We start from the raw sequence: 56,639 nt of genomic DNA on the forward strand, positions 1-56,639 counted from the left end.
AAGTCGCGCTCGATGTCGCCAGCGTGCTGTCTGCTCGGTTACTCGCCGGTCGCGTTCGCGAGGATGTCAGTAATTGTCCTTCAGGAGCTTCACCTCGCGCGCCTGAATCTCGATGTCGGTGACCTGACCGCGCGCGCCGCCATGCGGCTGGTGGATCATGATGCGCGCGTTGGGGAGCGCAGAGCGGCTGCCCTTCTGCCCCGCCGCGAGCAGCACCGCGCCCATCGAAGCGGCCATTCCGATGCACGCCGTGGACACGGGGCAGCGCACGTACTGCATGGTGTCGAAGATCGCGAGCCCGCTGTACACCACCCCGCCAGGCGAGTTGATGTAGATCATGATCTCCTTGTCCGGGTCTTCGCTCTCGAGGAAGAGGAGCTGCGCGACCACCGCGTTCGCCACATCGTCGTCGATCGGCGTGCCGAGGAAGATGATGCGGTCCTTCAACAGGCGGCTGAAGATGTCCCAGCTGCGCTCGCCGCGGTGGGTCGTCTCGACGACATACGGCGTAAAGGCGCGGGCGCGCTCGAGCTCGGCGCCGTTGGACTCGAGGTACTGGATCGCCTGGGTGCGGTTCTCTGGACGCTTCGTCATGGGTCGGACAGGGCCTTTCGCGCGCTCGAAACGAGAAGGCCCGGGAGGAGTGTCCTGCGCGGGCCTTGGTTCAGTCGTGGGTGGTCGGGGCTTCCTACTTCGCGTCCGGCTCTTCGGCCTTCGGCTCTTCCGCCTTGGCCTCGGCTTCGGGCGCCGGGGGATCGCCGTCGACAATGTTGGACTTGCTCTCGATAAAGTCCAGGATCTTGTCCTCGAGGATCATGCCGACGAGGATGTCCTGCTTCGCCTTCTCGCGGTACTCGACGCGCAGCTTGGCGACGTTCTTCCCGGTCTCTTCGGCGAGCTCGGCGTAGCCCTTCTCCATGTCCTCCGCGGTGACCTGGAACTGGTTCTTCCGGGCGATGCCCGCCATGATGAGGCCGGCGCGCACCTTGCGCTCGGCGTCGGCGAGGACCGCGCGACCGAGCTCCTCGGCCTGGGCCTGCGTGAAGCGCTGACCGAGCCGGCGAGCCTGCGCCGCGAGCTCCTGCTGGAGCATCTGCGCCTGCTGGAGCACGAGCGACGGGGGCACCTCGCACGGGTTCAGCTCGTTCAGCTTGGCGACGATCTGCTCCGCGACCGCGGTCTCGCTGCGCTCCTTCGCGAGCTTCTCGAGGCGCGTGTGGATGTCGGCGCGGAGCTCGACCACGGTGCCGAAGTTGCCGACGTCTTTGGCGAACTCGTCGTCGACCTCGGGGAGCTGGCGCTCCTTCACGTCGGTCACTTTCACAGAGAATTTCCCGGTCTTGCCCTGGAAGTCCTTGCGGGGGTGGTTCGGCTGGAAGGCGGCGTCGACGTCGAGCGAGTCGCCGACCGACTTGCCCACGAGCGCCGCGTCGAGCTCGGGCAGCGCTTGCCCGGCGCCGAGCTCGAGCTGCACGCCCTCGCCGCCACCGTCCGTAACGGGCTTGCCGTCGAGCGAGAGCGTGAAGTCGATCGTCACGACGTCGCCTGCGGCGGCGGGGCGCGCCGGCTCGGGGGTCTTGAACGCGGCGTGGCGCACGCGGAGGCCCTCGATCTGGGCGTCAACCTCGGCGTCCGCGACCTCCACCTTGGGGCGGTAGAGCTGGAAGCCCTCGTACTTCACCTCGTCGAGCTCGGGCTGCACTTCCATGCGGGCCTTGAAGGTGAACGGCGCGTCGCCGCTCACGCGGCTCGCGTCGGTGACCTGCGGCTGGCTGATCGGCGTGACGTTCTTCTCGGAGAGCGCGACCGGGAGGTTCGCGTTCACGAGGTTGTTCGCGACGTCGTTCTCCACCTGAGCGCCGTAGAGCGTCTTCAACACCGGCCGAGGCGCCTTGCCTGGGCGGTATCCCTTGACGTGCGCCTTCTTGGAGAGGCTCGAGTACACGCGCTCGACTTCGGCTTTCACCTTGTCAGCGGGGATATCGACTTGGAGTTCGAGGAGGACCTGCGAGATTCGCGAGACGGTGACTTGCATGAGGGGACCGGCACCATACGTTTTGTCGCTTCGGCGTCAAGTGCCTCTCACCCCTCCGCTCCACTTTTTGGGCGGGCCGAGGCACGGGCCACCGCGCCGGGGTCCTCGTCCGCGGGCAGGAGATCGGCCGACTCGAGCGCGACCGGCGCAGGCGGCGCGCTGCCCCGCGCGACCGGCGCGCTGCCCCGCGCGACCGGCGCGCTGCCCCGCGCGAGCGGCACGACGAGCACCGTTCGCGGGGCGTAGCCCGCCCGCGTCGCCCAGAGCACGACCTCCGCGGTCGCCCGGCGAATGCTCGTGCTCTTCTCGCGACTGGCCACGAGCTCGCCCGCGACGCGAAGCGCCTCCCCCGGAACCCCGACGAAGGCGCACGCCACCGCGTCGTGCGCGTTGTACGGGCCCTCGTACGCGCGGCGCGCCGCCTCGAGCACGCGCCGCCGCGGGTAGGCCCCGGCCCGGGCGCGGAGCAGCCTCGCGAGCTTCGTGGCCCGCGACGGGGTCTTCCCGTAGGCGACGGGGTCGCCCGGCGCGCCCAAGGCGATCTCGTCGAGCCACGTGACGAGCGGCTCGCCCACGTGGGGCACCGCGCCGCTCGGCAGCCACCCCCCGGAGAGGAACGCGCAGCACGCCTCCGCCTCTGCGCCGCCGCCGAGCCGGGCCACGAGCGCCTCGCGGAGGGCCGGCCCCGCGACGCTCGCAGCGAGGAGGCAGGCGACCGGCGAGACCTGCGAGAGGAAAAGGAAGAGACCGCGGGCCGAGGTCACGTCGAGCGCGACGTAGTCGCAGTCGCGCGGGCGCAGGCTCGGCAGCTTGAGGAGCGCGGCCTCGTCGAGGAGCAGATCCACGCGGGTCCTCGCTCAGCGCCGCCCGCGGACCGCACGCGTCACGAACCGAAACGACCCGACGGCCCCGCCCGCGAGGCCGATGATGAGCGACTTCTCGACCCGCTCGCCCAGGAAGAAGTGCATCGCGCAGAACCCGAAGACCGCGAGCACGGCCCCGACCGTGGCCGCCTCGCGCCATAGGACGTTCGACGGCGCGCGCGCCGCCTCGCGAGCCCCGTCGCGCGGGGCTTCACGCGTGTCTGTGTCGCCGTTGCCGCTCACGAGCGCGACGCTAGCACGCCGCGGCGCGCGGAGCCCCGACCGGGACAAAAGAAGTGCCCCCGGACCGAGAGGCGTCGGCCGGGGGCGGAGGGTCCGGGAGGGGACCAAGTCAAGCACCAAGTCAAGCGACGGCAGGAGCCGCTCAGGCTCGTCATCTTCGCTCGTTCGTCGTCTTCCCTCGTTCGTCGTCGCTCAGTCGTCTTCGCACTCCATCATCGAGGGGTCGTACTCGTCGTGCGTGTCGTCGAAGAGCATGTCGGAGCTCTCGAAGGTGGTCTCCTGCATCAGGTCCTCGTAGCTGAGGCCGACGCGGAAGCTCGGGCGGAGCTCCTCGCGGTGAAACTCCTCGATCGAACGGTAGTGCTTCGGAACGGCCATGGTGGACTCCTGAGAGAAGGGGTGCGAGTGGACGCGCGGACAGACGCCGCGCGAGAAGTGAAGGGCGGGTGCGGAAGAAGTGGAGATGGAGACGCAGCGCGCGGGTCAGCGCGAGCGGCCGCGGCGTTGGGCGAGCACCACCACGTCGGCGGGGTGCAGGCGGGGTCGGCTCGGCACGAAGAACGACCGCAAGATGCGACCCACGGCCGGATCTTCGTGGAGAGGTCCTTCGGGAGCGAGGGCGACGGTGAGGGGCAGGCGGAGCGCGCGTGGGAGGGAGGTTTTCATGGCGGATTGGCTTGGGGGCCGTCTGTCAACCCCACGTTTCCCTACATCTGCGCACACCGTACACCAGAGCCCCGCGGGTCCCAAAAAAAGCGATTGCATTTCCCAAGAGCGACTCGGAGGGCGGCGCTCCTTGCGGTGCGCCCCTCGGAGACGATAGAGAGGACGCGCACCATGGCGGCAAGAGCGGCGACCCCCAGCGCGACAACGAAGCGGTTCGGCGCGGGCGCAGGCGCAAAGCGCGCGCGCGTCGTGGCCGTCGTCAACCAGAAGGGCGGCGTCGGCAAGACGACCACCTCGGTGAACCTCGCCGCCTCCCTCGCGGCGGCCGAGGCCAAGACCCTGCTGCTCGACCTCGATCCCCAGGGGAACGCGAGCTCGGGCGTGGGCGTCCGCGCCGGCACCCGCGAGGCCACCGTATACGACGCGCTGATCGGCCGCTGCACGCTCGCCGAGATCGCGATCGCCACGGAGGTGCCGCACCTGTGGGTCGCGCCGGCCACCCAAGACCTCGTGGCCGCCGAGATCGAGCTCGTCGACGCGCCCGACCGCGCCCACAAGCTGCGCGCGGCGCTCGCGCCCGCGCTCGCCGAGTACGACTACATCCTCGTCGACTGCCCGCCTTCGCTCGGCCTGCTCACGGTCAACGCGCTCGCGGCGGCGACCAGCGTGCTCGTGCCGCTTCAGTGCGAGTACTACGCGCTCGAGGGGCTCACGCACCTCATGGCGACGCTCGATCGGCTGAAGAACGGCATCAACGCGGAGCTGACGGTCGAGGGCATCGTCCTCACCATGTTCGACCCACGCAACAACCTCGCCCACCAGGTCGCCGACGAGGTGAAGAAGCACTTCTTCGTGTTCGACGCCGTCATCCCGCGCAACATTCGCCTCTCGGAGGCGCCGTCCCACGGCAAGCCTGCGCTGCTCTACGACGCCGCGTCGAAGGGCTCTCAGGGCTACCTCGCCCTCGCCCGAGAGCTGCTCGATCGACACGCCGCCACCGGCCGGAGCGCGTGACCATGAGCGACAAGCGACGCGCTCTCGGACGCGGCCTGGACGCGCTGCTCCCTGCCGCGCAGGCGCCGCAGAAGGTCACGGCGGCCTACGGCGACAAGAGCGTGTTCTCGTGCGCCATCGACAAGCTCGTGCCCCAGCGCGGGCAGCCTCGCCGCCACTTCGACACCGAGAAGCTCGACGAGCTCGCGGCGTCGATCCGCGAGCACGGGCTCATCGAGCCGCTCGCCGTACGGCGAGCACCCGGCCCGCTGGGGGTCGAGGGCGTCTTCGAGATCATCGCGGGCGAACGCCGCTTCCGGGCGAGCCAGCGGGCCGGCCTGCTCGAGGTGTTGGTGGTCGTGAAGGACGTCTCGCCGAAGGCGGCGTTCGAGCTCGCCATCATCGAGAACGTGCAGCGCGAGGATTTGAACCCCGTGGAGCTCGCCGAAGCCCTCGACCGCCTCGTGAAAGAGCACGGGTACACCCAGGAGTCGCTGGGCGAGCGGCTCGGCAAGAACCGCACGACCATCACGAACTCCCTCCGGCTCCTGCGGCTCCCGGCCGAGGTGCGCGAGAAGATCGTGCAAGGTGAGCTCAGCGAGGGCCACGGCCGCGCGCTGCTCGGCGCCGAGGACCCGAAAGAGCTCGCCGAGCTCGCCCAGAAGGTGCTGCGCGGCCGGCTCAGCGTGCGCGCGACCGAGGCGCTCGTCCGCACGGCGCGCGACAAGCGCGAGGCCCAGAAGAACAAGGCGAAGGGCGCGCCGCCGGCCGAGAAGACCGCGTCCGTTCGCGATCTCGAGGCGCGCCTGTCGCGTTCGCTCGGCGCCCGTGTGCTCGTGCGCGACACGGGGAACAAGGGCGAGGTGGTGATCCCCTACGCCGACCTCGACGCGCTCGATCGGCTGCTCGAGAAGCTCGGCGCGAGCTGACGCGAGCTCGCCCGACCCGCGCGACGGCTCAGCGCTTCGTGGGCTCGACGACGACGGTGCCCGTCGCTTCGTTGGCACGTAGCGCGAGCGAGACGGCGAGCCCGATCGCGAACAGGCTCATCGCTTGGCCAGTCGTGAGGGCGCCGTGGTCGCCGCCGGAGAGATCGCCGCGGAACGCCTCGCTCACGAAGCGCCCACTCGCGTAGACCAGCGTGCCCGCGAAGAACACCCCCCCGGGCTTCGTCGACGACCGACGGAGCAGGACGAGGGAGAGCCCGCACGCCGCCATCGCGAACGCGGCCTCGTACAGCGTGGCCGGGTGCAGCGGCTGCGACGTCGCCGCGCTAGCGTCGGCGAGGCCCGCGCGCACGAGATCGGCGAAGTGCGGGTGGCTCGCCGGGTAGCGCACGCCCCATGGCGCCGTGGTGGGAGCCCCGTGCTCGCAGCCCGCCATGAAGCACCCGAGTCGGCCGACCCCCACGAGCAACGCGAGCGGCCCCGTGAGGCGGTCGAGCGCCGCGTAGACGTCGAGTCGCGCGGCGCGGGTGAAGACGGCGTACGCGCCGCCGAGACCGAGCAGCGCGCCGTACGCCATGATTCCACCGAAGGTCGGGAGCGGGCCACGCGCCCCCGCGAGCGCGTAGCCGAGGACGCGGAGCGCGTAGTCAACGCAGAGCGCGCCGACCACCGTGAACGGCAGGGCACGGACCAGGGCCCAACGCAGGGCGGCCTGCGGCGCGCGTGGGAGCTCGCGGGTCGTGCGGAAAAAGAGCCACGCGGCCGCGGAGAGCGCCGCGAGCTGACAGAGGAGCCACGGGGACAGGGTCATGGGGGCTCGGTGAAGCAATTGCTGATCCATCAAGTGATTGAACCAATCAACCACTGGCACACCGCTTGCGAACGTCGGTGCGTCACCCTCGAACCCCAAAGGAGCCCCATGTCCAACGCACCCCACGCCCCCTCCCTCGACTCGATCCCCACGACCACCCCCTCCACCGCCGGCGTGAGACGAGCGCACGCCGCGCCGACCCTCTCCCCAGAGCAGCGCCGCGGCCTGCGCATGGCGGCCCAGATCGCCTGCGCCCTCTCGCTCCTCGGCGCCGGCGCGTCCCTCGCCCGCGCTGAGCCCGCCGATCCCGCGCCGGACGGCTCGGCGCACGCGGGCTCGCCCGCCGAGCGCGCGGCGGATGCGCTCCGACTCCGGAGCGGGGCCGGCAATTGCGTGCCGAGCTGGGGTCCGGCCGCGCCGCCCTCGGTCGACGCGGCGCTGTTCGCGCTGTTCCTCGCGGAGGTCGCGTGAGCCCCGGCGAGCCACGCGGACGCGCTTCGTCCCCTTCCCTCTCGCGAGGGCCCTCGGGCGCGCCCACCCTCTCGCTCCACGCCGCGATCGCACGCCGTGCCGCGCTCACGCTGCCCGAGCTGGGCCTCTCGGAGCGAGAGCGGCGCGCGGTGCTCGAGAGCTGGCGCGCGCGCGTCGGCAGCGAGTACGCGTCGGCGCGGGTGTTCGCCGCCCTCGTGCCGCAGGCCATGGCGGCCGGGCTCGACGCCGACTCCGTGCACGCCCTGACCGAGATGGCGGCCGAGGAGCTCGACCACGCCGTTCGCTGCGCGCGCGTGGTCGTGGCCCTCGGCGGAGCGGGCGCCCTCGCGGAGTGCGCGCTGCCTGCGCTCCCGGAGGTCCCCACGCACGCCGACGCCAGCCCGCTGGAGGCGCTCCTCCGCAACGTGCTCGACGTGAGCTGCATCAGCGAGACTGTCGCGGTGGCGCTGGTCGGCAGCGAGCGCGAGCTGGCCGCGACCCCCGAGCTCGAGGCCGAGCTCGCCGCGATCCTGGCCGACGAGGTGGGCCACGCGCGCTTCGGGTGGCGTCTGCTCGAGGTCGCCACGCCGTCGCTCACGCCGCGCGCGCGGACCCGGCTCGGGGCCTACTTGGCGTGCGCGCTCCGCGAGAGGGTGGACAGCTTCGCGCCGTTCCTGGGCCACCCCGAGGCCTCGCGCGCAGCGCAGTCTCTCGGGGCACCGGCGGGCCCGGCGACCTTTCAGGTGTTCGTCGAGACCATCGAGCAGATCACGGTGCCGGGCCTGGAGCGGCTGGGGCTCCCCGCGCGACGGGCGTGGGAAGTCGCGCTCTCGGCCCGCGCTGCCTGACGCGGCGCGGCGTCGCTCACCGCGAACCTGAAGTGAGCCCCAAGGGCGCGAACCAAGGTCGATCGCGCGGCGGAGGTGTGGCCATGAACTTCCGGTCGACACGACGGCGCCGCGAGAGAATACTCGCCCCATGCTCACAGCTCCGCGCCCGCACCGCCCGCTCGCCCTCGCCCGTCTCGCGCTCGCCTCCGTCGCGCTCGCCGCGCTCGCGGCTCTGTGCACCGCGTGCGCGGCCGAGCTCCCGGCCGACGAGCCCACCGTCGACTCCGAAGACGCGGTCCGCGGCTCGAACTGCGAGGCCACCTTCGTGTGGCTCCAGAAGGACGCGTACAAGGAGACCGCGGGGCGCACCTCCCCGGCGTGGCCGCCCCACACGACGACCACGCTCGACGCGTACTGCACCACGAAGGCCGCCGGACGCCAGAAGATCGGCGGGGCGTTCCAGGCGAACTACGGCACCGAGCCCGGCGCCGTCGACAAGAACGGGAAGGTGTTCCTCGTCGAGGTGAAGCGCGAGACGGTCAGGGGCTCGAAGGACGCCATGCTCCGGCTCCTCGACGCGTACAAGACGTGCGGCTGCAACCCCGACAAGTTCCTCAGCATGGACAAGCTGAAGGGCGACGTCGGCAACCAGCTGCTCGCCGACGTGGTCAAGACCATCGAGAACAACACGAAGCTCGCGTGCACGGCCGCCGGCGGCAAGGCCGCGCTCGTCGCCGCGCTCAAAGCGAGCGACTTCGAGAAGGCGATCGCGATCGTGCCGACCTGCACGTTCGACGGTGGCGACCTCGGCTCCACCCTCGATCAGGCGATGGCGGAGGTGGCCAAGGGCACCCAGAAGACCCTCGCCGACTACCACGTCTGCAACAACAACGCGGCGCTGCAGACGGCCCTCCTCGAGGGCTTCAAGACCAAGGGCGACATCGTCGCGTGCAGCGCCACGAGCCCGCTCTGCAGCGGTCCGAAGTGGCTCTACAACCCCTGAGCCCCTGACCGGCACGCGCCCGTGACCGGCGTCATCCCGAAGTCGGGTTGCGCCGGATTCGCCGCCGCGCGCCCACCACGAGGGCGACCGCGAAGCCGCTCGCGAGGGCCGGCCCCGTGGGGAGACCCGGCGCGGCCACCGCGCACGACGTCGGCGGCGCGACGGGCGGCGTGCACTGTCCCCCTTCGCAAGCAGACGCGAGCGCACCCGGCGGCCCCGCGGGGACGGGCTGTCCCGCGGCCCGAAACGCCGCCTGCACGGTGGTGAAGTGCGCGGCCAACGATACGTAAATGTTCACGATATCGTCGCCTCGGCAGGCCTCGGGGGGTGTGAGCTTCGCGGCCCGGGGGCTCCCTCCGCGGGTGACGACCCCGAGCAGCGCGCCGTCGGCCTCGGCAAGGGCGGGGCTGCCGCTGTCGCCGTCGCACGCGCCCTCTGTCGCCGCGAGCTCCGCCGGTCCCGCCGTGCTGACCCTGTCCGGCCCGACGGCGCGCACCGAGACGCCGCCGCGCGACGCCCGCGTGGTGGGCGGCATGGCGTCGCCCGCGAGGCCCCAACCGACCGCGCGGAAGGCCTCGCCCACCCTCGGCGGGGCCGTCAGACGCAGCGGCGCGGGCGCGGGCGCGAGCGACTCGTCGAGCACGACGAAGGCGACGTCGTGGTCGCACAGGGTCAGGGAGCCATCGTGAACGATCTGACGCCCCAGCGCCGCAGGCGGCAGCGCGCCGGCTCGCGCGAGCGTCGCGCCCACGTACACCGCGAGCTTGCCAGGGTCGTAGTCGACGCCGGCCTGCCCTCCGGCGAGGGTCGCGCCGCGCTCGTCGCACGTCATCGCGCGGTTGGAGGCGGAGACGCAGTGGCGCGCGGTCACGACGAGGTTCGGCGCGATCAGAGTGGCCGTGCAGTCCCCTCGCGGGTTGCGCAGGAGCACGACCGCGTCATCGGACGCCGGCGAAGTCGCGCCGCCCACGATGGCCGCGCCGACCGCGCTCACCGGGGCGGCGCGCGGCCCCGGATCGGGCGCCTCGACCGCGCAAGCCGCGAGCCCGAACACCGCACCCGCCGCGAGGATCGCTCGAGACCGGGCCGGACCGTGCGCGCGAGCTCTGGTCACCGCGGCGTGCGGCGGCGCCGGCGCGCGCCCGCCACCAGCGCGGAGGCGGCTACGATCGCCGCGAGCCCCTGCCCCGCGGTGCCTGGCGCGGGCGACGACGAGCAACCCGTGGTGGTGGTCGTCGTGGCGCCCGGCTCGCCACCGGGCGGCGGCGGCGGCACACAGGCCTTCGCGCCCCCGCTCTCCTGGCACACGAGCCCGGCCGCGCAGGCCTTCTTGGCGCAGCTGGGGGTGCACTTGCCACCGAGGCAGACGTTGGAGCGGCACGCCGCCGGCGCGGTGCAGGCCTCGCCGTCCTTCGCGAGGCGCGGATCGCCCTCCCCCTCGAGCCAGGGTTCCGCGCCAGCCTCGGCGAAGGCGTCGAGGATGAGGTCCCTGAAGCCGTTCAGCCCCGTGTAGATGTTGCTCGCGTACGAGCCGAGGCACGAGGAGGCGGGGTTCGAGGTGGGCTGCGTGCCGTTGCCGCCGCGCGAGACCACGCCGATGATGCCGCCACCGGTCTCGGAGAAGGCGGGCCCTCCGCTGTCGCCGGAGCAGATCGACTCGCCGACCGAGAACTCGTTCGGGCCGGTCTGGGTCTTCTGGTTGCTGCCGACGGCCGTGATGGGGACCCCCGTGCGCTGCATGCGCACCCGGGTCTCGGGGGTCTTCTCGGTCACGCCCCACCCGACGGCGGTGAGGGTCTCGTCGACATTCGCCGGCGCGTCGAGGCGGATGGGCGCGATCATGGCGTCCTTGACGGGCGCCTTGAGCAGCACGAGCGCGATGTCGTTGTTGCAGAGGTTGTCCGAGCTCGACACGAACAGCTTCGCGCCCTGACCCTGCGCCTCGGGGCGGGTCGGGCGGTCGAGGCCGGTGATGACGTAGATGGAGGAAGGGACCTTGTCGCGCGTGATTTTGCCGCCGGCGATCGGGGTGCCGTCGTCTCGACAGGCGACGCCCTCGTCCCGGGTGGCGGAGACGCAGTGGCGGGCCGTGAGCACGAGGTTCGGCGCGATGAGCGTGCCGGTGCACTGACCGATGCCCGAATCGCCGAGCGTGACGAGCAGCACGACGGCGTTCTGCGCGTCGGTCGATGCCTCGCCGCGGATGATGGCCGAAGCCCCCTCTCCCGTCGTGGCCGAGCCCTCCGGGGCGCCGCCGCAGGCGACGACGAGCCCTGCGAGCGCCACATGCGCGCCGAGCGCGCCGAGCGCGCGAAGAGACAGCGACGATCGGGCGGACGAGGGACCACGGGACGGCGAGCGGAGCGGGCGAAGTGAGCGAAGCATGAGTGCCTTTGGTGAGGGGCCGATCGTCGGGACAACCCGGATGGACGAGCGAGGCGCCAATTCGAGCCTGCGCCAGCTCGTTCTTTTCGCGCGTCGGCACCCTAGCACTCGGCCGCCGACTTGGCAGTCGGGTTCGCTGAAAACTGTAGGCAATTCGGCGACATATGCGTCATCGCACGCGGGAGAGCGCGCGCAGGCAGGCCGAGCCCAGCCTGACGCGACGCGGCAGCGAGCGAGGCTGGTCGAGCGGCTCGACGAAGGCGGCGAGCCACGCCTCGGCGGGCCCCCGTCGAAGCACGCCCCCGAGGTCGAACAGGGTGAGGTCGTCGACGCCGAAGGCGCGCGCGACCGCCACGTCTTCGGCCAGCTCCGCGGGCGCTCGGTACACCGGCTCGTCGTGGAAGGCGCCGGTCCCCACCGTGCCGAGGGAGAGCGACGCGCGCGCGCCATAGCGCGCCCCGGCGAGCCGCGCGCACTCCGCGAGCACGCCCACCGAGGAGCGTCGATCGAGCAGGCCGCCCGACCACCCCTCGAGGATGGTGGTGTACGCCATGACGCTCACGCTGCCGAAGGGCACGCCGTCCACCGGGGTGCCGAGCAGCGCCTGGTACAGCGGGCGCCGGCGGCCCTCGTCGAGGAGCACGAGCGGCACGGCCGCGCAGCTCACCGTGGCGCGCTCGCCGAGCCGCGCGACGTGGGACGTCAGGGTCACGGCCGCCGCGTCGAACTCGCGGCGCAGCGCGAGCGCCGTCCGCACCGGCGCGAGCCACGCTCCGTGCGAGGCCGCGCGCGCCGCCGCGAAGGGGGGCTCGAGATCGAAGGCGACCTCCCCCACCTCCACGCGCGCGCGCTCGAGGGTGGCGGTGAGCCCATCGACGAACTCGAGATAGGCGCGGAGCGTGGCCGCGCTCGCCCAGCGCCCCGCCGCGTCGTCGAGCATCGGCCAGATCGCGGCGCGGACGCCGCCCCCCGCGAGTCGCGAGAGCACGGCGGGGGCGCTCGCGGCGAGGTCAGGGGTGACCGCGACGAGCACGTCGAGATCGTAGCGCCGGAGCAGCGCCACCGTCGCCGGCGAGCCCAGCGCCTCGTAGCCCAGGGACTCGCTCCAGATGCGCCGTCGCCGCGCCGTTCGCGTATGCTGCGGGGCCATGAAGATCCTCTACGGGGTTGTGGGCGAGGGCATGGGGCACGCGATGCGCTCGAGGGTCATGCTCGAGCACCTCGTCGCCGCGGGGCACACGGTGGAGATCATGGTCTCTGGGCGCGCGAGCGAGTTTCTCGCGAAGCGCTTCGACGGGGTCAACCAGATCCACGGACTCCACATGATCTACGAGGAGAACCGCGTGCGGCTCGGCAAGACGCTGTGGAGCAACGTGCTCACCGGCGCCACCGGCCTGCCCGACAACATCGCGGCGTACTTCGAGCTCATCAAGGACTTCCGGCCGGAGGTGGTCATCAGCGATTTCGAGTCGTGGACGTACCTCTACGCCAAGACCCACCGCCTTCCCATTCTGAGCATCGACAACATGCAGATCATCAACCGATGCACGCTGCCCGAGTCGGTGCTCGCGGGGCACAAGACGGAGTTTCAGCTCACGAAGGCCTTCATCAAGAGCAAGCTCCCGTTCTGCGACGAGTACTTCATCACGACGTTCTTCCGGCCGCCCGTGCGCAAGGAGCACACGCGGCTCTTTCCGCCCATCCTGCGCCCCGAGATCCTCGCCGCGCGGCCCACGAAGGGCGACCACGTGCTCGTCTACCAGACCGCCGAGGGCAACGAGAGCTTCGTGGAAGGGCTCCGCAAGCTCGACACCGAGTTCCGAATCTACGGCATTCGCCGCACCATCAAGGAAGAGGAGGTCGAGGGGAACCTGCGCTTCCGGCCCTTCTCGGAGCAGGGCTTCATCGACGACCTCGCGAGCGCGCGCGGCGTCATCGCGGGCGGCGGCTTTACGCTCATGGGCGAGGCCGTGTACCTGCGTAAGCCGATGCTGGCGGTCCCGCTCCACCGCCAGTTCGAGCAGGTGTTGAACGCGCGGTACCTCGAGCACGAAGGCTTCGGGATGCACACGGCCTCGCTCGACGACCCGACGTGCGTGACCGAGTTCCTGGGGCGGTTGCCCGCGTGCGAGGAGAAACTTGCATCCTACACACAAGACGGCAATCGCCTGATCACCGAGGCGGTGGACGGCTTCCTCGACCGAGCGCAAGTGGGGCTCACGTGACCGCCGCGACCGAGCCGGTGCCCGCCGCGCGCCCCGCGCCGCCGCCAGTGGCGGAGCAGGGTCCGCCTCCACCCCACCCGCCGACCCCGCTCGCGGAGGTCGACGCCGCGCTCGCCCGCCTCGCGGCGAGCAAGGACGCGTGGCTGCGCGTCACCGTGCCCGAGCGCATCGCGCTCCTCGACGCGCTGCTGCAGGGCGTGCTCGGCGTGGCCGAGGCGTGGGCCGACGGCGGCGCGCGGCTGAAGGGGCTCGATCCCGCCTCGCAGCTCGCGGGTGAGGAGTGGCTCGCCGGCCCTATGGTCACCGTGCGAAACCTCCGCCTGCTCCGCGAGGCGCTCGTCGCCGGCGGCGCCCCTCGCCCTGCGCGCGTCCACACGCTCCCGTCGGGCCAGAGCGTCGCGCGCGTCTTCCCCACGACCTCGCTCGATCGGCTCACGATGGGCGGGATCACCGCCGACGTGTACATCGAGCCCGGGAAGGCGCCGAGCCAGGGGCGAATCTACCGCGAGCCAAAGCCCGCCCACGGCTCCGTCGCGCTCGTGCTCGGCGCGGGGAACGTGTCCTCGATCGCGCCGATGGATGCACTCTACAAGCTCTTCGTCGAAGACGAGGTGGTGCTCCTCAAGATGAACCCGGTGAACGAGCACGTGGGCCCGCGCATGGAGAAGGCCTTCGAGCCGCTGGTCGCCGCCGGCTATTTCGCGATCGTGTACGGCGGCGCCGAGGTAGGCGCGCACGCGGCGGCGCACCCGCTGGTGGACACCCTCCACGTCACCGGCTCCGACCGCACGTACGACGCGATCGTGTGGGGCGGCGACGCGGAGGAGCGCGCACGGAACAAGGCGGCGGGGACCCCTCGCAACCCGAAGCCGTTCACCGCCGAGCTCGGCTGCGTGACGCCCGTGATCGTCGTGCCGGGCCCGTGGTCGGCGAGCGACCTCGCGTACCAAGCGCGCCACGTGGCCTCGATGGTCGCGCAGAACGCGAGCTTCAACTGCAACGCCGCGAAGGTGCTCGTGATGGCCCGAGGCTGGCTCCAGCGCGAGGCGTTCCTCACCGCGCTCCACGAAGAGCTCGGGCGCACCCCGCGCCGGCGCGCGTACTACCCGGGCGCCGCCGACCGCCATCGCGGCTTCGTGGAGGCGTATCCCCGGGCGCGCGCGCTCGGCCCGACGGAGGTCGCCGAGGGCGAGCTGCCGTGGACCGTCATCCCCGACGTGCCCGCTCGCAAAGGCGAATACGCGCTCACGCAAGAGGCCTTCTGCGGGGTGCTCGCCGAGGTGTCGCTCGACCTCGCCGAGGACGACCCGAACCACGGCTTCTCGCGGGATCCCTTCCCCGATCCCTCGCGCTTTCTGGAGCGCGCGACGCGCTTCGTGAACGAGGAGTGCTGGGGCACGCTCTCGTGCTGCCTGCTCGTGCACCCCACCACGGAGGAGAGCCACGGCCCCGCCCTTCAGAAGGCCCTCGGCGAGCTCCGCTACGGCGGCATCGGCGTGAACTGCTGGCCCGGGCTCATCTACGGGCTCGTCTCCGCGACCTGGGGCGCCTACCCCGGCCACACGAAGGAGAACATCGTCTCCGGCGCCGGCGTCGTCCACAACACGCACCTCTTCGATCACCCACAAAAGACCGTGGTGCGAGGCAACTGGCGCGCGTTCCCGAAGCTCCCCTACTTCGCCGACCACAAGAACATGGCCGGCCTGGCGCGGGCGCTCATGGCGCTCGAGGCCGAAGCCACGCCGGGGCGCTTCTTCGCCGTCGTGCGGGAGGCGCTCCGGGGCTGAAGAGATCGCTGCGAGGGGCTCAGGCCTCGACGTCCACGATGCCGTCGGGGCCGATCGGCAGCGCCAGCGCGCGGACCGCAGCCCGGCGCGCGGCGACCACGGCGCGCCGCCCCTCGTCCAGGCGAAACGGCCCGGAGCGCGGCAGGCCATGAATCCGCAGCGTGACCATGTTGTCGCGCGTCGGCACCTGCATGCCGGCGTCGCCGGCGCGACGCCACGGCGAGCGGGACACGATGTGGTGGAAGAGGAGCCGCTCTCCCGCGGGCATGCCGAGGAGCCCGGGGCGATCGAGGATGCCGCCGTCGAGCAGCGGCCGGCGCCCTTGCCAGGCCGGGTGAAAGAGAAACGGAACTGTGCATGATGCACGTATCGCGAGGGGCAGGTCGCCAGAGCGGAGAACGCGGGTGGAGCGCGAGCGCACGTCGTAGACCGAGACCGCCGCCGGGATACGGCAGGCCTCGAAGGTGCGCGCCGGCAGCAGCGCGGTGAGCCGCTCGTGGAAGAGCCGGCCGGCGAGGAGGCCGAGTCCCGGCCGCGGATCCCAGAAGTCCTGCCTGCGCAGCCTCGCGAGCTCCTCCTCCAGGTGCTCCGGGTCGGCGCCCGCCGCGTACGCTCCCGTGACCAGCGCGCCGGCGCTCGAGCCGGACACGCGCGTCGGGGCGGCCCCTGTCGCGACGAGCGCGCCGAGCACGCCCGTGTGCGCGAAGAAGGAGAAGAACCCGGAGGACATGGCCAGCGCGAAGGGCGCTTCGAGCCACTCTCCGAGGGTCCGGGGGAGCGCGCGGGGCACGGAGTCACGCTACGCCACTACAGCCGCGATCCGCACGAAATTGAGGACCAGCGCTAGCGCAGCCCCGCCGGCGCCGGTCGCTCGTGTGGTGTGGCGCGCCCCGGTGTACGATGCGCCCATGGCAGGACGCACCTTCGCGGTGGGCGACATTCACGGGGACGTCGAGGCGCTGCGTGGCACGCTCGCCTTGCTCCCCCCGCTCGACGCCGGCGACACGCTAGTCTTCCTGGGCGACTACGTGGATCGGGGGCCGAGCTCGAAGCAGGTCGTCGAGCTCGTGCGCGTCGAGCTCCCGCGCACCACCGAGGCCAAGGTGGTCGCGCTGCGTGGCAACCACGAGGACGGCTGGCTCCGCGTGAAGAACGGCGGCTGGCCCGAGTTCATCATCCCGATCGGCAACGGGTGCCTCGCCACGCTCCGCTCGTACGAAGACGCCCTCCACTTCGACGGCGACGTCCCTTCGGTGCGCGAGATCAAGCGCATGCAGGATGCAGGCTTCTTTCCACCCGAGACCATCGCCTGGTTCGAGGCCCTGCCGCACTACTACGAAGACGAGCACGCGATTTACGTTCACGCCGGCCTCACCGAGCGTGAGCCGGGCCGCTTCGCGCACCCCTCCGAGCTCGCGAACAAGACCCCGCTCCTCTGGGTCCGCACGCTCAAGTTCTTCACCGAGTACCGCGGCAAGCAGGTGGTGTGCGGCCACACGACGACCCAGCACTTGCCCCCCGAGCTCTCGTCGTGGACCCCCGACGACCCCTTCGACATGTGGGTCGGCGAGCGCGTGAAGGTGATCGACACCGGCTGCGGCAAGGGCGGCTTCTTGACCATCTTGGAGCTCCCCTCGGGTGTCGTGTACGAGTCGCGCAGCCTCCCGCAGAGCTCGCCCGTCGCCGAGCCTGGCGCGACACCGTGACGGCGCGACCGTGACGACCTACCGCCTCCTCACGATCGGGCCGAGCCACTACTGCGAGAAGGCGCGCTGGGCCCTCGAGCGGGCCGGCGTGGCGTTCACGGAGGAGGCCCACCTGCCGCTCCTCCATTGGCCACACGTCGTGGCGGCGGTGGGCTCGCGCACGGTGCCGGCGCTGGTCGGGCCCGGGGTGCGCCTCGGTGAGTCGCGCGACATCCTGCGCTTCGCCGACGAGCGCTCGCCCGCCCACGCGCGCCTCTACCCCGAGGGGCAGGACGGGCGCGAGGTGGCGCGGCTCGAGGCCCTGTTCGACACGAGGCTCGGCCCGCTCGTGCGGCGACTCGCCTACTGCTTCATCGTGCCGGAGCCTGCGCTTTTCGTGCGCGTCTTCGAGCCCACGGCGTCACCGCTCGAGCGCGCCCTGCTCCGGCGTGGACACGGCGCCCTGCGGGCCGCCCTCGGGCGAGCGTTCAAGGTCTCTCCGCGCGCGGCGGTGCGATGCCAGGAGCAGCTGCTCGCGCTCTACGCCGAGGTGTCGCGCGACCTCGGCGAGCGCCCTTACCTCGTAGGGGACCGCTTCTCGGCGGCCGACCTCACGTTCGCGGCGCTCTCGTGGCCGCTCCTCTTCCCGCCGGAGCTCACCGCCGGAGCAGGGTCCCCGCTGGGGGCACCGTCGCGGAGTGAGCTGCCCCCGGGCCTCGGGGGTGCGGTCGACGCGCTCCGCGAGACCCGCGCCGGCCGCCACGCGCTGCGCATGTACCGCGACCACCGCCACGGATAGAGCGCCGAACCGCTGGTCGCCTCCTGCTCGCCGCGCTCCTCATTCGACGGGGGAGGCCGCTCGGAGACGACCCGGGGGCGCGGCCCACGGCGGGCTCCGCCGCGCCCGACGCGCGGGTGCGCCCCCTGCGCTACTTCATGCAGGCCTTCCACGCCTCGCGCGTGCCCGCCGCCATGGCGCAGGTGTACTTCGCCCGCGTGATGTTCTCCTCCTTGCAGGGATCGCCCTTCTGCGCCGTCGCCTGCCCCTTCGCCTGGTTGAGGAGCTGCTTGAGCATGTCCGGGGGGATGCCCTGCAAGGCCGGGTTCGACTGCACCTCGAGCTCCACGTAGCGATCGATCACCTGCATGCACTCTGCACGCGTTGGCTTCTGGTTGCTCGTCACCGCGGCGGCGGTGGTGCCCGTGGGCGTGGGCGTGGGCCCCGAGGCGGGGAGCGTCCTCGTGACGGTGCTGCCCTTGCCCGCGGGCTCGCTGGGCGCCTCCGCGCCTCCGCTGGCGCCGCTGGCGCTCGCGGGGGCCGGGCCGCCGGGGTCGCTCTCCGACGACTCCGGGGTGACCACGCGCGGCTTCGCCGACGCCGCCTCGTAGGCGGAGTTCGAGGGCACCATTTCGGTCTGCGCGGAGCGGGCCGGCTTCGGGCTCTCGCAGCCGGCGAGGCCGAGCGCGAGCGCGCCCGTGGCGACGAAGGTGAGCGCCAGGGAGCGCAGGCCAGAGGGGGACGACGGCGAGAGGGTGGGGCGGTTCAAGGCCTCCCTACGATATCCCGATCCTGCGCCCCGCGATAGCGCGCGGCGCGCACCGCAGCTTGGCGTTGCGCGACACCGCGACCGCGCGCGGCGACCGCGCAGACACGAAAACCCGTTGACGCCAGCCCGAGATTCAACCAAGTTGCAACTCCGTCTTCCTCAATAGTTTTCAACACTTAAACACTTCAACATTCATTTAATCGTCTCGGTTCGTGAATCCGTCCCCTTCCTCCACTCGCCTCCGCGCGCCTCGCCTCGTCGCCGCAGCCCTCGGGCTGCTCGCGCTCTCGGTGGCCGCGCGTGCCCAGGCTCAGGACGAGGTGGTGCCGCCCTCCGTGCTCACCTCGTCCGAGCCGGTGTACCCGTCGAACCAGGTGAGCTCGGGCAAAGACGTCCTCGTGGTGCTGGCCGTCACGGTGGACGCCGAGGGCCACGTCGCCGGCGCGACCGTGCTCGAGTCCGGGGGCGTCGACTTCGACCGCGCGGCGATCGACGCGGCGCGCCTCTTCACGTTCAACCCGGGCCGGCGCGGCGAGCGCGCGATCCCCACCAAGATCCGCGTCCCGTTTCACTTCGTGCCCCGCCGCCCCGCACCGAAGCCCGTCCCCTCCGGTCCGGCCCACTCCACCGAGCGCCCCGCTGCTCCCGTCGAGTCGGTCCAGGTCGAAGGCGTGGCGCGCGCCCCCTCGCGCGGCGCCTCAGACTTTCGCCTCGATCGTGAGGTGCTCGGGGCGGCCCCGCACCGAGACGCGGGCGAGCTGCTCCTCACGGCGCCCGGGGTCTACGTCGCGCGGCCCGAGGGCGACGCCGTGGCGCAGCGCATCTACCTGCGCGGGTTCGACGCCGTGCACGGGCAGGACATCGAGCTGCGCGCGGCGGGCATCCCCCTGAACCAGGGCTCGCACATCCACGGCCAGGGCTACGCCGATCTCTCCATCGTGATCCCGGAGACCGTGCGCAGCCTCCGCGTGATGGAGGGCGTGTACGACCCGCGCCAGGGCGATTTCGCCGTCGCCGGGAGCGCCGAGTTCGACCTCGGGGTCGAGCGGCGGGGGCTCCACTTCAGCGCCAAAATGGGCTCGTTTGGTACGCAGCGCGTGCTCGCGCTCTACGCCCCGGAGGAGGCGCCGCAAGAGACCTTCGGCGCCGCCACGTTCCGCAACACCGACGGCTTCGGCGACGGCGTGCGAGGCTCCACGTCGGGCGCGGGCGTCGGCCAAGTGCGGCTCGCGGTGGGGGCGAACACGGTCCTCACGCTCCACGTGGCCGCGAGCGCGGCGCGCGGCAACATCGCCGGCGTCCTGCGGCGCGACGACGTGTCGGCGGGGCGCGTGGGCTTCTACGACGCGTACGCCTTCCCCACGGCTCGCGCGCAGTCGGCCGGCGCGTCCCGCGGGCAGCTCGGCGTGTCGCTCGAGCACCGGGACGGCGACGGCCGACGGGTCCACGGCAGCGTCTGGACCTCGCTCACGTCGTTCCGGAGCCGCACGAACTTCACTGGCTTCACGCAGCGCTCGCAGATCGAGCCCTCGTGGGTCGGCCGCGGCGACCTCATCGAGCAGTCGAACGGCGACCACGGGCTCGGTGGCACGTTCTCGTACCGCACCGCGCGCGCGCGCGTGCACGACCTCGTGACCGCTCAGCTCGACGTCGGCACCGAGGTCCGAACCCACGGCGTCGAGCAGGCGCAGAACCTGCTCACGGCCCCGCAGAACGCGACGTGGGACCAGCGGGTGGACGCGAAGGTGCGCTCGACCGACATTGGCCTGTTCGCCGACGGCCTCCTCGCGGGGAAGAAGTGGATCCGCCTCCGCGGCGGCGTCCGCGCGGATCTGCTGTTTTTCGACGTGGACGACAAGCTCGGCAACTTCCAGCCCTCGTTCGCCAACAAGACCCACATCGTCGGATTTCGGCGGACGGCGGCGGGGCTCGTGGCGGGGCCGCGAGCCACGCTCGAGGTGCGGCCGGTGCAGGCGGTCACAGCCACGCTCTCGTACGGAGAGGGGTTCCGATCGCCGCAGGCGCGCCAGCTCGAGGAGGGTGAGAAGGCGCCCTTCGCCAAGGTCCGGAGCTTCGAGGGCGGCGTCGCGGTGACCAGCGGCGCGCTCACAGCGTCGGCGATCGCCTACCAGACCAACCTCTCGTACGACCTCGCGTTCGACGCGGAGGAGGGACGCCTCGAGCGCATCGGCCCCACGACGCGCCGAGGGCTGGTGGGCACGCTCCGCGGCAAGATCGCGCCTTGGCTCACCACGTCGGCGAGCGCCACCTTCGTGCGCGCCACGCTCGACTCGCCGCCGGTCCCCACGCCGGAGGATCCCGCCCCCGCGTATTTGCCAAACCAGTCGCTGCCTTACGTTCCGCCGCTGCTCGTGCGCACCGACACGTCGGCAGAGCACCGCCTCTTCGACCTGTGGCGGCAGGACGTGATTGGGCGGCTCGGCTACGCCACGACCTTCCTCTCGCCTCGGCCGCTCCCGTTCGGCGCGAGCTCGGCGGCGGTGTTCCTGGTCGACATGCAAGCGAGCCTGCGCCGGGGTGCCCTGGAGATCGGCGCCGAGACCACCAACCTGCTCGGGGCCCGCTACGCGGAGACCGAGTACGCGTTCGTCTCGAGCTGGCGCACGGGGACGCCCCCTTCCCTCCTGCCGGCGCGGCACCTCACCGCCGGTCCGCCGCGGCAGGTGCTCTTCACTCTGGGCCTCACGCTATGACGACGGGTCACTTCCTACGCGCGCAGCAGCGCCTCACTCGGCTCGCGCGGCTCGCGCCTCACGCGATGGTCGCGATGATCGCGATGGCGTCTCCGATCCTCTTGGCGGGGTGCATCGAGGCCCCGCAGGCCGAGGTGTCGTACGAAGCCGAGGCGCGCTCGTCGCTCCGCCGCTCGTTCGAGGTGGGCGGCGTCACGGTTCGACTCTCGCGCGCGGAGCTCGCGTTCGGGCCGGTCTACCTGTGCTCCGCGAGCTCCGGCTCGGCCACGCTCTGCCGCTCGGCGCTGGGCGAGCTGCTCGACGTGGCCCGCGTCGATCTGCTGGCAACCGCGCCCACCGCGCTCGGGCGCGTGCGCGGGTTCACGGGCTCGGTGCGGAGCGCCTCCTACGACCTCGGGCTCCACTGGTTCGACACGAGCTACGCGGTCGAGGCCGCGCCGACGGCGCCCGACGGCCACTCGCTCGTCGTCGTTGGCACGCTCGAGAGAGCGGGCGAACCGGAGGTGCCGTTTCGACTCTTGCTCGACGCCGTGCCTCAGTACCAAGGCCAGCGCGCAGTCCCCACCGCCGAGGCGGTCGCCGAGATCACGACGACGCCGACACGCCTCGTCGTGACCTTCGACCCCGAGGCCTGGCTCCGCCAGATCGATTTCGACGCCGTGCTGCAGACCGCCCCGCGCCCGATCCTCCTCGACGCGAAGAGCGCCGCCCACAACGCGGCGCTCGTCGGGCTCAAGGTGGCGCGCCCGCCCGAGCTCCGCTGGATTTCTCCGCCTTAAACGCGACACTTCAACAAAAGGACACTTCATGCATCTTGGAAGCCTCCACCCCCGGAGCGCCGCGCCGGTCGCTTTGTGCCTTGCGCTCACCCTCGTCGCTGCCTGTTCGTCGGACGGCACGACGACCGACGCCGGCGCGCCAGCGTCCGGGACAGGCACGGCGCAGCTCATCGTCGTCGCCGAGGACTCGATCCCCGAGGGGCTCCAGTCGGGGACCGATCCGGAGAACCTGAAGGACGGCTGGACGATCACCTACGATCGCTTCCTCGTCACGATCGGCGGGGTGGTCGCGGCGCGCTCCGACAACGGGGCGTCCACGAGCGCGCCCGACGTGTTCGTGCTCGATCTCCGCAACGCCCCCACCACGGGCTACGTGCTCGCCGAGTGGAAGGGGCTGAGCGCCGCGCGGTACGACAAATTCAGCTTCAGCCTGCCGAACGCGAAGCCGGGCGCGAAGCTGCTCGCGCCCACGAAACAGACCGACCTCGACTTCATGACGAAGGAGGGCTTCAGCGTGTACTTCGAGGGCGCCGCGTCCAAGGGCGCCGAGAAGCTCACGTTCAAGTGGGGCTTCCGAGCCGGCACGAGCTTCGCCGACTGCGCCACGACCGAGGGCCAGGCGGGGTTCGCCGTTCCTTCGGGCGGGACGGTGCAGGTGAAGCCCACCATCCACGGGGATCACTGGTTTTTCACGAACGTCACGCAGGGCGCAGAGCTCACCGAGCGGCGCGCGGAGTGGATCAAGACCTGCGACAAGGACAACAACAAGGACGTGACGCTCGACGAGCTCAAGGCCTGCGATCTCGCCGCTGCGATGCCGCAAAAGCCGAACGGCCCGTACGACCTCACCGGGGTGAAGGACCAAGACGGCGACCCGAAGCTCTCGGTGTACGACTACGTCGCGAGCCAGGCCCGCACCCTGGGCGATTTCCAGGGCGACGGGGAGTGCCCCACGCGCACCCCGAGCCCCTGAGCCCGGCGTCGAGAAACACTGTGGGCGCGCCGACCGGGGCGAAATCGGTTGCGCGCGCCGAACACTCGCCCTATCACTTCAACAGTCGGTGAATTGATGGCGACGACCCGCACACCCAAGAAGCGCTCTCCGAGCTCGCCCGCCGAGCCGCACGCGCGCGCGCGCGCTCCAGCGTCGCCTCCTGGCGACCTGTGCGGGCCCGAGGAGCACGCGCGACGCGCGGGCAGCGGGCGCGCCACCGACGAGCAGCTCGAGCGCGCCGCGGCGCTCTTCCGCGCGGCGGGCGAAGTGGCGCGGCTGCGATTGCTGGAGAGACTCGCCGACGGCGAGTGGTGCGTGACGGAGCTGGCAGAGGCCGCGGGCGTTGGGCTCTCGACCGTGTCCCAGCAGCTCCGAATCCTGCGGGCCGAACGCGTGGTCACGCGGCGGCGCGCTGGCAAGCACATCTTTTACGGGTTGGCCGACAGCCACATCGTCTCGCTCTTGCGCAGCGCGATCGAGCACGCCGCCGAGCCCTCGGCGCACGACCACGACCACGACGAGTGACGTCCACCAAGGCAAGTCACGCGAGTCCCGCAATCACACCACCACGCAATCACACCACCACGCAATCACACCACCACGCAACCATCCGCCTCGGAGGCACCATGAGCGACCACAAGACCCACGCAGGACACGACCACGTCCACGGCGACGGCTGCGGCCACAAGACCGTCGACCACGAGGGTCACAAGGACTTCCTCCACGACGGCCACCTGCATCACCCGCACGGCGGCCACGTCGACGAGCACACCCTCGCCGTCAGCGCGCAGAACCCGGCCGACTGCACTCCAAACCACGCGTGCGGCGGGCACGCTGCCGAGCACGCGCACGGCCCCGGGTGCGGCCACGACGCGATCGCCCACGGCGATCACAGCGACTACATCGTCGACGGCCACCTGCACCATGCCCACGGCGGGCACTGCGACGATCACGGCAAAGTCTCCGTGGCCTGAGGCCGCGGCTCGACCACCGAAACTTGACCCGACTCGCCCCGTCGCTTAGCGATCAAGGAGCGGCGCGCGGCGACCGCGGAGAGGATCCCGGGTGCTTCGTACGTGAAGAAGAAGGCCGCGCTCTCCGCCCTGGTGATCACCGCGTTCGGGTTCTTCCTGCCCGCGTGGAGCTCCTTGGACGGCGCAGAAGCCCCGCGGGCGCCGCACGAGGCGACCGCGACCGCGGCGGAGCCGGTGGACCACGCGCCGCTCGGGAAGAAGAACCTCCCCGGCCGCGTGGTGCTGGTCGTCCTCGACGGCGTCCGCTGGCAAGACGTGTTCCTTGGGGTCGATCCCGATCTCGCCCGCGCGACGATGCTCCCCACGAAGGAGGTCGTGCCCGTCGAGGAGCTGGTGCCGAACCTGCACCGGTTGGCCACCGCCGACGGGGCGGCGTTCGGAGGCCCCGGGGTCGGCGAGGCGATGTTCGCCTCGGGGCCGAACTACGTGTCGCAGCCTGGGTACATCGAGATTTTCTCCGAGCGCCGCCCGACCGAGTGCAGCTCGAACGTGTGCCCGGCCACCGCCGAGCCCACGTTAGTGGACGCCATCGCGAACGCCACGAACGGCAGCGTCGCCGTGGTCTCTTCGTGGGAGGTCATCGGCAAGACGGCGACCGCGTCGCCCGACGACCTCGTGATGTCCGCCGGCCAAGCGCGCGGCGAGAACCAGTCGCAGCTCCGTGTGAACGCGCAGGCCAAGCGCGCGCTCGAGATGGGGCGCATCGCCGCCGCGTGGCCGGGCCACGGCGAGTACCGGCCCGATCGCTACACCGCCGAGGTCGCCCTGGCGTACCTCGAGGCGCGTCGACCGCGGTTTCTCTTCCTCGGCCTCGGCGACACCGACGAATACGCCCACATGGGCGACTACCGCGGCTACCTGCGCGCACTCCACGCGGCCGACGCGACCATCGGTCAGCTGCTGGAGGCCCTCGACCGCATGGGCGACGAGGGGCGACACACCACCGTGCTGATCACCACCGACCACGGCCGTGAGCGCGGCTTCATGAGCCACGGCGGGTTCGCGCCCGAGTCGTCGCGCGTCTGGATGATCGCGGGGGGGAACGTTCGGCCGCAGGGCCTCGTCGCGCTCCCGGCGCCCGCCCACCTGTACGACGTGGGCCCGACCGTCCGCGCGGTCATGGGGCTCCCCGCTTCGGAGGGCGAGGGTCGCCCGCTGTTTGGACACGACGCGCCCGAGCCCGCGAGCGCGTCGCTCTCCCCCGCCGCGAGCCCAGATCACCACCCGCCAGAGTGACGGCGGCCGACCGCACCGACATCGGGCATATTTGCCAATCATTTCAATTAGTTCACATTCGGGCTCTCGCGCGGACGGACCGCGGCCCGGCTCTACTTCTCGGTCGGCTGGCCCGCTTCGCGCCAGCCGCGAAAGCCGCCGTCCATCGAGATGATGTTCGTGTACCCCATCTTGCCCAAGGCCTCCGCGGCGAGCACGGACCGGAAGCCGCCGCCGCAATAGAGGACCAGCTCGGCGGACGGATCGGGGAATTTCGCCTCGGCGTCGCGCTCGAGGATCCCCTTGCCGACGTGCTCGGCGCCCGGCACGTGGCCGGCGGCGAACTCGCTCTCCTCGCGGACGTCCACGATGCGCGGCGCCTCCCCGCGCGCGAGCCGCGCGACGACGTCCGCGACCGTGCACTCCCGCACTCCGGCGCGGGCCTCCGTGACGAGCTTCAAGAAGCGTGGGCTGTGCACCATGGATTCTCCGTTGCCTCCCCCGCGGAGCCTAAACTAGACACGAGCGAATGTCCCCCCTCGACCCGGCGTTCCGTCACGCCCTCCGCGCGGCGCTCCCGGACCTCCACACCTCGGACGAGCCGGGCGATCTCGCGACCTACGGCCGCGACTGGACGCGGGTCTACGAGGCCGCGCCGGCGCTCGTGGCGTTCCCGCGCACGACCGCCGAGGTGAGCGCGCTGCTCGCGCTGGCGAACGAACACGGCGTCGCGGTGGTGCCCTCGGGCGGCCGAACCGGGCTCGCAGGCGGGGCTCTCGCGAGGCACGGCGAGCTCGTCCTCTCGCTCGAGCGCATGCGCCGCATGGATCCGGTCGACACGCTCGGCGCCACGGTGCGGGTGCAGGCAGGGGCCGTGACCCAGGCCGTGCACGAGCACTGCGCCGCGCACGGGCTCACCTGGCCGGTCGACTTCGCGTCCAAGGGCTCGAGTCAGGTGGGCGGCAACATCGCGACCAACGCGGGGGGCGTGAAGGTCATCCGCTACGGGCTCACGCGCAACTGGGTGCTCGGGCTCGAGGTGGTGCTGGCCTCCGGCGAGGTGCTGACCTTGAACGGCGCGCTCGAGAAGAACAACACGGGCGTCGATCTTCGGCAGCTGTTCATCGGCTCGGAGGGCACGCTCGGCGTCATCACCGAGGCCACCCTCAAGCTCGCTCCGCTGCCCGGGAGGCTCGCGGTGTTGCTCTTCGCCGTCGCCGACCTGGCGGCCGTGCTCGCGCTCTTCCGGCGCGTGAAGGCGGGCCCGTTCACCGTGTCGGCCTACGAGTTCTTCACCGCCGAGTGCCTCGCGCGGCTCGAGCGGCACCGGCGGGTGCGCGTACCCTTCGCGGAGAAGGCCCCTTACTACGTGCTCGTGGAGCTCGAGCACGCGAGCGACGAGGCACTGGAGGCCTTCGTGCACAAGGTCTTCGACGAGCACGTCGCGTCCGACGGTGTCCTCGCGCAACACGACGGAGAGGCGCGCGCGCTCTGGGAGCTGCGCGAGGGGATCAGCGAGAGCCTGAGCGCGACCGGCACCCCCCACAAGAACGACATCGCTCTCCCGATCGCCGCCCTCGACGCCTTCTGCGCGGACCTCGGGAGGGTGTTCGCTGAGCGCTACCCGGGCTGGGAGGTCTGCCTCTTCGGCCACGTCGGCGACGGGAACCTGCACGTGAACGTGATGAAACCCGAGGCGCTCGACCGGGCGACCTTCCTCACGAAGACCAAGGAGGCCGACGACGACCTCTTCGCGCTTGTGCGCGCGCACCAAGGCAGCGTCTCGGCCGAGCACGGCATCGGCGTCCTGAAGAAGCACGCGCTCTCCTTCACGCGCACGCCGGCTGAGCTCTCGCTGATGCGCGGGCTGAAGTCCCTGCTCGATCCGCGCGGCACGCTGAATCCTGGGAAGATCCTCGACTGAGCCGGCTCTCAGCCCCGCGACGCCAAGAGGGCGTGGGTCTGCAGCTCGAGGAAGTACGCGACCAGGTCTCGCTCGCGCTGGCCCCTCGCCACGTACCGTGCGACGCGGGCGAACGGCCAGATGTGCGTGCCCGGCGCGACCATCATCTCCCAGTGCCCGAGGTGCGGAGCGCGGATGTCGATCCACTCGCCGCCGAGGCGCCGTGCGATGATCTCGCTTAGGAACGCGCCGTGGAGCCGCACCTCCGCGAGCCCCGCCGCGTCGAGCTCTCCGGACGCGAAGCGCTCTCCCAGGTAGGACTGCATGTGCTCGATCCCGGACAGGTCGGCGCGAAGCGTGATGAGGCGAGCGCCCCGATAGAGCCGGCCGAGCTCGCGCGACAGGAACGTGAACTGAAGGCGCGCCTCGAGCACTGTGCGCGGGAGCTCGGCCACGAGGGTCGCCCCGGAGAGGCCCGCGGGCAGCGGCAGCGGGAGCTCTTCAGCGGCCTCGGCCCCGCGGGGATCCCCTCCCGGGAGCGCGGGGGCGCGACCGAACCACGGCGGCGCCTCCTCGCGCGTGCTGAGCGGGAGGGAGGCCCCCGTCGCGTCCGCGGGGAGCGGGGGCATCGCCGAGGAGGCCGGCGCGGCGGTCGGGTGGCGCGAGTCGATGACCCGCGGGGGGCGCGACGCCGCAGGCGGCGGTGGCGGCAAGGACCCCGGGAGCTCCCCGTCGTCGCGCGGCGGGCGCTCAGACTCCGCGGCGGGCGGGACTCTCAGACCGTGCGGCGTCTCGCCCGTCTTGGCGGCAGGGGCCTGCGCGCCGGCCGGGACGGTGAGGACGGGGGGCGGCGGCGAGCTCGGAGCGGCGCCGCGGCGTCTGGGGGGGGCGCCGCCTGCGGTGAGAATTGGTCAATGAAGTTGATTGGTCGCGCGGTCGCCACGTCGTGCTCGCTCGATGGGCGAGACGGGATCGCGAGCTCGGGCAGGCTGAGCGTGAGGGGACGCACCGGCGTGCGGTCCGGAGAGGGGGCCGCCGGTGAGGACGCGCCGGGCGGAGGCCCGCCGTAGAACGCCGAATCGAGCGGGCTCGGCGGGAGCGCTGGGCGCGACGGCGGCGCGCGATCGATCTCGAGGTCGGACGCCGGGGTGATGAACCGCTGCGGCGGCGGCAGCACGCTCGGTGGCCGCGGGCGTTCCGGGGGGCGGGCGACGGGGGCCGGCGTGGGAGGCGAGTCGTCTTCGGCGCGGGGATCGACCACGGCGCGCCGCGCACGCGGGGACGCCTCGGCGCGCGGCCCGTCTGCGCGCGCGTAGACCGTGTGAGGCGCAAGCTCGAACGGCGGCGCGCTCCCGCAACGCTGGAGCACCATCACCGCACGCTCGCGGAGGAGCGCGGGCAGCGAGCGCTCGTCGAGGGCCCGGCGCGCGAGGTCCCGGGCCCTCTCCTCGTCGGCGGACGCGAGCGCGGCCTCCGAGGCCAACAGCAGGAGCTCGGGGAACGCCCCTGCCCCATTCGCCGCGCTCACCAACCGGCGCGCGAGGGCCTCGGCCCCTACGCCCGTGAGCAGCTCGTGCCGCGCGCGGAGGTAAGTCGTCACCGGCGTGCGGCCTGTCTTTCGCTCGACCACGAGGAGCTTCTGCGCGGCCGCCGCGAAATTCCCGGCGTCGAGCAGCAGCTCGATCTCCCAGAGCCCCGCCGACGCGAGCGACCCCGCGGTGGGGGCCGCGCGGACGGCGTCGATGGCCTTCACGCAAGCGTCGAAGCGAGGCCCGCCGTGGAGCCGCGCGCGGAGCAATTCCGTGAGCTTCCCCTGCCCGACCGGTGTCCCCCTCGCCCCTCGCCCGCCGCCGCGGCCAGCGAGCTCGCCGAGCAGCCCGGGGAGGTCGGGGAGCGCGTGGAGCGCTACGCGCGTGAAGGTGTTGGTTCCCGGCTTCTGACTCGCGGCGTACTCGAGCGTGTCGAGCTCGATGCGGGCGCCGTCGTCGAGCCTGGCCAGCTGCGCAGCGAGCGCGAGCGCCTGAAAGGTCGCGGTGACGCCCTCGCGAGCGACCTCTTTTTCGAGGGCCTCGAGGTCGAGGAACGTGCCCGGATAGACCGCCGCGACGGGATCGTACCGGGTCGACTCGAACAGCACCGCCGGCTCGAGCAGCCCCACGACGCGGCGGGCCGGCCCTCCCCGCGCGAAGGCCTGCGCGAGCCCGGACATCATGCCCTCGGCCACGCTCGCCGCGAGCTCCGCCGACAGGCCGAGCTGGGCGAAGCGCGCACGCGCCGCGCGCGCCGTGGTGCGGAACCCGACCTCGACGACGCGCCCACCGCTCCGACCGAGCTCACGATCCTCAGGGTCGAAGAGGGCGTATTCGACGTGGACGGGCCCGCCGGTCGACTCGACGATCGTCAGGCCCTGGATCTTCAGCGTGGTTCGCACCCTCGTTCACCTCGCGCAGCCGCGCCGAGGCGAAGGTTACTTCGCCCGGCGCGCGGGAGGCCACTTTGCGGTGCGCGCGGCCATCGCGCGTCAGCGACGCGGCCAGACCTCGACGCTCCCGATGAAGCCCTGGTTGTTCGTGAAGGGGTTCACGGTCAGCGTCTCGGCGCCGGCGTCGCCCTTCAGCGGCACGCGGATCACCTCCAGCGAGCCCGGACCGCCGTCGGCGCCGGGGCGCGAGCGCACGCCCACCACCTTGTCGACCCCGTCGAAGGCGAAGCTGGACGGCGCGTTGGCGATCGCGGGATCGAGCGTGGTCTTGGTGGGATCCCAGGGGAACACCCCGCCGAGCCCGAGGAGATACTTCTGGCGGCCGTCTTCCGTGTACGACTCGAACGCGCTGGGGAAGTCGCGCGCGTTCAGATCGAGCAAGGAGCGCGACTGCCGCGTGGCGAGGTTCACCTCTTCGAGCCCGCGACGCTGCGTGCCGCCGAAGGGGCCGCAGCCGGCGGTGAGGACCAGCAGACGATCCTGGGCCGCGTCGTAGTGCGAGCGCGCCCCGAACGCGACGTTGTAGCCCGCGAGCGCGATGCCGCCGCCAGGCCCCGTGCCGCCGAGGTTCACGAGCGCGTCGGTGTCCGTGTCGATGGCGACGACCGTGCTGGAGAGCGCCGCCGGGCACGGCAGGTCGAAGTTCGGCGGCGCGACCGTGGTCTTGTCGACATTCGCCAGCGTCACGTAGAGGCGCTTCTTTGCGGCCACGTAGACCGCCGAGGTCATCTCCACGAGGCCGTCGCGATCTTGGGGTGCGACGAGCGACCCGAGGTCGATGGTCTTCACCGGGGCGGCGGCGTCGCCCTCGGTCGTCGGCGAGATCACGGCGATCGCGTTGCGCGTGTAGCGCAGCACGTAGGCCTTGGTGCCGGCCGACGCGACCACCGCGATCGGATCCGCGTAGGCGTCCCCGCCGTCGGCGCGGTCGGAGAGCTTCACGTCGAACGTGCCTCGCACCTTCCACGGCTCGTCCTTGTCGAGCTTCGCGACGATGTCCACCGCCTGCTCGAGGAGCCAGAGGTTCGCGCCGTCGGCGTAGGTCGCGCCGATGAAGCCGGGGAAGCCCAAGCGACCGTCGATCGCGCGGGTGCGCAGGTTGACGGCGACGAGCTCGCTCGACGTCGCGTTGTTGATCGTGACGAGCGCGCGCGGATCGGGGGGCGCGGCCTCAACGGCGTCGACGCCCGCGTCCTTCGGAGGCTCCGGGACCTCCACGTCGGGCCGGGCCACGTCGAAGGTCGCGTCCGTGCCCGCGTCGGTCGCGAAGACCTGGTCGTCGCCCGTGCAGGCGACGAAGCCGGCCGCGCCGGACGCAACAATACCCAGAACAATCGATAGTTTTTTCAATGACTTACTCCACCTGCGCAGCCCGCGCAGTCCCCTCGTGGGGAGCCGGTGCCCCGCGCGAACGCGGAGCGAGTGGCCGTGACGTCCGGTCTCCGGGCTTGCGGATCGTCCTCCCCTGCGCCCTTCCCAGGCCGAAGCCCAGTGGCTTGCGCAGGTTCGTCCCCGTTCACCGTGGCGGGTGCCGCGCCGGGTTCTCACCGGCTTCCCTGCGGGGCGAGTGCCCCGCGACGTCGCGGATGGAGCGCGCGGAGGACGGGAGGTCCGACGCGAGCGCCACGCCCGAGCGATAGCCCGCGCGCTCCGCAGATGCAACGAATCCCGTGCGGTCACCCGGACGCGTCAGCCTCCGTCGCCGGCGTCGCACGGCGCCGGTGGGACCTCGCTACGGCGCCACTTGCCGAGCTCACCGCGCAGGACGTTGCAGAACTGGCAGGGATCCCGCAGCTGCGCCTCGGCTTCCTTGCGGTCTCGACGCCGGCGCCCTCCCCCTCCCACTCTACCCGTGCGGCGTGGCTCGACCCACCGATGTCGACCTGCACGCGGCTCGCGGCTCGGCGGGCGACGGTCGATCGAGCCTCCCCGACGAAAGGCTCCCCACGGCGCGAGACTCGGTACAGACTGTGGCGAGGAGCCCCCATGAGTCGTACCGCTGTCCCCGCCTCGCAGACCTTCGTGCACGACGGCCGCCGCATCGCCTACCGCACCTTCGGCAGCGGCCCCCGGGTCGTCGTCCTCACCCACGGCCTGCTGATGGACAGCCGCATGTACACCCACCTCGCGCCGACGCTCGCGGCGCGAGGTCACCGCGTCGTCACCGTCGACATGTACGGCCACGGCGACTCGGAGCAGCCGCACGACATGGAGGCGTATTCGATGCCTCAGTTCGGGGCCGACGTGATCGCGCTGCTCGATCACCTTGGGGTCGCCCAGGCCGTCGTGGGCGGCACTTCGCTCGGCGCCAACGTCGCGCTCGAGGCCGTCGCCCTCGCGCCGAGCCGCGTGCGCGCGCTCGTACTCGAGATGCCGGTACTCGAGAACGGCCTGGCCGCCGCCGGGGCGGTGTTCGTCCCGCTCGCCTTCGCGATCCGCCTCAGCAAGCGGAGCATGGGCGTCGTGTCTTGGCTCTGCCGAAAGATCCCGCGCACCCACTGGCTCGTGGACATCCCGATCGATTTCGCGCGCCGCGATCCGGGATCGTCGCTCGCCATCCTCGACGGCCTCACGTTCGGGCGCACGGCGCCCCCCGCGTCGCAGCGCCGCAAGATCCGCCAGCCTACGCTGGTGATCGGGCACCCCTCGGATCCGATCCACCCGTTCAGCGACGCCGACCGCACCGCCAAGGAGCTCACCGGCGCGCGGCTCGTCAGCGCGGGCTCGCTCTACGAGTGGCGCTTCCGTCCCGACCGCCTCGACGCGGTGTTGGCCGAGTTCCTCGACGAGGTCTGGGCTCACCCCGTGGCCGTCGCGAGCTGAACGCGGGCCGCGAGACCTCGGCGTTGAGGAGCAGAGGCGGGCCGCTCAGGGCTCGTGGCGCGCGAGGTCGCGCATAAGGCGCACCATGTCCGCCCGCTGCGGCACGCTGGCGTGCTCCAGGTTGTCGGCGAGCCCAACCCCGGGCACGAACGCCCCCGCGAGCAGGCGTGGCGGCGCATAGAGCTCGTAGAAGAGCTCCTCGACGACCCGGCGGATGAGGTGCTCTCCGAAGTTCGTGACCTCGGTGTCCTCGTTCACGACGAGCAGGCGGTGCGTCTTGCGCACGCTGTCGCGGATCGCCTCCCAGTCGTACGGGTAGAGGGAGCGCAGATCGATCACCTCGGCGGAGACGCCCTCCTCGGCGAGCTCGTCGGCGGCGCGCGCGGCCTCACGGACGAGCCGACCGCACGACACGACCGTGACGTCGGTGCCCGCGCGGAGCACGTTTGCCTTGCCGATGGGGACGAACTGGACCGGCGTGTTGGGCCACTCGGGCCGCCAGCGCGAGCGGTCGCCGAGGGGCGCGTCGATCATGCGCGCGAGCGCCTTCTCGTCCCCCGGCTCGCCCGGGATCAGCTCGTGCGGCAGCGCCCGCGTGCGCATGAGCGCCTTGGGGACGAGGTACATCACGGGGTTCGGATCGACGATGGCCGAGAGGAGGAGCCCGTAGGCGTCGAGTGGGTTCGACGGCATCACGACCTTCCAGCCGGGGATGTGCGTCGCCGTCGCGTCGAAGGAGTGCGAGTGGTAAATGCTGCCGCGAATTCCCGCGCCGACCGGCGTCATGCACACGAGCGGCACGTTCCACTGCCCGTTCGACGACCAGAGCGTGTTGCCCGCGATCTTGAGCAGATCGATCGTGTTGAAGATGTAGTCACAGAACTGGATCTCGCACACGGGCCGCTCCCCCGCGAGGGCGAGGCCAATCGCCGTGCCGATGATCCCGCGCTCGTCGAGCGGCGAGTTCCACGCGGTGCGCAGGCCCTGGGTCTGCGTGAACGCGCCGCCGAGCGGCGGACCGATGTCCTCGCCGAAGATGTCGGTGACGCCGAGCTGCTCCTCGCCGACGTGGAGCGCCATGCGCACGGCTTGAACGAGAGTGGCCATGTCAGCGCTCCCCCGCGGCGAGGTTCTTGTCGGTAAAAATGTGGTCGTAGATCGTGCTGCCGAGCGGCTGCGGCTCCTCGCGCACGAGCTTGCTCGCCTCCAGCAGCTCCTTCGTGATGCGCGCGCGGTGCTCGTCGAGCTCCTGCCGGGTCTTGATCCCTCGGTCGACGAGCTTGGTCTCGAGCTCCGCGAGGCCGTCGCGCTCGGTCGTGACGAAGTTCGCGCCCGACGCGGACGAGTGCCCGTTCAGCCGGGAAACCATCGCCTCGAGCAGGTAGGGCTTCTTCTCCGTGCGCACGTAGTCCATCGCCTTCTGGATCGCGCGATAGGAGGCCTCCACGTCGTTGCCGTCGATCGTCGCGGTGGGCATGCCGAACGCCTTGCCACGATCGCTCACGCGCTCCTCGCCGTGTTGCCCCTTCCACGGGGTCGAGATTCCGTACTCGTTGTTCGTGACGATGATGAGCACCGGGGCCTCGTGGCCCTTGCGCGAGCTCCACACGAGGCACGTGGCGAAATCGCCCTCGGCGGTGCCCGCGTCGCCCCCCTGGACGATGGTGATCCCGAACGAACCGGCGCGCTTCTGCGCGAGCGCGGTGCCCGTCGCCATCGAGTACTGCACCTCGATCGGAGACGACACGGGCACCACGTTCCACCTCTTCACGGAGTAGTGGCTCGCGAAGTTGCGTCCACCCGAGTAGGGGTCGCTGGCCGTGTTCTTCATCTGGCGGAGCGAGTCGACGGGGTCGGCGCCCAGCGCGAGCAGCGTACCGCTCGAGCGGTAGTGAAGGTGCAGGTAGTCGTGCTGCACGCCCTCGCCCTTGTGGACGAGCAGGCCGAGGGGCACCGAGAAGGCCTCCTCGCCAGGGCCGCCGATCCAGAAGTAGCCGTCGCCCTGGCGGTACATCGTGATGAGCCGCTCCTCCAGCACGCGGGCGGTCAACATGTGGGAATGGATGCGGACCAGGAGCTCGGGCGCGAGCTGCGAGTCCGGGGCGGCTTCGGCGCCGTTCTGCGAGGGCTGGGTCGACGTGCTCACGCCGCGGTTTTAGCGCTCATGCGCCCGCGGGTGGGAGCGAAAAGCGAACGGTCGGACGAACGTGGCGAGATGCCGCCGCGCGCGCTGCGTACGGCGCTACGCCTCGACGGCGATCGCGCCCTCCGCGCCGAGATCGGCGCCGGGGAGCTTCTCGGGGATCCAGTTCTCGTCGGGGCCGTCGGCGGGGACCACGTAGGGCGCGCCGTCGAAGCGCACGCGCTTGCCCGGCCACACGAACGCCCGGAGCAGGTAGAGGAACAGCGAGGGCTGCTCGAGCTCCGGGTGGATGGTCGGGTGGAGCCTCTTCATGTGCTCCTCGCGGAGCAGGCTCCAGTGGAGGCCAGGTTCTTCGTGGTGGATGCCGTGAAATCCGTTGTTGAACGTGAACCAGTTGAAGATGCGCCCCATGAAGTTGCGCGAGTGGTTCACCGGGTGGTTCTGATCGCAGCCGTCGTGCTGCAGGTAGTTCACGCTCGTGATGCCCCACACGGCCCACAGATGCGGCACGAGCACGAGGAAGAGGGCGCTCCGCCAATCGAGGAGAAAGAGGATCGCCTTCGAGCCCCACGCGAACACGAGCTCCAGCTGCAGCTGGCGGTGCCACTTCGGGAGCTTGGTCTTCATGATCGCGGTGTACTTGTAGTTTGCACGCGTCACGCCTACGGCCACCGTGGGGAAGAACATGAGGAACGACAGCAGGTTCCACCCGTAGTCGACCTTCGTGGTCCGCATGATGTCGCGGCGCTCTTGGGTGAACTTGTGGTGGCTCAGGTTGTGCCCGGGCACGTACTCGCTCACCGGGAAGCCGTACGAGCAGGTGAGGAGCACCTGGAAGATTTTGTTGGCCCAGCGCTGCCGGAACACCGGCGTGTGCAGCGAGTTGTGCGTGATGACGGCGCAGAACCACGACACGCACATGAGCACGACCACGAGCCCGACCCGCGACCCGACGCCGACGCGCGACCAGGCCCACAGCGCGAAGGCGAGGAAGGCGTAGTAGAAGCCGACGAAGCCGAGGGTGCGGATGTCTGCGCGGTAGCGGAGCATGGGCCGGGGTGTGGGGTAGCCCCTCGGCGCGGGTCCGGCAAGCCTCACGTCGCCGCGTAGTCGTGTACGCGCAAGCGAGCGCCCCGCGGCCCGCTGCGGAGAGCGGGGCACGGGGCGCTGCATCATCCTGGTTGGAGCGTCGCGCGCGCTCGTGTCAGGGCAGGAACTGCACCTGCGGCATCGACTCGGCCTCGCGCATGAACACGACGCGGGCCAGGGTGGCGCCGAACATCTTGCCGTACTTGAGCGCCGCGGGCACCTGCACGCGCTGCCCATGGTGGGTGGTGAGCGTGACCGCGATGGTGCGATTCCAGTAGTTGGGATCGACCTTCGCGTTCTGGTTCGCCATGTGGTTCGCGACGGCCGTGACGGCCGCGCGCACGGCGAGGCCGATGAGCCCGCCCCCGCCGCCGCCCGCCGACTGACGCACCGGCTCGAGATCGGCGATCTGGTCGAGCGCGTACGACTGCGGCTGCCCCTTGCCGTCGATCACGATGACCCGGCGGTTCGTGATGACGTGCGCGCGAGGGTTCCTGCCGTCGTGAATGATGGCGAGGATGATGAAGATGATGCCGATGAGCATGATGAGGAACAGCACCCCGAAGATCCACAAGATGACCTTGTCGACCGTGTAGTCGTGGCGCTGAAACCAGATGACCCGCTCGCCCGGCTCGAGGGGAATGCCCATCACCGTGCCGCCGCCGCCCTGGGCCATCCCGGCCCCCTGAGCGCCCTGCACGCCGTACGGGTTCGCCTGCACCATCGCGCCAGGAGGCGCGCCGTACGCGCCTTGCTGCTGCTGCTGTTGCTGCTGCTGCGGCGGCGGCGGGCCGTACGCCCCCGGCGGGCCACCAGCGCCGCCAGGTGGCGGACCGTACCCGCCACCGCCGGGCGGGGGACCGCCACCACCAGGAGGCGGGCCGTAAGCGCCGCCGCCACCACCGGGAGGCGGACCGTACCCGCCGCCACCCCCACCCGGAGGAGCCCCCGGGGGGCCTCCGTATCCGCCGTTGCCTTGCATGTGCCGTCTCCTTCGTGCGGGTGAGAGCCTACCGGTCCGGCTTCGCTCAAGCCACGAGAGAAATCGCCAAAAAAGCAGCGCGGGCGCCCCTTAGAGGGCACCCGCACTTGGTCAACTTCGTTGACTTATGAGATCACGGCGCTGCGCAGAAGTCGCCGCCCGTGGCGCCCGGCGTCGGGATGGCCACCGTCGCCGTCGTGTTGTCGATCGAGAGCAGGTACTGCACCAGCGCCTCGACGACCTTCGCCCGCGCGACCGGATCGGTCTCGGTGAGGAAGTTCGGCGCGAGCGCCTGGTAGTGGGACTTGAACGTCACGGAGAAGAGGCTCTCCAGGGTCGCGGCGTTGCCCGCGTGGAGGTAGGGAGCCCCGGCCGCGATGCTGAGCAGCGACGGCGGGTTGAACCCGCGGCCGAACGCCTGGTTGCCCTGGGCCGCGACCGGGGTCGCCGCCGTGGAGCTCTGCCGGAACTCGCTCACGCCCGAGATCGCGTCCGCCACGCCGAAGGTGCCCACGGGGCGGAGGATGCAGAGGAGCTGGTCGAAGTTCCCGATGGTGGTCGCATCGGGGAGGCTCGCCGGGTCGAGGCGCATGGCGCCCGTGCCCGACTCGGTGGGCAGCAGCGCGGCCGGGAACCCGCCGGGCGCCGTCCACGCGGTGCCCCGGAGCGCGTTCGTGGTGGCGAGCGACGGGTCGTAGAACCGCTTCGAGATGGTCCACTTGTCGCCGCCGTGGCAGCCCTGGCAGTTGCCGTCGTTCGTGAAGAGGTTCTTGCCCGTGGCGACCTTGGCCGCGTCGAGGCCCGACACGCCCTTCGGCGAGCGGACGGTCTTCACGTAGTCGGTGATCTCGGCCCAGTCCGAGAGGATGCTCGGCGCGGTGAGACCGAGGGGGTTCCCCTTGTCGGCCACGGCGGTCGAGGAGCCGCTCAGCGCGCCGTGGTTCTCCGTGCCCGCGCCCACCGGGACCGCGCCGAGCGGGATGCGATCGGCGTTGTCGATGGGAGCGCTCGCCTTCGACACGATGGCGCCGACGCCGCCCGAGACGCCCTGCGTGTTGCCCTCGAAGTCGGAGACCTCGTCGAAGATCGCCGTCCAGTTGAAGATGCGCTGGTCGGTCGGGTCCTTCTTCGAGAAGCTGCCGTCCAGGCTCACCGTCTGCCGCGGCCCGCGGGCGAACGACCAGGTCACGTTGTCGGTGAGGCCGTCGATGTGGCACGACTGACACGCGCCCCAGCCCTGGCCCTTGAACGACCACCGGCCCGCGCCGGTGTTGAAGAAGCGCTTGCCCTTGAGGACGTGCTCCGCCGGCGAGCCCGCGGCCGGCTGCGCGGCGCTCTCGGCGAAGGTCGGCGTAGCCGCGCCGCCCGCGACCGCTTGGGTGTTCAGGTCGATCACCTGCACGTTGCGGCTCACGTCGTTGACGACGAACATGAAGCGCTTGTTCGCGTCGGTGTTGGCCGTCGCCACGCCGATGGGGTTCTTGCCCGAGCCGGCCGCGGGGATGCCCGCGGGGTTCGTGTCGATGAACGGGTTGCCCGCCGCCGTGCCGGCCTCGGCGAAGCTGCCGGTGTCGTCGTAGCGAGCGCGGAAGACCGCGTCGATGGCGTTCGCCGCGACGTAGCCGACGCTCGTGTCCTTCACGAACGCCATGTCGGTCGGCACCGCCGGGTACTTGCGCGCGTTGTCGGGCGTGGGCGTGCCGGTGTTGAAGCGCGCTTCCATCTTCTGGTGGAGGCTGCTCGTGCCGGCCTTGACCTCGGTGCCCTTGGCGATGTCGATGACCGAGACGGCGCCGTGCGTGGTGGTCTTGAAGTTCGCCTCGACGACGCCGCCCGTGGGGCCGCGGGGCGACGCGCACACGTGGCTCACGTAGGCGAATTTACCGGCGATCGTGATCGACTGGAGCTGGTTCGGGAAGCACCCGGCGGTGTTGGTGGCCGAGTCCTTGAAGCCCGTGTCGGCGATGGCGCCGAGGCGAATGGTGGACACCGCGCCGTCGCCCACGTTCACCTTGTAGACGACGCCGTCGTGGTTCGTGTCCATCGCCGCCGCGTTGCCCGGCGACGCGCTCGACTCGGGCGCCGTGCGCTGGCCGAAGTACTCCGTGACGTAGAGGTTCTCGTCGTCGTCGTTCTCGTTGTTGTTGTTGGTGACGGCGATGGAGCGCGGGTGCGCGAGCCCCGGGCGCGACGTGACGCCGGCGCCGAGGAAGCCGGTCGCGATGAGCGCCGCGTTGAGATCGATGGTCTTCTTCACGGTCATGCCGGCGGTGTCGACCGCGGTCACGGTGCCGTCGACCCAGTTGGCGACGTACGCGGTCTTGCCGGTCGGCGAGAGCGCGACCGCCGTGGGCTCAGAACCCACCGCCACGGTGCCCTTCACGGTGGGCGTCGAGGAGAGGCCAGAGATGCGCACGAGCTTCTGCTCCTCGCGGAGCACGACGAAGGCGGTGTCGTTGTCGGGCGAAATCGCGACCTGCCAGGGCTCCTTCCCGACGGGCACCTCGGCCTTCTTGGTCAGCGTCGGCGGCTTGCCGTCGGTCGTGTACGCGACACTGAAGACGGTGACCGAGCCCACGTCGCGGTTCACGGACACGAGGACCTTGTCGTCCCACGAGAGCGCGACCGCCGAGCCACGGCTCGGGCCCGCGGCGACGCCCGGCTTCGGCGGGTCCACCACGTCCGGGCTCGCGTCTCCCGGCGGGGTGACCGTCGGGACCGTGGTCGTCGGCGTGGCGTCCGCGCCCGCGTCGGCGCCCGTGCCGGGCGTGTCGCCACACGCGGCGAACGCACCCGCGGACGTGATGGCCAACAAAGCGAAGAGAGCTGTCTTGTTACGCATGTGCCTCCTAAGGACGCGCCGAAGCTCGCCCGTTCTTGTTCGCGGCGCCACTTCCCCGGCGCGCGCGATCCCCAAGCGTTATCCGATGTGTGGCGCCCGGGCGAAAAATTTTCGCGCGGGCGACGCAAGCTGTGCGTTTCCCCGCGCCCCGCTGTCATTCAATCGAATCCCAACGGCGTCGCTTGGCGCGACTCGCGACCCACGACGCGTGCGACTCGCACGATCACGCAACGAAGCCCGCGGACCGGCCGATGAGCCGGCATGAACCACCGAGCCGCCTCCGCACCTGAGCACCGCGCCCCTGAGCCAGGGGACACCGTCCGCGCCGCCGGCGTCGAGTACCGAGTCGTGGGGCGCCTCGGGCGCGGCGGGATGGCCCACGTCCTCGACGTCGAGGACCGCGACCTTGGTAAGCGCTTCGCGCTGAAGCTCCTCGACCCGCACCTGGCGGCGGACGCGGAGAGCCTCGAGCGCTTCGAGCGTGAAGCGAGAGCGCTCGCGCGGCTCGACCACCCGAACATCGTCACGGTGATGCGCCTCGATCGCACCGACGACGAGCGACAGCCCTTCTTCCTCATGGAGCGGCTCCGTGGCGGCACGCTGCGGGACCACATGAACCGGGGAGCGCTGTCGGCGCGGCGCGCGCTCACGGCGGCCGAGCACCTGGCCCGCGCGCTGCACTACGTGCACGAGCGAGGCCTCCTGCACCGCGACGTGAAGCCCTCGAACGTGTTCCTCCACGTCGACGCCTACGGCGCGGAGGTCGTCAAGCTTCTTGACTTCGGGGTCATGCGCCTCGTGCACGCGGAGTCGGCGCCCGAGGACGGCTTCTTCGGGACGGCCCACTACGCGGCGCCCGAGCAGCTCGTGCTCGGCAGAGCACAAGGCCCCGAGACCGACGTCTACTCCGCCGGGCTCGTCCTCTTCGAGGCGCTCACCGGCCGCCACCCCTTCGAGGACGCCGAGCGCTCGCTGCGTGGCGCGCGCGCCGTCCGAGCGCGAGGCGCGCCGGCGCTGCGCGAGAGCCTGCCCCGGGGGCGCCTCTCGGACGAGGCGCTCGCCGAGGTCGGCCCGTTGGTCGCGTCGATGCTCTGCAAGAACCCGCTCGGTCGCCCGACCGCCGGCGTGGTCGCGCGGGCGCTCGCCCGGTGCCTGCGACGCGTCCCCGACGAGCGCGGCCCCGCGCGCGACCTGGGGGAGGACACGCCCCTGCGCACGAGATCACCGGAGCCGTTCTCGCCGGCACACCTCGCCGCGCCGACGCGGCTCGATGCGCCGCCGTCCTCGCCCGCACCCGACGCGTCGAGCGGCGCGTACGACCCCGTGAGCGACGCCGACCTCGTAGGCACCCTCGAGTCGCCCGTCTTGCTGCTCCGCCCGTCGACCACGCCCCCCGTGGCGGTGAGCTCCGGCTCCCAGGCCCGGGCCGGCCGCACCACGCCCCTGCGAGCGGTCTCGTCCTCGCCCCCGGGTGCGGCCCCGGTCCCCGTCCCGGTCCTCAGGCCGTTCCCGCCCTCGCTCCCGATTCAGACCGCGCCCCCGCCTCCGCAGCGCATCGCGCCGACCGCGCCCGCGCGACGGGCCGGCTCATCGGGGCCCCCTACGCGGCCACCCCCTACGCACGGCCGCGCGGTGCACGTGGCGCTCGGTGCCCTCGTGCTTCTGTGGCTCGTGCTCGCGGTGGGCGGCGTGGACGCGCTCCGGCGCCGCGGCCTCCTGCCCGCCGCGCGACCGACCGGCCTCGCGACCGAGCTCGTGGCGCTCGCCACGAAGAGCCGGGCGCTGCCCCCCGCCCTCGCGCGATAACTTCACATGCACTCTACATAGACTCGGAGACGGGCGGCTCCTCGAACGACATCGGCGGCGGCGACTCGCTGTAACCGTCGCCCTCCTCGGGACGCAGGAGGATCGCGAGCAAGCCCGGGAGGATGAACATGGTGAGCAGCGTGGAGAACGCGATCCCGCTGATGACGACGGTCGCGAGCGGCCGCTGCACCTCGGACCCGGCGCCCGTCGCGAGCGCCATCGGCAGGAAGCCGAGCGCGGCGACCGCGCCCGTCGTGAGCACCGCGCGCAGGGAGTGGACAGCCCCCTCGTGCACCGCGACCCTCACCTCCACGCCCGACGCGACGCGCCGCTTCACCTCGTCGGCCATCACGACGCCGTTCAGCACCGAGACGCCGGCGAGGGCGATGAAGCCCACCGCCGCCGGGATGCTGAAAGAGAGACCGCGGAGCACGAGCCCGAGGATGCCGCCGGTCAGCGCGAACGGGACGACGAGGAACACCGAAACCGAGTACCGGGCGCTCTGGAACATCCACAGGAGCATGCCAAAAATGATGGCCAAGCTCATCGGCACGACCATGCCGAGGCGCGCCTGCGCGCGCTCGAAGTTCTCGAACTGACCGCCCCACTCGATGCGGTAGCCCGTGTCGAGCTTCACCTTCTTGTCGACGGTGGCGCGCGCCTCGTTCACCCACGAGACGAGGTCGCGGCCGCGGAGGTTGACCTCGACGCGCACGGTTCGCGTGAGCCCGACGCGCCGCACCTGGGTGGGGCCCTCGGTCTCGACGACGGTCGCGACCTCCGCGAGGGGGACGGCCTTCCCCTTGCCCGCGCCGCCCCGCGCCTCGACGAAGAGCTCGCCGATCGCCTCGACCGACGTGGACCGCGGCGGCACGAGCACGCGCAGGTCGAAGCGCTTGTTCCCCTCGTAAATGGAGCCCACCGGGATGCCGACGCGCGCCGCCTGAATGGCCGAGAGCGCGTCCTCCGCGGCGACGCCGTACCTCGCCAGGCGGACGCGATCGGGCCGAACCACCAGGGAAGGCGCGCCGAGCACACGCTCCACGCGCACGTCGCCCGCGCCCGGGACCGAGCGCACTGTGGCGCCCACGACCTCGCTCAGGCGCTTCAGCTCGTTCAGGTCGGGCCCGAAGATGGCGACCTGCACGTCGGCGCGCGACCCGCTGATAAGCTCGTTGGTTTTGTCCTCGATCGGCTGCGACACCGACACGAAGGTGCCCTCGACCTCGCTCTCGATCGCGTTCTTCATGGCGACCGAGAGCCCGTCGAGGTCGGTGGCCGTCTTCCACTCCTTCTTGGGCTTCAGGTGGACGAACATGTCGGTGTTGTCGTTGCCGACGGGGTCGATCGCGACCTCGGCGCGCCCCGTCATGCCGAGGGTGGTCACCACCTCCGGGAAGCGACGGAGGACGCGCTCCACCTTGAAATCGAGCTCCCTCGCCTCGCCGAGGCCGATCGACGGCGCTCGGCGGATCGTGACGACCGCGTCCCCCTCGTCGATGCGCGGCACGAAGTCGGCGCCCGCGCCCGCGAGGAGCACGAAGCTCCCGACGAGCGCCACGACGGAGCCCCCGAGGAGCGGCCACCGGCCGCTGATCGCCGCATCGAGCAGGCGGCTGTAGTGTCGCTCGGACCACGCGAGCCACCGGGCGGTGTGCCCCTTGGGCGGCGGGACGAACGTGACGAGGAGCGCCGGGAAGAACAGCACGGAGTAGACGAGCGCGCCGAACAGGGCGCACGCCATCGTGATGGCCATCGGCCTGAACATCTTGCCCTCGATGCCCTCGAGCGCGAGCAGCGGGATGTACACGAGCAGGATGATCGCCACGGAGAACGCGACCGGCCGCACCACGCCGGACGCGACGCGACCGTACTCGCGACGTCGCGCGGCGTCGGCGAAGTGCTTCCCCGCGGTCGCCGCCATCACGCTCTCGAGGATGATGATCGGGCCGTCTACCAAGAACCCGAAGTCGATCGCCCCTAGGCTCATGAGGTCGCCCGTGACGCCGAAAAAGAGCATCCCGAAGAGCGCGATCGCCATGGACGCGAGGATGCCCAACACGACGATCAGCGCACCGCGCAGCGTGCCGAGCAGCAGCGCGAGCACCACGGTGACCACGACCACCCCCTCGACGAGGTTCTTCATGACCGTCGACACGGTGCGCCCGACGAAGTCGGCGCGGTCGTAAATGGGCTCGATCAGCACGCCTGGTGGCAGCTCGGCCTGCACCTCGGCCACCTTGCGCTTCACGGCGGCGACCACGTCGCGGCTGTTCGCGCCGACGAGCATCATGACGATGCCCGTGACGGCCTCGGACTCGCCGTCCCGCGTGATGACCCCGTGGCGGAGGGCCGAGCCCACGCGCACGTCGGCGAGGTGCTTGACCAGCAAGGGGGTGCCGTCGGCCGCCGTGCGGAGCACGACGTTCGCGATCTCCTCCTCGTTTCGGAGCTTGCCGACGGCCGTGAGCGTGAACGACTCGGCGCCACGATCGAGGTACCCGCCGCCGACGTTCACGTTCGATTTCTCGAGCGAATCCGCGACGTCACGCAGGCTCATGCCGTGGCTGTGGAGGCGCGAGCGGTCGACGACGACCTGGTATTCTTTGAGGTCGCCGCCCATCGTGTTGAGCTCGATGACGCCGGGGACGCTGCGGAGCTTGGGCACGATCTCCCAGTCGAGGATCGTGCGGAGCTGCATCGGCGAGTGGCGGTCGGACCTCACGACGAACTGGTAGATCTCGCCGAGGCCACCCGACACGGGGGAGAGCTCCGGGCGCCCCGACCCCTTGGGCAGGCCCGCCTCCACGCCCCGGACCCGCTCGAGCACCATCTGTCGCGCGAACCAGACGTCGGTCTTGTCGTCGAAAATGACCGTGACCGCGGAGAGTCCGTCGCGCGACACAGAGCGGAGCTCGGTGAGGTGAGGAAGGCCGTTCAGCGCGGCCTCCATCGGGAAGGTGACGACGCGCTCCACCTCCACGGGCGCGAGCCCCGGGCAGTCGGTGAGGACCGCCACCTGCACGGTGGACACGTCGGGCACCGCGTCGATAGGCAGCGCCCGCGCGGCGCCCACGCCGCCCGCGAGGAGCAGCACGAGCAGCGCGAGCATGAGAAAGCGGAGTCGTATCGAGGCACGGACGATCGCGGAAAGCATCAGGCTCGCTCCCTCACCGGAAGATCTCGGCCTTCAGCGCGAACACTCCCTTGGAGACCACCGTGTCGCCGGCCGCGAGGCCGGAGGTGACCTGCACGCGGGTCCGGTCGCGCGCGCCCACCACGACGGTGCGTGGCTCCACGGCGTTCTTCTCGCGGAGCACGAACACCGTGACCTTTCCGTCGACTGTCGTGAGCGCCTCGCTCGGGAGCAAGAAGCCCTCCGCCTTCACCACCTGGCGATGAATGCGGGCCGTGACCGACTGACCGGGGCGCAAGAGCTCGTGGGCGTTGTCGACGACGATGCGCACGTCGGCGCTGCGTGTCTCGAGATCGATGACGTCGCCCACGTGGGCGACCTTGCCCTTCACGACCACCGCGGCGTTGATTTGGGGGGAGAGCTCGACGTCGTCGCCCGCGCGCAGCCCGGCGAGCTCGCGTTCGAAGACCGACAGCTCCACCCACACGCGGGACAGGTCGGCGACCCGAAACAGCGTCGCCGACGGGTCGACGGACTGGCCACGGGAGACGTGTGACTCGACGATCCTGCCGGCGATGGGGCTCGTGACCCGGAACACGCCGACCCCGGTCGCGCTCGAGCCTCCAAGCGCTCGCACGCGCTGCTCGGCGCCCATGACCTCGGCCTTCGACGCGAGCGCCACGGCGTGCGCGAGCTCGGCGTCGCGCGCCGAGGAGACCTTCGCCTCGGCGAGCTGCTTCTCGCGGAGGTCGTTGGCCTCCGCCGCCGCGAGGTGCGCCTTCGCGACCAGCAGCGCCGACTGCGCCGAGCCGAGCTCCGCGCTCTCGAGCTCGGCGAGGGTGTCGGTCGCCTTGACCATGTCCCCGTCGAACTTGCGCACGTGACTGATGCGGCCCGCCACGCGGGCGCCCACGACGGCGACCCGCTCCGGGTCGAACGCGACCGTGCCCGTGAAGTTCGAGGTGGGTGACAGATCGCCGCTCTCGACCTTCGCGAACACGAGGCCCACTCGCTCGGCGTAGGCGGGCGAGAAGCGGATCGCCGACCCATCGAACGTGGGCACGTCGCGCGGAGGCTCGGCCTCGACCGGGGCCTTGTGGCGAACGGCGTAGACCACGCCCCCCGCCAACGCGACCGCGGCGAGCGCCGCCGCGCCCCAGCGGAGCGCGGTGGCGCCGCGGGTGGGCGCGCTGTTCGGTGCGGCAGGTGCAGCTTCGGGGCTCACGAGGCTCCTCCCACAGTGTAGTCGAGCGCCACGTGCTCGAGCCAGGCCGCCTCGAGCGCGTCGATGCGCAGCGCACGAACCCGCGCGACGTCTCGGGCGGCGGTGGTGACGCGAAAAATGTCGAAGCGGCCGGCGATCCAGCCGAGCTCGACCAGCTCGAGCGTACGCTCGGCCGCCGGGAGCGCGGTGCGACTCAGGATGTCGAGCTCGCGACGGCGCCCCTCGTACGCGGAGCGCGCGGCGCTCACGTCGCGCACGATCTGCCGCAAGAGGAGCGCGGTGAGGGTCTCCTCGGTCGTCCGCTGGCGCTGCGCGACGGCGCGCGCGCGCTGGTTGCGTTGCGCTACCGGGAGCTCCACCGAGAGGCCCAGCTGGCCGAAGATGGGAGACACCGGGGCCGCGTCGACGCCGAGGTACACGCTGAGCCGGGGGAACAGCTCCTGGGCGAGTCGCGCGTCGGTCGCCACGAGCTGCGCCACGCGGGCCCGCGACCGGGCGAGCTCGGGCCGGCGGCTGAGGGCGCGCGAGATGAGGTCGGCCTCGGCCGCGGCGGGCGCTGGCTCCGCGAGCGGGGTCACGAGGTCGAGCCGGCGCCCCGCGTCGAGGTCGAGCAGCCCTCGCAGCTCCATGAGCTGTGACTCCCGCTGCCGGGCGGCCGACTCGGCGAGCCCCTGGAGCACGGCGAGCTCGCTCCGAGCGGCCATCTCGTCCACGTCGCCCGCGGCGCCCGCGGCCGCGCGACGCGCCGAGGCCTGCACGATGCGCTCGGCGATGCGGAGCACCGACTGGATCTCCTCGACCCGCCGCTCTGAAGCGCGCACGCGCACGTAGGCGCTCCACACTTCGCGGCGCGCGCGCCGGCGCTCGACGTCCACGTCGGCTTTGGCGACGTCGATCCCGCGCTCGGCCTCGCGCGCGCGCGCCGGAGGGGCGCCGCCTACGTCGAAGGGCACCTCGAACGTGCCGCCGTACCCCATGTCGCCGAGGAACCGCCCCCCCGTGACCGCCGGTCGGCCCTCGACGGTGAGGCGTGGGTTGTCGAAGCGGAGCCCGGCGGCCGTGCGCTGGGCCTCCGCCTCGGCCACGCCGAGCGACGCGGCGCGGACCTGCGGGGCCCGCGCCTCCGCGAGACGGAGCGCGTCGGCGAGCGAGAGGGTCGCCGCTGCAGGCGCGGCGGAGCGCCGCGGGCGAACGACCCTCCGCCCACGCGACGCGGGCTGAGGCTGTGAGAACGGCGAAGACGAGCAGTCCGCGCACCCGCCACCTGGCCTTCAGCATCGCGCCGGACCTTACCCAGATCGCAAGATCGTTAGCCCCCAGGCCCCAGCTCTCGAACATGAATACCTCCACCGCGCAAAAGCGGACACCCCCTCGGGCCCTTGGCGAAGGCCGACAGCCCCGCGCCTTCTAGGCGGGGACGGGGAGTCCGTTCAGCGAGCGCACCACCGGCACCACGTCGCCTATCGACTCGAAATCGACGGTGACGAAGTTCGGGAGCCGGCCGAACGCGGTCTGGCACGCGGCGGCCCGATCCCCGAAGAACGGCTGGAAGTTCACCTGCCGCGCGAGGGACTCGCTGGCGAGCGGGTTCGTGAGGAAATGGTTCAAGATGAAGAGGCCGTTCGACGTGCTGCCGCGGTTGACGACGCACCGCATTTCGGCCGCGGTCTTGTACGCGTAGGGCGTCTCGAAGGCGTAGCTCCACACCGCGTGGTACCAGGGGTACGCGCCACCGCCGCTGTCGGTGAAGACCACCACGCGGTGGTCGCGCGCGATGAGCTCGGCGAGCGTGGGCCAGGGGGCGCTCCGCGGCTGCGCGTGGAGGCGCGGCTCGAGGCCCGCAGAGGCAAACGCCGCCTGCGTGGCGGCGGGCGTGACGTAGCTCTCGAAGATGATCGTCACCACCTCGCGGGGGTTCGCGTCGAGGAATGCGCGCAGGTCCGAGAGCCCGGTGGTGAGCGACGTGGCCCCGAGCGCGCAGCTGCCGTGACAGAGGTACGTGCCGCCGAGGAAGGAGTAGGTGTCGAGCATGAGCCCGCGCACTCCGGCGGCGAGCTGCCGGGAGACGCTGCGGCTCTGGTTCGGCGCGATGAACAGGGCGTCCGAATTCGACATGGCGTTGTGCGAGGTCACGTACGCGACCTGGTCGTAGCGGCGACCGCAGAGCTCCGACGCGCCGTTGCACGGGAGCACGGGCGGCGCGGCGTCGGGGCTCGCCGCCTCTTCCACGCCCGCGTCGGCCTCGGGCGCGTCCAGCGAGGCGTCCCGAGACGCGTCCGGCGCGGCGTCCGGCGGCGCGCTCGGCACGGGCGGCGCGCTCGGCACGGTGGGCACGCTCGGGACCGGGGTGGGAGCCGTCGCGTCGGCGGCGTCGGGGGTCGCGGTCGACGAGCCGCACGCCACACCGAGCCCCGCGACGGTGACGACGGCGAGGAGGACGCGCGCGCGAACGCGGAGGGGCGGCACCCCGTCATCGTACGGGGCGGCCGGGGCGCGAGCAAGGCGCGACGCGGCGGTCGGTCAGCGGTCGGCCTGCGGGCTGGCCGGCGCGGCGAGCGCCCCGAAGCGATCGACGAGCTGCTGCGTATCTTCGAGCGACGCCACCTCCGAGCTCACCTCGAAGACCGCTGCGAAGTGCGGTACGGCGAGCGAGCGCGCCACCGTCTCGACGGAGGCGTGGCTCACCCCGAGCGACGCGAGCGACGTGACCGCGTGCTGGGAGATTCCGCACGGGACGATGGTGGCGAACCCGGCGAGGTCGGTGCTCACGTTGAACGCGAAGCCGTGCATCGTGACCCACCGCGAGAGGCGCACGCCGATCGCGCCGACCTTCCCCAGCCGCAGCCCCGCGCCCGACGCGGCGACGCCGTTCAGTGTGGCCTCGGCCGCCGCGCAGTCGAACCGCCGCGGCGAGTCGAGATCGATCCACGTCCCCACGAAGCCCTGCACGTACCCCGCGTCGAGCCCGTGGCTGCGCGCCAGGCGCACCATCACCTCGCCGAGATCGCGGACGTACCGTCGCACGTCGCAGCGGTCGGGTTTCAGGTCGAGCACGGGGTAGACCACGAGCTGCCCCGGCCCGTGGTACGTGACGTCGCCCCCGCGACCCGTCTCGACGAGGTCGATGCCCCGCTCCGCGCGGGTGGCGGGATCGGCGAGGACGTTCTCGGCGTTGGCGCTGCGGCCAAGGGTGATCACCGGCTCGTGCTCCACGAGCAGGACGGTGTCGCCGACCTGGTGGGCGGCGCGCGCCTCGACGAGGGCCTGCTGGAGCCGATGGACACCCTCGTAACGGCCGCGGCCTAGCCAGTGAAAGGTCAGATGTTTCATGTCGGTCTCCGCCCGCCTCACCCTCGGTAGTTGGGCGCCTCGACGGCCAGGGTCACGTCGTGCACGTGGCTCTCGCGGAGGCCCGCCGAGGTGATGCGCACGAAGCGGCCGCGCTCGCGGAGCTCGTCGACGGTGCGCGCGCCGACGTAGCCCATCCCGCTGCGCAGCCCACCCACGAGCTGGTGCAGGATGGCCGCGAGGTGCCCGCGGTACTGCACGCGGCCCTCGATGCCCTCGGGCACGAGCTTCTCGTCGGCGGTGCCGCCTTGCCCGTAGCGGTCCTTGCTGCCGCGCGACATCGCGCCCAGCGACCCCATGCCGCGGTAGTTCTTGAAAGCCCGCCCCATGAGGAGCTCCACCTCCCCCGGCGCCTCGTCGGTGCCCGCGAAGAGCGAGCCGATCATCACCGTCCGCGCTCCCGCGGCGAGGGCCTTCGTGAAGTCGCCCGAGAGCTTGATCCCGCCGTCGGCGATGACGTACACGCCCGCGCGCTCGGCCTCTCTCGCGCAGTCGGCGATCGCCGTGATCTGCGGCACCCCCACGCCCGCCACCACGCGCGTCGTGCAGATGCTGCCGGGGCCGATGCCGACCTTCACGGCGTCGACGCCCGCGTCCACGAGGGCGCGCGCGGCGTCGGCGGTGGCGACGTTGCCGGCGATCACGTCGAGCGTGGGGTGCGCGAGCTTGATGGCCCGCACGGCGTCGATCACGCCCCTCGAATGGCCGTGCGCCGTGTCCACCACGAGCACGTCGACCCCGGCGGCGACGAGCGCCTCGACGCGGGCCTCGCGATCGGGCCCCGGGCCCACCGCCGCGGCGACGCGGAGGCGCCCCGCGGCGTCGACCGTGGCGTGCGCCGGGAGCGCCACCTGCGGCGCCTCTTTCACCGCGCGGACCTCGGCGGCCTGCTCTTCCGGGGTGAGGTTCTTGTGGAGCACGCCGAGCCCGCCCTCGAGCGCCATCGCGCGCGCCATGCGAGCCTCGGTGACCGAGTCCATCGCCGCCGAGAGCAGCGGGACCGCGAGGGATATGCGCCGCGTGAGCGGCGAGCGCGTGTCGACGTCGCGGGGGAGGACGTCGCTGTACGCGGGGAGGAGCAGGACGTCGTCAAACGTGAGGCACTCGCGGAGAACGTCTTCCAGCATGGCCCTCTCCTCGCACAGTCGGGGCCGAGCGCGAGCGCCGCGCGCGCGGCGGCTTACTCGGGGACGTCGACGCCTTCGGCGCGCTGCTGCTCGCGGAACTCCTCGATGCCTTCGTTCCACGCGTCGGTGATCGCGGGGTCGAACTGGGTGCTCGAGCAGCGATCGATCTCGTTGAGCGCGACCTCGTGCGGGAGCGCGCGGCGGTAGGCGCGATCGCTGGTCATGGCGTCGTAGGTGTCGGCCACCGACACGATGCGCGCCATCACGGGCACGTCGTTGCCCTTCAGCCCGAGCGGGTAGCCGCGACCGTCCCAGCGCTCGTGGTGGAGGTACACGCCGGGGATGAGCGGGTTCAAGAACTTGATCGGCTCGAGGATGTCCTTGCCGTACCCGGGGTGCTGCTTGAAGGTCTCGTATTCGTCCTGCGTGAGCTTCCCCGGCTTGTTCAGGTTCATCACGCACCCGATCTTGCCGATGTCGTGCATGAGCGCGCTCTGCCGGACGACCTCGACCTGGTCTTGCCCGAGCCCGAGGCGCTTCGCGAGCAACATGCTGTAGAGCGCCACCCGATCGGAGTGGCCGGCGGTGTAGCGATCCATCTTGTCGATGGCCTTGGCGAGCCCCTGGATCGTCTGCTGGAAGGTGGCGCGCAGGTCCTCGTAGAGGCGCGCGTTCTCGACCGCCGCCGACGTGCGCGCAGCCACGATCGAGAGGAGCTTGCGCTGGCCCTCGTCGAAGCGCGTCGTGCGGGCATACGAGGTGAGGCACACCCAGCCGATGAGTCGGGTCTTGATGCGCAGCGGCACCGCGAGCAGCGAGGTGGCCGGGCTCACCGGAGGCTGCTTGAAGAACCGCGAGGCGATCACCCCTTGGTCGAGCAGCACGGTGTCGGCGGCGAAGTGCTCGACGAACGCCTCCGGCTCGAACGTACCGAGCTGGGCGCAGACGTCGGCCGGCAGGTGCGCCGCGAAGAGCCTCTGCCGCTCGAAGAAGCCACCCTCGCCGTCGTCGAGCCAGGTAGAGACGCTCTCCGCGTCGAGCTCGGTGAGCGCGGTGTCTCCCACGGTCGCGAGCACCTGCTCGAGCGACAGGCTCGCGCTGATGGCTTCGGAGACCTTGTACAGCGAGAGGGCCTCGCGGAGGCGCATGTTCTCCGCGGAGAGCCGCTGCTTCTCGAGGCCGCGCTGGACGACGTGGATGACCTCCTCCACCTTGAACGGCTTCAGGATGTAGTCGTACGCGCCACGCTTCATGGCGTCGATCGCGGTCTCGACCGTGCCGAAGCCCGTCATGATGATGGTGAGCGCGTTGGGCGCGGCGGCCCCGACCGCCTCCAGCAGCTCGATGCCGCCCATGCGGGGCATCTTCAGGTCGCTGATGATGAGGTCGTAGTGCGCCTGCTGAAGCTCGTTCAGCGCCGCCGCCCCGTCCGCCGCGGTGCGGACGTAGTAGCCCTCCATGCCCAAGAAATCGGCAAGAATATCGCGGATGTACTTCTCATCGTCGACGATGAGGAGCCGTGGGCGGTCGAGGGTGGGCTGGGTCATGAGCCGAGGGCTGCTGGCACGAGTGCCACGGCAGCGCCGACGACGCAGTCTACTGGCGGGTGACTGGCTTGACCAGCCGTATCCTCGCGAGATCTTGCCTGCGCGGAGTTAGGCAGCGAACATCCCGGGGGCTCTCCCCGCCGACCGGCCGGGCTGCGCTGAGCTTGCAGAGCCCCGCCGGCCGTGCGACGACACATGGATGCGGCCGGCTCGACCAGGAGAGAAGCGCTGGGCGCGCCTGCTCCTCGTGTACGGCGGCCTGCTCGTGGTCGCGCTCGGGCTCGCCGCCCTCCGCGGTGAGAGCCCCTTCATCACGACGCCGACCCTGCCGCTCGGCGCGGCAGCGCTCGTGGCCGTGAGCCTCGCGCTCGGCGCGGCGCTGGCCATCCTCACGGTGATCGCGACCCGGTGGCTCGTCCGCCGCTTCGCGTGGGCTCGGCGCCTGCACGAGACCCTCCGCCCCGCCGTGAAGGACGCGACCACGGGCCAGCTGCTGGGCATGGCCGCGATGAGCGGCCTCGGCGAGGAGCTCTTCTTCCGCGGGCTGCTCGTGCCCGCGCTCGGCGCCGTGGCCTCGAGCCTCCTCTTCGGCCTGCTCCACCAGGTCCCGGGCCGCGCGCGCTTCGTATGGGCGGCCTGGGCGACGCTCATGGGCCTCGCGTTCGCCGCGGTGTTCCAGCTCACGGGCAGCCTGGCGGGGCCCATGCTCGCCCACGTGGCCATCAACGCCGTGAACCTCGTCTTCCTCCGAGACACGGCGGCCACGGTCGCGCCCCGCAAGCTAGGCGGCATCCTGCGGGCCTGAGGGCTGCGCCTCGCGCGAAGGGCGTCGCACACGCGTCGTCCGTGGTACGATACGCCGCAGATGAGCGCGCCCGGAGACACCCTCGAGGCACGGCGCAGGCCCCTGCGCGCGACCGCAAGCGAGCCTCGCGTGGGCGTCGCGTTCCCCGCGCTGCTCCTCGTGTCGGCCCTGCTGGTGCTCGGCACGATCCACGTCGCGTTCCTTCGCGCGCCCACCGAGCGCACGATGGGCATCGTGCAGAAGATCTTCTACTTCCACGTGCCGTCGGCCTACAGCATGTACCTCGGGGCCACGGCGTGTTTCGCGGGCTCGATCGCGTACTTGCTCCGCCCCACCGATCGCGCCGACGCGATCGCGAAGGCCGGCGCCGAGCTGTCGGTCGTGTACGGGCTGTGCGTGCTCGTCACCGGGCCGCTGTGGGCCGCGAAGGCCTGGGGCTTCTATTGGACGTGGGATCCGCGCCTCACCACGGCCATGTTGAGCTTCCTCATCTACGTCGCCTATCTCGTGCTGCGCGCCTTCACGGGTGACGGCCCCGGCGAGCGTCGCTTCGCCGCGGCCCTCGGCATCCTCGGCGCGGCCAACCTGCCCATCATCCATTTCAGCGTGCAGAAGTGGGGCGGCCAGCACCCCACGGTCGTCACCAGCCAGGGCGGCGGGCTCCAGCACCCCGACATGAAGCTCGCGTTCTGGCTCGGCATGGCCGGCTTCACCTTCCTCACCGTCGCGCTCCTGTGGGCCCGCGTGCGGGTGCTCCTCGTCGAGAGCCGCCTCGCCCGCCTCGAAGAAGACGCGATCGATCTTGGCCTCGACGAACGAACGGAAGCCTGACCATGCGCCTCGACGTCCTCCCCATGCCGCCGCCTCCCTCGAGCGCCCTCGCGAAGGGCTCCGACAAGCCCGCCGACCGGGCCACCACCTTCCAGGCGGTTGAGGGCGGCGAAGTCCACAGCGGGCAGGTCCTCCTGGTCGAAGCGTACGTGGCTATCTGGTTATTTTTGCTCGCATTTATTGCCATGTCCTGGCGAAAGCAGGCGCGCCTCCACGCGCGCCTCGACGACCTCGAGCAGGTGGTCGACCGCGCCGCCGCGCGCCTCGAGGGGGCGGCCCCGATGAAGCCCGCGAGCGCGAAGGCCCCGGCCGCGGCGCCGCCAAGCGAGGCGGCGACCGCCGAGGGCGCCTGATGGGCACGCCTGGCCCCGAGCACTTCATCTTCATCCCCGGCGTGCTGATGATCGGCGCCGTGTTCGGCTTCGTGATGGGCTCGCGCGCGGCCCGCGCGGAGGTCGAGAAGAAGAAGCGGCGCGCGCGCGAGTGAGCGCCCGATCCGGCCGGCGCGGCGCGAGCGGCGCGTGCGTCCGCGCTGAACTTTCGGTATGTTGCGCCCCATGATCGATTTCGAGCTGACCGACGAGCAGAAGGCCCTCATCGACACCGCGCGACGCTTCGCCCGCGAGCGCATCATCCCGGTCGCCGCGGAGGCCGACCGCCTCTCCGAGTTCCCCAAGGGCCTCTTCGAGGCGGCCTGGGAGAACGGCCTCGTCAACATCACCATCCCGGAGGCCTACGGCGGCCTTGGTGTGGGCGAGCTCGAGAGCACGATGATCACCGAGGAGCTCGCCTACGGCTGCTCCGGCATCCAGACCGCGCTGACGGCCAACACGCTCGCGGCGACGCCGGTCATCCTCGGCGGCTCGGACGAGCAGAAGAAGAAGTACCTCGGGATGCTCACCTCGGAGCCCGTGCGCGCCTCGTACGCCACGAGCGAGCCCAACGCGGGGAGCGACGTGGCAGGCATGCAGTGCAAGTTCGTGCAGCACGGCGATGACTACGTCCTGAACGGGCAGAAGGCGTGGATCACCAACGCGGCCTACGCGCGCTGGTTCGTGGTGTTCGCCACGCAGGACCCCTCCCTCAAGCACCGCGGCATCGGCGCGTTCATCATCGACCGCGAGGCCGAGGGCTTCGAGGTCGGCAAGCACGAGGACAAGCTCGGCCAGCGCGCGAGCGACACGGCGCAGATCTTCCTCGACGACGTGAAGGTCCACAAGGCGAACCTGCTCGCGCCCGAGGGCCAGGGCTTCAAGCTCGCGATGGAGACCTTCAACCAGACGCGCCCCGACATCGGCGCGAGCGCAGTCGGCGTCATGCGGCGCTGCCTCGACGAGTGCATCGCGTACGCGAAGGAGCGAAAGACCTTCGGCACGGCGATCGCCAACCACCAGGCGATCCAGTTCATGCTCGCCGAGATGGGCATCCGCATCGAGGCCACGCAGCTGCTCGTGCGCAAGGCCGCGTGGGCGCTCGACAAGAAGCGCCCCTCGCCGCTCACCTCGTCTTGCGCGAAGGCGTTCGGCGGCGACGCCGCGATGGCCACGGCGATCGACGCCGTGCAGATCTTCGGCGGCAACGGCTACACGAAGGAGTACCCCGTCGAGAAGCTCATGCGCGACGCGAAGATTCTTCAGATCTACGAGGGGACGAGCCAGATCCAGCGCATGGTCATCGCCAAGACGCTGCTCGGCGGTTGAGCCGGCCCGCGCGGCGCGCGCCGTGGCGCACGGGCTGGGGAGCGGCCGTGGCTGCGGCGTGGACGGCTGCTACGCTCGCGATCGCCTGCGCGCCGTCGATCGATCGCGGCTCGCCGGAGGTGCCCTCCCCTGCGGCCGCCGACGCGGGCCCCCGCGCGTCGCCTGTAGCGACGCCCGCGCCCGCGACAGGCACCGACGGCTACGTGTATGTTGCACGTTCCAGGCGCGTCTCGGTGGGGCTCGCGGAGGCCCGCGGCCTCACGCCGGACGAGGCCCGCTCGGTGGTCGATCGGCTCGCCGGCGCGTTCGAGGCGTGCGCGGCGCGCCTCGGATCGCTCGCGCCCGGGGCGGCGCGCCTCGTCGTGCTGCTCGACGAGCGCGGCCGCGTCACCGGCAGCGACGCGAAGCTCGCGCCGGGGAGCGAGACCGCTCGCGCGGGGCTCCTGTGCCTCATCTCCCCTGCCCGCGGCCTCTCGTATCCGTCGCTCTCGCCGGCGGCAGGGCCGCCCGCCAGCTGGCGGGGCGCGCGCGGGTTCGCGGTGGAGGCCGCGTGGGAGAGCTCGGGCGCCGCGCCCGAGGCGCCGCGGGCCGGCACGGGCGCGACCCGCTGATCCGCGCCGGGGAATGGGCGTCAGCTCGTGGCCGACTTGCGGAGCGCGCGGAGCGTGGCGGTGACGCGGTCGCCGGCGGAGTGAAGCTCGAGGAACGTGCGCGACTCGCCGGGCGAGAACGAGAAGGTTCCGGGGTTCGCGTAGCGCTCGGTGATCTCCGGGCTGTGGGCGTGCCCAAGCACCACCAGGCTCGCGCCCGTGGCGCCGGCGACCAGACGCGCCCCCGCCGCGAGGCGCGTCACGACCCGCCCGGCGTAGCGGTTGTGGCCCGCGGCCCAGCTCGAGAGCATGCAGCCCATCCCCACGGCCGCGAGGGCGAGCGCCGCGCGCCGGCGGCCCGTCGCCGCCAGGCCCAGCGAGCCGAGCAATGCCATGGTGAAGGTGACCCGGTCGAGGTAGAGCCGCGCGAACGTGTCGCCGAGGCGCGCGAGCGTGGGCGCCTCTTGCGCCGACAGCAGCCCCCGGAGCGCGTCCGCGGAGACGTCGGCGCCGAGCGCGAACGCGTCGAGCAGGGCGTCGCCGGAGGCCCGCTCGGCGTCGAGGTCGTAGAAGGGGCCCGCGTTGGCGAGCGCGGCGAACGAGGCGCGAAAGAACGTCGCGACGACGTGCGGCCCGCGGGCCCCGTAGCGCGTGAAGGCCTCGGTGAAGAGGTCGAGGGGCAGCTTGTCGTTGCGGTTCAAGTAGGCGTAGGCCCCCGTGGGCGCGATGAAGTCGTGCACGAAGCGGACGCCAAGGCTTGGCGCACCGTGGACGAGCGGGTGGCCCGGCGCGTTGTCCGGGTCGAACACGTGGCCGTGCTCCAGGTGCAGGCCGCCGTCGCGGAAGAACCACGGCGTCGTCGAGAGCCGCGCGCGCGCCTCGGGCCCCAGCCGGAGCGCGCGCGCGAGGGTGTCGCCGAAGCCCTCACGCCCGACGTCGGCGTCGTGATTGCCCGCAGCGAGGCGCAGCTCGCCCCCGCGCTCCAGGTGTTCGCCGAGCGCCGGCGCCAGCGAAGGGTGCGCGCCCAGGACCT

52 protein-coding genes and 1 riboswitch (1 of these 53 running past the window's edge) are annotated in these 56,639 nt (G+C 71.7%); of the genes, 23 read left to right on the forward strand and 29 right to left on the reverse strand.

Going from position 1 to position 56,639, the window contains the following annotated elements; all coding sequences use genetic code 11:
• Positions 1–66: 66 nt before the first annotated feature.
• The 6 genes from IPQ09_26695 to IPQ09_26720 all read right to left on the reverse strand — a co-directional run bounded on the left by IPQ09_26695 (position 67) and on the right by IPQ09_26720 (position 3,807).
• Positions 67–594, reverse strand: coding sequence for an ATP-dependent Clp protease proteolytic subunit (locus IPQ09_26695; GenBank protein ID MBL0197736.1), 528 nt, complete (start codon positions 592–594; stop codon positions 67–69).
• 94 nt (positions 595–688) lie between these two features.
• Positions 689–2,035, reverse strand: a complete 1,347-nt coding sequence (gene tig, locus IPQ09_26700) for a trigger factor (protein MBL0197737.1) — start codon at positions 2,033–2,035, stop codon at positions 689–691.
• 47 nt (positions 2,036–2,082) lie between these two features.
• Positions 2,083–2,880 carry a hypothetical protein gene (locus IPQ09_26705; GenBank protein MBL0197738.1) on the reverse strand — a complete coding sequence of 266 codons (798 nt, stop codon included), beginning with the start codon at positions 2,878–2,880 and terminating at the stop codon, positions 2,083–2,085.
• A gap of 12 nt (positions 2,881–2,892) precedes the next feature.
• Entirely contained in the window at positions 2,893–3,141 is a 249-nt protein-coding gene (locus IPQ09_26710; protein ID MBL0197739.1) for a hypothetical protein, read from the reverse strand.
• Positions 3,142–3,333: 192 nt separating this feature from the next.
• Positions 3,334–3,519, reverse strand: a complete 186-nt coding sequence (locus tag IPQ09_26715; protein ID MBL0197740.1) for a transcriptional regulator — start codon at positions 3,517–3,519, stop codon at positions 3,334–3,336.
• A 105-nt stretch (positions 3,520–3,624) separates the two neighbouring features.
• Positions 3,625–3,807 carry a hypothetical protein gene (locus IPQ09_26720; GenBank protein MBL0197741.1) on the reverse strand — a complete coding sequence of 61 codons (183 nt, stop codon included), beginning with the start codon at positions 3,805–3,807 and terminating at the stop codon, positions 3,625–3,627.
• A 171-nt stretch (positions 3,808–3,978) separates the two neighbouring features.
• On the opposite strand from IPQ09_26720, the gene IPQ09_26725 reads away from it, so the two are divergent.
• Together IPQ09_26725 and IPQ09_26730 are read left to right on the forward strand one after the other, a co-directional pair.
• Positions 3,979–4,821, forward strand: coding sequence for a ParA family protein (locus IPQ09_26725; GenBank protein ID MBL0197742.1), 843 nt, complete (start codon positions 3,979–3,981; stop codon positions 4,819–4,821).
• A 2-nt stretch (positions 4,822–4,823) separates the two neighbouring features.
• Positions 4,824–5,729: a ParB/RepB/Spo0J family partition protein gene (locus IPQ09_26730; GenBank protein ID MBL0197743.1), complete on the forward strand. Its 906-nt coding sequence runs from the start codon at positions 4,824–4,826 to the stop codon at positions 5,727–5,729.
• A gap of 28 nt (positions 5,730–5,757) precedes the next feature.
• Here IPQ09_26730 and IPQ09_26735 read toward each other — a convergent pair whose 3' ends face one another.
• Positions 5,758–6,558, reverse strand: coding sequence for a prolipoprotein diacylglyceryl transferase (locus tag IPQ09_26735; GenBank protein MBL0197744.1), 801 nt, complete (start codon positions 6,556–6,558; stop codon positions 5,758–5,760).
• A gap of 108 nt (positions 6,559–6,666) precedes the next feature.
• Here IPQ09_26735 and IPQ09_26740 point away from each other — a divergent pair, with 108 nt between their 5' ends.
• The 3 genes from IPQ09_26740 (at position 6,667) to IPQ09_26750 (ending at position 8,862) form a co-directional block, all read left to right on the forward strand.
• Positions 6,667–7,029, forward strand: a complete 363-nt coding sequence (locus IPQ09_26740; protein MBL0197745.1) for a hypothetical protein — start codon at positions 6,667–6,669, stop codon at positions 7,027–7,029.
• Positions 7,026–7,877 (forward strand): ferritin-like domain-containing protein, encoded by an 852-nt coding sequence (locus IPQ09_26745; GenBank protein MBL0197746.1) that lies wholly within the window; start codon positions 7,026–7,028, stop codon positions 7,875–7,877. Before IPQ09_26740 ends, IPQ09_26745 begins: the two co-directional genes overlap by 4 nt.
• A gap of 130 nt (positions 7,878–8,007) precedes the next feature.
• Complete coding sequence (locus IPQ09_26750) at positions 8,008–8,862, forward strand: hypothetical protein (protein MBL0197747.1); 855 nt, start codon at positions 8,008–8,010, stop codon at positions 8,860–8,862.
• A 31-nt stretch (positions 8,863–8,893) separates the two neighbouring features.
• Here the strand turns inward: IPQ09_26750 and IPQ09_26755 are convergent, their stop codons facing one another.
• The 3 genes from IPQ09_26755 to IPQ09_26765 form a co-directional block, all read right to left on the reverse strand.
• Positions 8,894–9,916 (reverse strand): trypsin-like serine protease, encoded by a 1,023-nt coding sequence (locus tag IPQ09_26755; GenBank protein MBL0197748.1) that lies wholly within the window; start codon positions 9,914–9,916, stop codon positions 8,894–8,896.
• 56 nt (positions 9,917–9,972) lie between these two features.
• Positions 9,973–11,247 (reverse strand): trypsin-like serine protease, encoded by a 1,275-nt coding sequence (locus tag IPQ09_26760; GenBank protein MBL0197749.1) that lies wholly within the window; start codon positions 11,245–11,247, stop codon positions 9,973–9,975.
• Between the two features lie 169 nt (positions 11,248–11,416).
• The gene (locus IPQ09_26765; GenBank protein ID MBL0197750.1) at positions 11,417–12,397 is read right to left on the reverse strand and encodes a hypothetical protein; all 981 of its coding nucleotides are present in this window, start codon (positions 12,395–12,397) and stop codon (positions 11,417–11,419) included.
• Here IPQ09_26765 and IPQ09_26770 point away from each other — a divergent pair.
• On the forward strand, positions 12,396–13,472 hold the full coding sequence (locus IPQ09_26770) for a teichoic acid biosynthesis protein (GenBank protein MBL0197751.1): 1,077 nt from the start codon (positions 12,396–12,398) through the stop codon (positions 13,470–13,472). The two genes, IPQ09_26765 and IPQ09_26770, sit on opposite strands and share 2 nt — an antisense overlap.
• A 47-nt stretch (positions 13,473–13,519) precedes the next feature.
• Complete coding sequence (locus IPQ09_26775; protein MBL0197752.1) at positions 13,520–15,259, forward strand: aldehyde dehydrogenase; 1,740 nt, start codon at positions 13,520–13,522, stop codon at positions 15,257–15,259.
• Between the two features lie 19 nt (positions 15,260–15,278).
• Here the strand turns inward: IPQ09_26775 and IPQ09_26780 are convergent, their stop codons facing one another.
• A complete protein-coding gene (locus IPQ09_26780) occupies positions 15,279–15,989 on the reverse strand; it encodes a patatin-like phospholipase family protein (protein ID MBL0197753.1) in 711 nt (236 codons plus the stop codon).
• A 178-nt stretch (positions 15,990–16,167) separates the two neighbouring features.
• On the opposite strand from IPQ09_26780, the gene IPQ09_26785 reads away from it, so the two are divergent.
• On the forward strand, positions 16,168–16,965 hold the full coding sequence (locus IPQ09_26785; GenBank protein MBL0197754.1) for a metallophosphoesterase: 798 nt from the start codon (positions 16,168–16,170) through the stop codon (positions 16,963–16,965).
• A 10-nt stretch (positions 16,966–16,975) separates the two neighbouring features.
• Positions 16,976–17,743, forward strand: a complete 768-nt coding sequence (locus IPQ09_26790) for a glutathione S-transferase family protein (GenBank protein MBL0197755.1) — start codon at positions 16,976–16,978, stop codon at positions 17,741–17,743.
• A gap of 130 nt (positions 17,744–17,873) precedes the next feature.
• Here IPQ09_26790 and IPQ09_26795 read toward each other — a convergent pair whose 3' ends face one another.
• Positions 17,874–18,491: a hypothetical protein gene (locus tag IPQ09_26795; GenBank protein MBL0197756.1), complete on the reverse strand. Its 618-nt coding sequence runs from the start codon at positions 18,489–18,491 to the stop codon at positions 17,874–17,876.
• Between the two features lie 212 nt (positions 18,492–18,703).
• On the opposite strand from IPQ09_26795, the gene IPQ09_26800 reads away from it, so the two are divergent.
• From IPQ09_26800 to IPQ09_26825, 6 genes are all read left to right on the forward strand, one after another.
• Positions 18,704–21,205, forward strand: coding sequence for a TonB family protein (locus IPQ09_26800; protein ID MBL0197757.1), 2,502 nt, complete (start codon positions 18,704–18,706; stop codon positions 21,203–21,205).
• Complete coding sequence (locus tag IPQ09_26805; protein MBL0197758.1) at positions 21,202–21,984, forward strand: hypothetical protein; 783 nt, start codon at positions 21,202–21,204, stop codon at positions 21,982–21,984. Before IPQ09_26800 ends, IPQ09_26805 begins: the two co-directional genes overlap by 4 nt.
• Positions 21,985–22,012: 28 nt before the next feature.
• Positions 22,013–22,957: a hypothetical protein gene (locus IPQ09_26810; GenBank protein MBL0197759.1), complete on the forward strand. Its 945-nt coding sequence runs from the start codon at positions 22,013–22,015 to the stop codon at positions 22,955–22,957.
• A gap of 96 nt (positions 22,958–23,053) precedes the next feature.
• Entirely contained in the window at positions 23,054–23,503 is a 450-nt protein-coding gene (locus IPQ09_26815) for a helix-turn-helix transcriptional regulator (GenBank protein MBL0197760.1), read from the forward strand.
• Between the two features lie 101 nt (positions 23,504–23,604).
• Positions 23,605–23,952, forward strand: coding sequence for a hypothetical protein (locus tag IPQ09_26820; protein MBL0197761.1), 348 nt, complete (start codon positions 23,605–23,607; stop codon positions 23,950–23,952).
• Between the two features lie 102 nt (positions 23,953–24,054).
• Positions 24,055–25,248, forward strand: a complete 1,194-nt coding sequence (locus IPQ09_26825; GenBank protein ID MBL0197762.1) for an alkaline phosphatase family protein — start codon at positions 24,055–24,057, stop codon at positions 25,246–25,248.
• 92 nt (positions 25,249–25,340) lie between these two features.
• Here the strand turns inward: IPQ09_26825 and IPQ09_26830 are convergent, their stop codons facing one another.
• Positions 25,341–25,709, reverse strand: coding sequence for a sulfurtransferase (locus tag IPQ09_26830; GenBank protein ID MBL0197763.1), 369 nt, complete (start codon positions 25,707–25,709; stop codon positions 25,341–25,343).
• 47 nt (positions 25,710–25,756) lie between these two features.
• On the opposite strand from IPQ09_26830, the gene IPQ09_26835 reads away from it, so the two are divergent.
• Positions 25,757–27,151 carry an FAD-binding oxidoreductase gene (locus tag IPQ09_26835; protein ID MBL0197764.1) on the forward strand — a complete coding sequence of 465 codons (1,395 nt, stop codon included), beginning with the start codon at positions 25,757–25,759 and terminating at the stop codon, positions 27,149–27,151.
• 8 nt (positions 27,152–27,159) lie between these two features.
• Here IPQ09_26835 and IPQ09_26840 read toward each other — a convergent pair whose 3' ends face one another.
• From IPQ09_26840 to IPQ09_26850, 3 genes are all read right to left on the reverse strand, one after another.
• Positions 27,160–27,759 carry a hypothetical protein gene (locus IPQ09_26840; protein MBL0197765.1) on the reverse strand — a complete coding sequence of 200 codons (600 nt, stop codon included), beginning with the start codon at positions 27,757–27,759 and terminating at the stop codon, positions 27,160–27,162.
• Between the two features lie 146 nt (positions 27,760–27,905).
• The gene (locus tag IPQ09_26845) at positions 27,906–29,561 is read right to left on the reverse strand and encodes a hypothetical protein (GenBank protein ID MBL0197766.1); all 1,656 of its coding nucleotides are present in this window, start codon (positions 29,559–29,561) and stop codon (positions 27,906–27,908) included.
• A gap of 90 nt (positions 29,562–29,651) precedes the next feature.
• A complete protein-coding gene (locus IPQ09_26850) occupies positions 29,652–30,962 on the reverse strand; it encodes a hypothetical protein (GenBank protein MBL0197767.1) in 1,311 nt (436 codons plus the stop codon).
• Between the two features lie 87 nt (positions 30,963–31,049).
• Positions 31,050–31,169: riboswitch (cobalamin riboswitch) on the reverse strand.
• 429 nt (positions 31,170–31,598) lie between these two features.
• Between IPQ09_26850 and IPQ09_26855 the strand changes: the two genes are divergently transcribed.
• Positions 31,599–32,435 carry an alpha/beta fold hydrolase gene (locus tag IPQ09_26855; GenBank protein ID MBL0197768.1) on the forward strand — a complete coding sequence of 279 codons (837 nt, stop codon included), beginning with the start codon at positions 31,599–31,601 and terminating at the stop codon, positions 32,433–32,435.
• A gap of 45 nt (positions 32,436–32,480) precedes the next feature.
• Here IPQ09_26855 and IPQ09_26860 read toward each other — a convergent pair whose 3' ends face one another.
• From IPQ09_26860 to IPQ09_26880, 5 genes are all read right to left on the reverse strand, one after another.
• Positions 32,481–33,542, reverse strand: coding sequence for an alpha-ketoacid dehydrogenase subunit beta (locus IPQ09_26860; protein ID MBL0197769.1), 1,062 nt, complete (start codon positions 33,540–33,542; stop codon positions 32,481–32,483).
• 1 nt (position 33,543) lies between these two features.
• Complete coding sequence (locus IPQ09_26865; GenBank protein MBL0197770.1) at positions 33,544–34,488, reverse strand: thiamine pyrophosphate-dependent dehydrogenase E1 component subunit alpha; 945 nt, start codon at positions 34,486–34,488, stop codon at positions 33,544–33,546.
• Between the two features lie 189 nt (positions 34,489–34,677).
• On the reverse strand, positions 34,678–35,628 hold the full coding sequence (locus IPQ09_26870; protein ID MBL0197771.1) for a fatty acid desaturase: 951 nt from the start codon (positions 35,626–35,628) through the stop codon (positions 34,678–34,680).
• 154 nt (positions 35,629–35,782) lie between these two features.
• Positions 35,783–36,649, reverse strand: a complete 867-nt coding sequence (locus IPQ09_26875; protein MBL0197772.1) for a hypothetical protein — start codon at positions 36,647–36,649, stop codon at positions 35,783–35,785.
• A 133-nt stretch (positions 36,650–36,782) separates the two neighbouring features.
• Positions 36,783–39,491: a hypothetical protein gene (locus IPQ09_26880; protein MBL0197773.1), complete on the reverse strand. Its 2,709-nt coding sequence runs from the start codon at positions 39,489–39,491 to the stop codon at positions 36,783–36,785.
• A gap of 261 nt (positions 39,492–39,752) precedes the next feature.
• Between IPQ09_26880 and IPQ09_26885 the strand changes: the two genes are divergently transcribed.
• Positions 39,753–41,297 (forward strand): protein kinase, encoded by a 1,545-nt coding sequence (locus tag IPQ09_26885; protein MBL0197774.1) that lies wholly within the window; start codon positions 39,753–39,755, stop codon positions 41,295–41,297.
• 13 nt (positions 41,298–41,310) lie between these two features.
• Here the strand turns inward: IPQ09_26885 and IPQ09_26890 are convergent, their stop codons facing one another.
• From IPQ09_26890 to IPQ09_26920, 7 genes are all read right to left on the reverse strand, one after another.
• On the reverse strand, positions 41,311–44,454 hold the full coding sequence (locus tag IPQ09_26890; protein MBL0197775.1) for an efflux RND transporter permease subunit: 3,144 nt from the start codon (positions 44,452–44,454) through the stop codon (positions 41,311–41,313).
• Between the two features lie 13 nt (positions 44,455–44,467).
• Positions 44,468–45,658, reverse strand: a complete 1,191-nt coding sequence (locus IPQ09_26895) for an efflux RND transporter periplasmic adaptor subunit (GenBank protein MBL0197776.1) — start codon at positions 45,656–45,658, stop codon at positions 44,468–44,470.
• Positions 45,655–46,743 (reverse strand): TolC family protein, encoded by a 1,089-nt coding sequence (locus IPQ09_26900; protein ID MBL0197777.1) that lies wholly within the window; start codon positions 46,741–46,743, stop codon positions 45,655–45,657. Before IPQ09_26900 ends, IPQ09_26895 begins: the two co-directional genes overlap by 4 nt.
• Positions 46,744–47,065: 322 nt before the next feature.
• Complete coding sequence (locus IPQ09_26905; GenBank protein ID MBL0197778.1) at positions 47,066–48,124, reverse strand: hypothetical protein; 1,059 nt, start codon at positions 48,122–48,124, stop codon at positions 47,066–47,068.
• A 54-nt stretch (positions 48,125–48,178) separates the two neighbouring features.
• Positions 48,179–48,988 carry a lipoyl(octanoyl) transferase LipB gene (lipB, locus tag IPQ09_26910; GenBank protein ID MBL0197779.1) on the reverse strand — a complete coding sequence of 270 codons (810 nt, stop codon included), beginning with the start codon at positions 48,986–48,988 and terminating at the stop codon, positions 48,179–48,181.
• Positions 48,989–49,005: 17 nt separating this feature from the next.
• Positions 49,006–50,133 carry an IMP dehydrogenase gene (locus tag IPQ09_26915; GenBank protein ID MBL0197780.1) on the reverse strand — a complete coding sequence of 376 codons (1,128 nt, stop codon included), beginning with the start codon at positions 50,131–50,133 and terminating at the stop codon, positions 49,006–49,008.
• A 53-nt stretch (positions 50,134–50,186) separates the two neighbouring features.
• On the reverse strand, positions 50,187–51,680 hold the full coding sequence (locus tag IPQ09_26920) for a response regulator (GenBank protein MBL0197781.1): 1,494 nt from the start codon (positions 51,678–51,680) through the stop codon (positions 50,187–50,189).
• Between the two features lie 199 nt (positions 51,681–51,879).
• Here IPQ09_26920 and IPQ09_26925 point away from each other — a divergent pair, with 199 nt between their 5' ends.
• The 5 genes from IPQ09_26925 to IPQ09_26945 all read left to right on the forward strand — a co-directional run bounded on the left by IPQ09_26925 (position 51,880) and on the right by IPQ09_26945 (position 55,627).
• Positions 51,880–52,485, forward strand: a complete 606-nt coding sequence (locus IPQ09_26925) for a CPBP family intramembrane metalloprotease (GenBank protein MBL0197782.1) — start codon at positions 51,880–51,882, stop codon at positions 52,483–52,485.
• Positions 52,486–52,545: 60 nt separating this feature from the next.
• The gene (gene ccsA, locus IPQ09_26930) at positions 52,546–53,316 is read left to right on the forward strand and encodes a cytochrome c biogenesis protein CcsA (GenBank protein MBL0197783.1); all 771 of its coding nucleotides are present in this window, start codon (positions 52,546–52,548) and stop codon (positions 53,314–53,316) included.
• Positions 53,317–53,339: 23 nt separating this feature from the next.
• Positions 53,340–53,669, forward strand: coding sequence for a CcmD family protein (locus IPQ09_26935; GenBank protein MBL0197784.1), 330 nt, complete (start codon positions 53,340–53,342; stop codon positions 53,667–53,669).
• Positions 53,670–53,873: 204 nt separating this feature from the next.
• Positions 53,874–55,016 carry an acyl-CoA dehydrogenase family protein gene (locus IPQ09_26940; protein ID MBL0197785.1) on the forward strand — a complete coding sequence of 381 codons (1,143 nt, stop codon included), beginning with the start codon at positions 53,874–53,876 and terminating at the stop codon, positions 55,014–55,016.
• A gap of 47 nt (positions 55,017–55,063) precedes the next feature.
• A complete protein-coding gene (locus IPQ09_26945; protein MBL0197786.1) occupies positions 55,064–55,627 on the forward strand; it encodes a hypothetical protein in 564 nt (187 codons plus the stop codon).
• Between the two features lie 20 nt (positions 55,628–55,647).
• On the opposite strand, the gene IPQ09_26950 is transcribed toward IPQ09_26945, so the two are convergent.
• Positions 55,648–56,639, reverse strand: the 3' portion of a protein-coding gene (locus tag IPQ09_26950) for a hypothetical protein (GenBank protein MBL0197787.1). Its footprint extends 169 nt past the window's final position; only the last 992 of its 1,161 coding nucleotides appear in the window; its start codon lies off the right edge, out of view — the gene reads right to left on this strand; its stop codon occupies positions 55,648–55,650.

It is taken from the genome of Myxococcales bacterium, assembly GCA_016720545.1.
Classification (GTDB): Bacteria; Myxococcota_A; Polyangia; order Polyangiales; family Polyangiaceae; genus JAAFHV01.

Bases quoted from the DNA above. Each gene is read 5' to 3' on its own strand.
- IPQ09_26695 (MBL0197736.1), bottom strand. From the start codon at position 594: ATGACGAAGCGTCCAGAGAACCGCACCCAGGCGATCCAGTACCTCGAG.
- tig (MBL0197737.1), bottom strand. From the start codon at position 2,035: ATGCAAGTCACCGTCTCGCGAATCTCGCAGGTCCTCCTCGAACTCCAA.
- IPQ09_26715 (MBL0197740.1), bottom strand. From the start codon at position 3,519: ATGGCCGTTCCGAAGCACTACCGTTCGATCGAGGAGTTTCACCGCGAG.
- IPQ09_26720 (MBL0197741.1), bottom strand. From the start codon at position 3,807: ATGAAAACCTCCCTCCCACGCGCGCTCCGCCTGCCCCTCACCGTCGCC.
- IPQ09_26725 (MBL0197742.1), top strand. From the start codon at position 3,979: ATGGCGGCAAGAGCGGCGACCCCCAGCGCGACAACGAAGCGGTTCGGC.
- IPQ09_26730 (MBL0197743.1), top strand. From the start codon at position 4,824: ATGAGCGACAAGCGACGCGCTCTCGGACGCGGCCTGGACGCGCTGCTC.
- IPQ09_26735 (MBL0197744.1), bottom strand. From the start codon at position 6,558: ATGACCCTGTCCCCGTGGCTCCTCTGTCAGCTCGCGGCGCTCTCCGCG.
- IPQ09_26740 (MBL0197745.1), top strand. From the start codon at position 6,667: ATGTCCAACGCACCCCACGCCCCCTCCCTCGACTCGATCCCCACGACC.
- IPQ09_26750 (MBL0197747.1), top strand. From the start codon at position 8,008: ATGCTCACAGCTCCGCGCCCGCACCGCCCGCTCGCCCTCGCCCGTCTC.
- IPQ09_26760 (MBL0197749.1), bottom strand. From the start codon at position 11,247: ATGCTTCGCTCACTTCGCCCGCTCCGCTCGCCGTCCCGTGGTCCCTCG.
- IPQ09_26770 (MBL0197751.1), top strand. From the start codon at position 12,396: ATGAAGATCCTCTACGGGGTTGTGGGCGAGGGCATGGGGCACGCGATG.
- IPQ09_26765 (MBL0197750.1), bottom strand. From the start codon at position 12,397: ATGGCCCCGCAGCATACGCGAACGGCGCGGCGACGGCGCATCTGGAGC.
- IPQ09_26780 (MBL0197753.1), bottom strand. From the start codon at position 15,989: ATGTCCTCCGGGTTCTTCTCCTTCTTCGCGCACACGGGCGTGCTCGGC.
- IPQ09_26785 (MBL0197754.1), top strand. From the start codon at position 16,168: ATGGCAGGACGCACCTTCGCGGTGGGCGACATTCACGGGGACGTCGAG.
- IPQ09_26805 (MBL0197758.1), top strand. From the start codon at position 21,202: ATGACGACGGGTCACTTCCTACGCGCGCAGCAGCGCCTCACTCGGCTC.
- IPQ09_26810 (MBL0197759.1), top strand. From the start codon at position 22,013: ATGCATCTTGGAAGCCTCCACCCCCGGAGCGCCGCGCCGGTCGCTTTG.
- IPQ09_26815 (MBL0197760.1), top strand. From the start codon at position 23,054: ATGGCGACGACCCGCACACCCAAGAAGCGCTCTCCGAGCTCGCCCGCC.
- IPQ09_26820 (MBL0197761.1), top strand. From the start codon at position 23,605: ATGAGCGACCACAAGACCCACGCAGGACACGACCACGTCCACGGCGAC.
- IPQ09_26830 (MBL0197763.1), bottom strand. From the start codon at position 25,709: ATGGTGCACAGCCCACGCTTCTTGAAGCTCGTCACGGAGGCCCGCGCC.
- IPQ09_26835 (MBL0197764.1), top strand. From the start codon at position 25,757: ATGTCCCCCCTCGACCCGGCGTTCCGTCACGCCCTCCGCGCGGCGCTC.
- IPQ09_26840 (MBL0197765.1), bottom strand. From the start codon at position 27,759: ATGCCCCCGCTCCCCGCGGACGCGACGGGGGCCTCCCTCCCGCTCAGC.
- IPQ09_26855 (MBL0197768.1), top strand. From the start codon at position 31,599: ATGAGTCGTACCGCTGTCCCCGCCTCGCAGACCTTCGTGCACGACGGC.
- IPQ09_26860 (MBL0197769.1), bottom strand. From the start codon at position 33,542: ATGGCCACTCTCGTTCAAGCCGTGCGCATGGCGCTCCACGTCGGCGAG.
- IPQ09_26865 (MBL0197770.1), bottom strand. From the start codon at position 34,488: ATGTTGACCGCCCGCGTGCTGGAGGAGCGGCTCATCACGATGTACCGC.
- IPQ09_26870 (MBL0197771.1), bottom strand. From the start codon at position 35,628: ATGCTCCGCTACCGCGCAGACATCCGCACCCTCGGCTTCGTCGGCTTC.
- IPQ09_26875 (MBL0197772.1), bottom strand. From the start codon at position 36,649: ATGCAAGGCAACGGCGGATACGGAGGCCCCCCGGGGGCTCCTCCGGGT.
- IPQ09_26880 (MBL0197773.1), bottom strand. From the start codon at position 39,491: ATGCGTAACAAGACAGCTCTCTTCGCTTTGTTGGCCATCACGTCCGCG.
- IPQ09_26885 (MBL0197774.1), top strand. From the start codon at position 39,753: ATGAACCACCGAGCCGCCTCCGCACCTGAGCACCGCGCCCCTGAGCCA.
- IPQ09_26890 (MBL0197775.1), bottom strand. From the start codon at position 44,454: ATGCTTTCCGCGATCGTCCGTGCCTCGATACGACTCCGCTTTCTCATG.
- lipB (MBL0197779.1), bottom strand. From the start codon at position 48,988: ATGAAACATCTGACCTTTCACTGGCTAGGCCGCGGCCGTTACGAGGGT.
- IPQ09_26915 (MBL0197780.1), bottom strand. From the start codon at position 50,133: ATGCTGGAAGACGTTCTCCGCGAGTGCCTCACGTTTGACGACGTCCTG.
- IPQ09_26920 (MBL0197781.1), bottom strand. From the start codon at position 51,680: ATGACCCAGCCCACCCTCGACCGCCCACGGCTCCTCATCGTCGACGAT.
- IPQ09_26925 (MBL0197782.1), top strand. From the start codon at position 51,880: ATGCGGCCGGCTCGACCAGGAGAGAAGCGCTGGGCGCGCCTGCTCCTC.
- ccsA (MBL0197783.1), top strand. From the start codon at position 52,546: ATGAGCGCGCCCGGAGACACCCTCGAGGCACGGCGCAGGCCCCTGCGC.
- IPQ09_26935 (MBL0197784.1), top strand. From the start codon at position 53,340: ATGCCGCCGCCTCCCTCGAGCGCCCTCGCGAAGGGCTCCGACAAGCCC.
- IPQ09_26940 (MBL0197785.1), top strand. From the start codon at position 53,874: ATGATCGATTTCGAGCTGACCGACGAGCAGAAGGCCCTCATCGACACC.